Here is a 45,700-nt window from a genome sequence, read left to right as displayed (position 1 = left end):
ATTTTTAATTTAAAAGGTTCACTGTAACGTCTAATTACTTTGTCATTTCTGTACATAATGTTTAAAATTATGTAGCCTTATTTCAGGACGGGTGTGGGTTTAAAATAACGTGATTGTATATGGTTTGTTGCGTGTTTCAAGCAACTAATTTAGTAAATAATTAACGACCAAGAAAGTCCGCGAGGACTTTCGTAAGTAGGCAGGAAACAAGCAATTAATTTTATACGGTGTTACCTGTAGTTTTTTTATATTTTCTAATCAAGTAAAATATTCCAATAACGAATATTCCTTTAAAAAACAATTCCAATAAATTCTCTTTCAAATCATAAGGTTTAGTAATTTGTTTAACTTCTTTTGATGAATCTATTTTTATTGAATTCAGAAATTTGTTTTTACGATTTTCATTAAATTCGGCAATTTTAGAGTAAATGGCGAAATATTGTTTTCCATTTATTTCAATTAGATTTCCTTCAGCATTTGTATTTCCACTAATACTATCTTTAAAAGTAAGTTTTTGTCCAAAAAAGTTATTAATTCTTATACTCGTTGAGTCTTTAAATTTAAAGCCTTTTCGACTAAATGACTCAATTATTTTTTTTGAATATTTCCCATATTTATTATACCGTTCAGAAATACTTTCAGGGTTATATTCGATAGGCTCATTATTCTCATTTATATATTTTGTGGTTATTAGAATGTAAAAATCTTTATCAGAATTATTGAATGTATAGGTCTCAACTTTTACTCGATTACTTACTTTTCCTTTAAATCTTCCAGGTAGTTCCGCTTTTTCAATACTTTCAGATTTCTCATAGTTATTAGGGAAGTCAATCGAATAAATATTGTCAATTTTTACTTGAGCATTAATACTTAATGAAAGTAAGAAGATTATTCGAATAATGCTTTTTTTCATAATTACAGGTAACTTAAAACTGATATGACATCGTTTTTAATGATTTATATCAGTAGTTATTTTAAATCCGAAGGTAATGGTTTTATTTTTTAAAATCAAGTTTAGATTACATCTAGATTTACAGAAACTTAAGCTTCTTTGTGTGGTGAATTAAGTGTTTATTCCTGCTCATAATCATGCACAAAAGTAATATGCGGGCTGCTAGCCATTAAGTTAGGATTTGTGCCTTCAATCCCTTCAGGAATGGGTTGATTACGTGTTTTGTAATAGGTTGTCCAACTTGGCATTGGGTGTCCTGTACTATCGTTAAAGGTCATTGGGTGTGTCAAAAAAGGAATAGCTGCTTTTGCTAAATTTTGAGTAGAGAACATTTTATAGACTAATTCTGAGCAATAATATGATGTATCGTCCCATAAAAAGACATCGTCATAAGGTGTGTTTAGTCTTTCGATTCCGTAGTTCAAAGCTTTTGCAATATAGGGTTGGTAGATGCTATCTAATCTGGCGACTGTAGTTTGCGATTTGTTTAATTTGTTTTTATTTCGGTCTAGAAACGTTTTTAAAGAGGTTTGAGAAACCCCGATTTTTGGATAGGCTTCCACAACAAACCATTGGTCGTCTTTTTGCATGGCGATGGCAACATGAGAGTAGTTTTTAGATAGTGATGTTGCTGTTACATCTTTGATTGCATTAGCAACATCACTTGTGCCCGTATTTTGAAACAGTAAATCACCTTGTTTTAATTTAAACGTAGTAGTGTTTTTATTACTATTACAGCTTATTACAACAAGAGATGCTATAAAAAGGAGACATGTTTGTTTTAGCGTTAGAGTCATGTTTTTTGTGGTTAGTTTTAGGTTGAATAGAATAGGTCTGAAAATAGTAATTAGTTTACCTGTTATTAGTGGATTTTCTCATCATTTTTAATCCTATTATCAAACTATAGATAAAACCGAAGCTATAAATAATTAGTAAAAGTTTATCTAAGGTTTCTAATTTAGTTTTAGTCCAAAAATAATAGCTCCAAAACCCAAAAAATATCAGATTAAAGAGTAAAATCAAAGGGAGTTTGAATTCTATTTTTTTTAAAGCTTCGTTTTTAATTACAAAAGTATTAGATACATTATCGTGTAAAGCTTTTTCGTCATCACTTAATCCAGAAAGTATACTAATAAATCGGCTTATATTTCTTTTAATTAACTGTATCACTGTTGGTTTTTCTCCAACATGGTTTACAACTTGAGTTTGTGTTTGGTACTTACCAAGTGTTCTGCCCGAAATATATTCAAAAGAAAAATAGTAAATAAATCTGACAAGTATATAAATTAAAAAAGCTAATGGGAGGTTTTTATAAGTGTAAAAAGCTATTAAAACACCCATAATAGAAGATATAATAAAATCCATTATTAGGTTTTCACCACGATCATCCTCATTTGCTAAATTGAGATTTATATATTTTTTGTTCGTGATTTTCATTTATATAAGACAGACAGTTTAGTTTCTTAAGTGGTTAATTTAGTGGTTTTATTTTAACCGTTCAAATTTTAATTTTTCTAACCAAAAAAAGCCACCAAATTGGTGACTTTTTTAGACTTGTAATCAAGTATTATAGTAAATGATTTTTTATTTTGAATAAGCGCCAGACGAGTAGGTAAGCTCATAACTATGCGTGTAAATTTCAAATACAATTCCAAAAGGATCTTCCACGTAGCACATTTTAAAAGGCTTGTCTTTTGGATAGTATTCTCTAATTGGCATTCTTTGTTTTCCGCCGTAAGCCAAAATTTTCTCAATAAGGTCTTCAATATTTGGGTCTTGGATGCAAAAATGAAATAATCCAGTATTAAACGGATTAAATTCGGGTGCTTCTTTTATACCATTTGGAAAAGAAAATAACTCTATTCCAATACCGTCAGACGTTGCTAAATGTGCAATTTCAAACTCGGTCCAATCGTTACCAAAAACATCAATACACATTTGACCAATCGCAGTTTCTGTTTCTTTTTTGACAGTTGATGGTTCCATTATAATGTACCAACCCATAACTTCAGAATAGAATTTTACAGCTTCTTTTATGTCGGGAACCGTAAGTCCTATATGAGAAAATGATTTTGGATAATTTTGATTTGTTGTCATAACATTTATTTTAGATTACAAAATTAATCTATATTTGCTTTATAGGCAATAACTTACCAAAATGTAGTATAGTTACCTAAACGAGTAAAATAATTAAAATCAACACTTTAAATCTATAATATTGAATAAAGAAATTAACTGTCCTCTGAATTATACAATGAATTTGATAGGCACAAAATGGAAACCTTTAATTTTATTTCATTTATTGGAAGGTGGTTTGCGTTCTGGAATCTTGCAAAAGCAAATTCAAGGAATTTCAAATAAAATGTTTACCCAAACGGTTAGAGATTTAGAAAAAGATGGACTTATTTCTAGAAAAGTATATCCTGTTGTTCCTCCAAAAGTGGAATATAAATTAACTACAAGAGGGAAGTCTTTGGAGGCTATTTTAAGAAGTTTAGATCAATGGGGTTTGGATGACAGTCAGAAGTAGTGGAGGTGTTGTAATTTATTTGACCACATCTTAGAATACCAACAGAGTTAAACGCTATTACTTTTGTTAATTTATTATTCCAAAGAAAAAAGTTTTGCTTACCTATTAAATTATTAAATAATGCTTTGTGGTATTTTAAATGGCCTGATTCTGATCTGGAATAAACAATATAAACGTCATCTTTTTTGAATTGTTTGACAATCACGTTTTTAATTTTTTGATAATCAATTTCAATAGCTGTCCCAAAATGGATCCATTCTTCTTGATTGCTTTTAGTCCAATCTATTTTATTAGTTAGAGCATGGGTAATACTGTATAGTAATCTTGAGTCCAAAATATGTTTAAAGGGTTGTTAATAAAATTTTAAATAATCAAACCGCGTTGTTTACTTCAATCCAATAACCATCTGGATCTTGAAAGTAAATTTGTTGGATACCATCATCCCTTACATAATCTTTTTTAGGCGTATCACGCCAATCAGAGTAATATACTTCTAAACTTTTAAGGTGCTTTACAAAAGCGTCAAAATTAGGCGTTGCCAAAGCAAAATGAACGGCTTTATTGGTTTTAACCTCTAATTCTGGTCTAGGTATTAAATGGATTTGTTTATGATCTGTAAGTGCCAACCATCTGGTTTTAGAACTGGACGCAGTGTTTTTAACTTCCTCTATCCTAAAAACGGATTGATAAAAAGCAACCGATAGGTCGACGTCCTTTACAGAAAGTGCAATATGATCCAATACAAATGTCATGTTAGTCTCTTTTATATTTAGCATTTAAAACTAATCAAAAGGCTTTGAATTATTGTAATAAAAAGGCTTTTAAACCATCGTAATCACTAATTTTAGTAGCGACTTTGGTTTTGTCCATAACCGCTTCAATTTGTGGTGGTAAGGCTTGCTTTTCTTTAATTACGTCTTCAACAACATCTAAAAACTTAGTTGGATGCGCAGTTTCTAAAAACACACAATGTGCCTTAGGATGCACTTTTAAGTAAGATTTACATCCTAAATAGCCAACAGCGCCATGTGGATCTGCAACGTAGTTATAGGTGTCGTAAATCTCTTTTAAAGCCACTTTTGTTTCTTCATCAGTAAAGCTAAAAGAAGATAAGTTTTCTTTTAACGCGCTAAAGTTATTTTTGTAAATTTCTTGGATACGTATAAAATTACTTGGATTACCAACATCCATCGCGTTACTAATGGTTTGAACTGATCGTTTTGGAGTGTATAGTTCCGTTTTTAAGTAATTAGTAACCACGTTATTTTGATTATTAGACGCAATAAAATGTTTAATTGGTAAGCCTAACTGCTGTGCCATCATTCCGGCGCATACATTTCCAAAATTTCCGCTAGGTACAGAAAATACAATCTCTTTTTGTGTTTTGTGTAGTTGTTTATAAGCAAACATAAAGTAGAGTAGTTGTGGTAACCAACGTGCTACATTAATAGAGTTTGCAGATGTTAATTGCATTTTACTGGTTAACGTATCATCCAAAAAGGCACGCTTAACCATATCTTGACAATCGTCAAAGACACCGTCCACCTCTAAAGCTTTAATGTTTTGTCCTAACGTTGTTAGTTGTTTTTCTTGAATATCGCTTACTTTTCCTGAAGGATATAAAATGACAACATTTACACCTTTTACACCCAAAAACCCATTGGCAACAGCACCTCCTGTGTCTCCAGAAGTGGCTACTAACACCGTTACTTGATTAGTGTTATCTTTATTAAAATAGCCTAAACAACGCGCCATAAAACGGGCGCCAACATCTTTAAAAGCCATAGTCGGACCGTGAAAGAGCTCTAATGTTGAGATGTTATCATTAAGCTTGACTACAGGAAACTCAAACGATAGTGTTTCGGCAATAATTGTTTTTAAAACGTCCTTTGGAATATCAGGACTCACAAATTGTTGTAAGGCTTCAAACGCAATATCTGTATAGCTTAAAGTATCAATATTTTCAAAAAATGAAGCCGGTAAAGGCGTTATGCTTTCTGGGAAATACAATCCTTTGTCTGGCGCTAACCCTTTTACAACAGCATCTTTAAATGTTGTATTTGGTGCTTTATGGTTTAATGAGTAGTAGTTCATTTTTTTGTTTTTGTTTGTCTATACGCGGACGCAGGACGTGGCACTCTATTTTAATTTTTTTGTTTACTGTTAATGCCGATTAACTTAATATTTTCATCCCTTGAGTGTTAATTTTAGAGACATAAGTATTAAAATTAATAGCTGTTTTAGCATAAATAGTAGTCATCGCTTTAGCTACATCTTCCGCAGTTTTTTTGCTTTTTGATAAAGCGAATATAGACGGTCCAGAACCAGAAATTCCGGCACCTAAAGCGCCTGCTTTTATAACTTCGGTTTTAACCGAATCAAAATGTGGTATTAATTGACTTCTATAAGGCTCTACAACTACATCAACTAAGGCTTGGCTTAGCAATTGATAATCGTTAGTATGTAACGCATGTACCAAACTACCAACGTTTGACCATTGTGTTATGGCGTTTTGCAACGGAATCTGTTTTGGTAAAATAGCACGCGCTTCAGAGGTTTTAACTTCAATTTGTGGATGTATAATAGTCACAAATAAATCTTCTGGAGTTGGTAATTGTAATACTTGTAAAGGTGTTGTGCTTTTTACTAATGTAAAACCGCCAAATAGGGCAGGAGCAATATTATCTGCATGCTCGCAACCACTTGCAACCGCTTCGCCTTTCATAGCAAAATTGGTTAATTGTGTTTGATTATAAGGTCTGCCTAATAGCTCGTTTATAGCAAACACACTTCCGGCAGCACTTGCAGAGCTGCTTCCAATACCGCTTCCTGGCTTAATGTTCTTATAGATTTCTATTTCGAAACCGCAATCAGGATTAGCGTGATTATATAAGGCTAAAGCCGAAACACTAGCTACATTTTTATGCGCTTCAAAAGGAAGATCAGCACCAACTATTTTAGTGATTTTGATTCCTTTTTCAGTGGTTTTTCTAATCACCATTTCGTCACCAATAGTATCTAAGCAAAAACCTAAGACGTCAAAACCGCAAGAAACGTTAGCGACTGTGGCTGGTGAGAATATTTTGATTTCGTTCATTTAAAACTCCTTTTTATAATTTCCGCGGAAGCGGTACTCTTTTAAGTAATTACTGCCTTTACTATGGCTTATTTATTACCTATTCTGATAATATCTGCAAATAATCCGGATGCTGTAACATCTGCTCCAGCACCAGCACCTTTGACTATTAAAGGCTGTTCTGGATAGCGTTGTGTGTAAAACATAACAATGTTATCTTTTCCTTCAAGATTATAAAAAGGATGTCCTTCTGGCACTTCTTGTAATCCTACTTTAGCTTTTCCATTTTTATATTCGGCAACATATTTTAGTTGACAATTATTTGCTTGTGCAGAAGCGTATAGTTTTTGAAAATGTGCTTCGTCATTAATTAAAGTATCATAAAAATCGTCAACAGAAGTGCTATTTAAATTAGCTTCGGTTAAAAATGAATCGTTTACAATGTCTTCGATTTCCATCGGAATTCCGTTTTCACGGGCTAAAATTAATATCTTTCTAGCGACATCAATTCCGCTTAAATCAATACGCGGATCAGGCTCAGTATACCCTTCAAATTGGGCTTGTTTTACTGTGTCATGAAAATTCTTTTTATCACTAAAATTGTTAAACACAAAGTTTAAGCTACCAGATAGAACTGCCTGTATACTAATTACTTTGTCTCCTGATGCAACTAAATTATTAAGTGTATTAATTATTGGTAATCCGGCACCAACATTTGTTTCGTATAAAAATGGTGCGTTGTATTTTAATGATAAATCTTGTAAGTTTTTATAGTTAACATACTTATCAGAACAGGCTATTTTATTACAAGCAACTACTGCGACACTTTGTTTAAGATAACTGTCATATATTGCTGCGACATCCTTATTAGCGGTTACATCTACAAATATGCTATTTCTAAGATTTAGGCTATTTACTTTGTCTAAAAAGGCAGTAATACTTGATGGTTCTGCATGATGGAATTGTGCTGTCCAATTGTTTAAATCAATACCTTTTGGGTCAAAAATCATTTTTTTAGAATTTGACATTCCAACAATTCTGACATCTAATTTTAAGTTTTTCTTTAAAAAACTATGTTGTTGCTGTATTTGGTCTATTAGCTTTTCTCCAACGTTTCCAATTCCGGTAATAAATACGTTTAATTGTTTAGTGTTAATCTCAAAGAAACGCTCGTGTAAACTGTTTAATGCCTTGCTAACATCATGCTCATTAATTACAGCTGAGATGTTTTTTTCTGACGCACCTTGCGCAATAGCTCTGACATTAATATTGTTTTTTCCTAAGGTACTAAAAAGCTTTCCGCTAATACCTTGGTGGCTTTTCATGTTATCACCAATTAATGCAATAATAGAAAGTCCTTTTTCAACGATAATAGGATTTATTTTATGTAACGATATTTCGTATTCAAATGCTGTGTTTATGGCTTGTTCTGCCTGTTGGGCATTACTAACATCTATTCCAAAACAAATAGAATGCTCTGAAGACGCTTGTGTTATAAAAATGATGTTTATTTTTTCGTTGGCTAAGGTTTCAAACAGACGTTTAGAAAACCCTGGGATACCAACCATACCACTACCTTCTAATGTTAAAAGCGCGACATTATCTATATGACTAATCCCTTTAACGGTCAGGTTACTTTTATTGTCTTGATTAGAGATCACCGTTCCATTAGCTTCCGGATGTAATGTGTTTTTAATGTGTATTGGGATAGCTAAATTTAAAACTGGTTGTACTGTTGGAGGATATAAAACCTTCGCACCAAAATGCGACAGTTCCATAGCTTCTTGATACGACAAATTAGTAATCGGGTAGGCCTGTTTTACTAATTTTGGATTAGTAGTATACATCCCGCTAACGTCTGTCCAAATTTCTAATTGGTCTACTTTTAAAGCAGCTGCTATAATAGCTGCTGTAAAATCTGATCCACCACGACCTAGAGTTGTTACTTCTCCAGCTTGCGATTTTGATACAAACCCAGGAAGTATTGTAATTTGCTGATTGGCGTTATTAAAGTAGTCTGTAATATTCTTGTTAGTTATGTCGTAATTAACTTCTGCTTTTGTAAAATTAGAGTTAGTAACAATAAGCTCTTGACTGTTTTTTAAGACAGCATTTAAGCCCATTTCTTCCATTGTTTTTGCAATTATAAAAGACGAAAGTAGCTCTCCAAAACTAACTAGCTTATCAGATGTTTTTGGAGACAACTCGTTAATCAAATAGATACCATTTAGTAGTTGTTTTAAGTCTTCAAACTTTACATCTACTTCAGACGTGATTGCTTTAGGTTTTGTACTTAAGCCTTCAATAACTTTATAGTGCGTGGTTTTTATTTTTTCAAAAATAGTAAGGTAGCTTTTGTCTTTTTGCTTAGCTAATGTTCCAGCTTGTAGCAATTTATCAGTAATACCACCAACAGCGGATACTACACAAACGACAGTACTAGATTGCGATTCTTTTTGAAGAATGGCGATAACTTTTTTTATGTTTTGTGCTGAACCAACAGAGGTTCCACCAAATTTTAATACTTTCATTTTTAAATTATTTTGTGATAAAAATTGTAGTTGAAAAACTACCCAAACGGAAGGAATATATAGTCATTAACCCAAAAGGGTAATGGTCATAATTAACGTAAAAATAGTATGTCTTTTTTTCATTTTATGCATCTATACCTATCAAATGTATTACTTTTACTTTTATCAAAAAAACTAAACATCAATTTTTGCGAGATTGATAATTAATAGCCAATATATTATTAAAATGAAAATATTTTCGAAAGAACAAATTTATGAAGGCGATGCTTTAACAGCTAAAAAACAAGGTATTACATCTACCGATTTGATGGAGCGTGCAGGTATACAAATTTTTAATTGGTTGCATATGCGTATGCAAGGCGCACAAGTCCCAATACACGTGTTTTGTGGGATTGGAAACAATGGAGGAGATGGTTTAGTAGTTGCTAGACATTTAATAACACACGGATATAATGTAAAGACTTACATTGTTAATTATAGTACAACACGATCTAAAGATTTTTTACTTAATTATGATCGTATTAAAAGCACAACTAAAGATTGGCCTGTAGTATTAGCTGATGATTGTGAGATGCCTGTAATAGAAGAGAAAGATATTATTGTAGATGCTATTTTGGGTATAGGTATTAATCGTCCTGTGGATCCTTGGGTAAAGTCATTATTTAATCACTTTAGAGCTACTAAAGCTTTTGTTTTAGCCATAGATGTGCCTTCAGGTTTGTCTACAGATGCAGCACCAACTGATGAAGAAAGTGTTGTAAACGCAGGATACACCTTAAGTTTTCAAACACCAAAATTGGTTTTCTTTTTGCCAGAATTGGCTAAATATACGGTACAATGGGAAGTTTTAGATATTGGTATTGATCCAGAATATTTATTTACAACACCAACTGTAGCTGAGTTAATTGGAAAAAATGAAGTCTTACCAATTTATAAGCCTAGAACTAAGTTTAGCCATAAAGGAGATTTTGGACATGCTTTAATTATAGGTGGGAGTTACGGTAAAATAGGATCTGTTACATTAGCTAGTCAAGGCGTATTAGCTATTGGAGCTGGTAAGGTTACAGCGTACACACCAAAATGTGGTTATATTCCATTACAAGTTGGTTTTCCTGAAGCAATGGTTATTACAGATAGCGATGAGGAAAAAATTACGGCTATAAATTATGATATAACACCAAACGTTATTGCGTTTGGAGTTGGTGTTGGTACAGATGCTAAAACAGTTACTGCTTTTGAAACGTTTTTAAAAACAAACAAAACAGCTTTAGTTGTTGACGCGGACGGTTTAAATATACTATCTAAAAAGAAAGCATTATTAAAATTATTGCCAGAAAACACAATATTAACGCCACATCCAAAAGAGCTTGAAAGACTTGTTGGATCATGGAAAGATGATTTTGATAAGCTTAAAAAAACGAAAGCATTTGCTAAAAAATACAAGTGTATTGTTGTTATTAAAGGTGCCAATACAATTACTGTTTTTGATGATAAGTTGTATGTAAACGCAACAGGAAACCCTGGGTTAGCAACAGCTGGTACTGGGGATGTTTTAACAGGTATGATTGCTGGTTTAGTAGCACAAGGTTATGATGCTTTGTCTGCTGCAATTTTTGGTGTGTATTTACATGGAAAATCTGCCGATTTATTAATCGAGGATTTGGGTTACCAAAGCTTTATAGCTAGTCATGTTATTGAAGGTATATCGTTGGCATATTTAGATATGTTTAAGCAACCAGAGCCACCACAAGTTGAAACTGAAGAAGAAGGTGAAGAACCACAAGGATAAATTAAATATAAGTACAAAAAAAAAGCGAACTGAAAAGTTCGCTTTTTTTTATATCAGTTTTAAACTAGCTTAGATTCCGAAAGAACTTAAGTACTCGTTTATTTTTGGATATGATGGTCTTGGAGCATCAGCATTAACAATATTACCATTTGGATCTATTAAGATAAATCTAGGTATAGAGTTAATTTTATAACCTGTAACAAAATCAGAGCTGAAAGATTTATCAGCAAATAATTGAATACCACTCATTTCTTTTTCAGCAATCATTTTTCTCCAAGCTTCTTTAGATAATTTAAAAGATTCTTCTTTGCTTGCAGCTCTATAACCTCTTCCATCATCTGTAGAGATACTTACAAAAGCAATATTTTTACCTTCGTAATCTTTTTCTAAAGTTTGTAATGCAGGAATTTCGCCAATACAAGGTCCACACCAAGTTGCCCAAACATCTACATAAACATATTTACCTTTTAAGTCAGATAAAGACACTGTTCCACCTTTATAGTTTTCGTAATTTTCAAAAGTAGGAGACACTGTTCCTGCAGGTAATTCTTGTTTTAATTTAATACCACCTAACACATATCCTTTTAAACCATCTAGCATTGGGCTAACTTGTTCTTTAGATTGTGCAATAAGTGTAGAGTCAATGCTTACGTTTTTATCATAAAAAGCAATCATTTCATTTTTTAAACTCTCCATTTTAGAATTTAATCCAGTTTCATCTAAACTTTTTAAAGCTTCGATATCAATTAAACCTTCTTCAAATTTTAGTTTTTCACCTAAAAAATTAGTTTTTTCAGCACCTTTTCCAGAAAAAGCAATCGTTTCATCAAACGCTTTAGTGTCTAAAGTCATTTTGATATCCATATCATTAGCTAAAAAGATATTAGTTTGCTCTTTACCATCATATAATCCGTAAACTCCAGATTTAACTTTTAGTGTATCACTAAACGTTCCGTCTTCATTAACTTTTATCGTTCTTTTAAAGTCTCTACCTTGGTAAACAAATAAAGAGTCACTGTTTTTATTTTCTATTTTACCAGATATTGTAGCATAATCTTTAGGGGCTTCCTTTTTGCAAGCAACAATAGATAATGCTGCTATACAAACTAATAGTTTTTTCATTGTTTTAATTTTATTTAAACCAAAAATATATAGAATTCTTATAGATATAAAGTTTTTTTTTAATTATTAACAATTACTTGCATATTATTATAGTATTGATGACTTTTGACTAGTTAAATTAAGCAAATGAAAACAACGCACATTATATCTTCAACGCCATTAGATTTGGCGACTATACAATCGATAATTTTAGAACAAAAACAATTAGAATTATCAGAGCAATCTATTGTTAAGATTAATGAGTGTAGAGCTTATTTGGACGAAAAACTAAAATCTGAAACTAGACCAATTTATGGAATTAATACAGGATTTGGGTCTTTATATAATGTAAAGATTAGTACCGAAAATTTAACGAAACTACAGGAGAATTTAATGATGTCTCATGCTTGTGGTACCGGAGATTTGGTACCTAATGAGATTGTAAAATTAATGTTGCTATTAAAAATACAATCATTAAGCTACGGACATTCTGGAATACAGTTACAAACTGTACAACGTCTAATAGATTTTTATAATAACGATGTTTTACCATTGGTTTACACACAAGGATCTTTAGGTGCCTCTGGAGATTTGTCACCTTTAGCACATATGTCATTACCATTAATTGGTAAAGGAAAAGTGTTTTATAAAGGCGAAACTTTAGAAGCAAAACAAGTGTTAGAGCAATTTAATTGGGAACCAATAACAATGCAGTCTAAAGAGGGATTAGCATTGCTTAACGGAACACAGTTTATGAGTGCTTATGGTACGTCTTTACTGTTAAAAGCGTATAAATTATCTTATTTAGCAGATTTAATAGGAAGTGTGTCTATTGATGCTTTTGATGGTAGAATAGAGCCTTTTAATGAATTAATACATTTGGTAAGACCACATAATGGTCAATTAAAAACAGCCAAACGTGTGCGTGACTTTTTAGAAGGAAGTGAAATTATTACTCAAGAAAAACAGCACGTGCAAGATCCTTATAGTTTTAGATGTATCCCACAGGTACATGGTGCAACTAAGGATACGCTTGCTTTTGTTGAAAAAACGTTTACTACCGAAATTAATTCTGTAACGGACAATCCTAATATTTTTGCAAAAGATGATGAGATTATCTCTGGAGGTAATTTTCATGGTCAACCATTAGCGTTAGCTTTAGATTATTTAAAAATAGCGATGGCGGAAATTGGAAATATATCGGAAAGACGTGTGTTTCAATTAGTCTCAGGACTAAGAGGTTTACCTGCATTTTTAGTGGATAATCCAGGTTTAAATTCTGGTTTTATGATTCCGCAGTACACTGCAGCAAGTATTGTAAGTGCTAATAAGCAGTTGGCATCTCCTGCCAGTATTGATAGTATTGTATCTAGTAATGGTCAAGAAGATCATGTTAGTATGGGTGCTAATGCAGCAACACAAGCCTATACTTTAATAAATAATGTAGAACGTGTTTTAGCTATCGAGTTGTTTAATGCGTCTCAAGCATTAGCTTTTAGAGCGCCATTAAAGTCAAGTGATTTTATAGAGGCCTTTTTATCTAGCTATCGTGATGTTGTTCCTTTTATAAAAGAAGACGAAATTTTGCATGATGATATTCAGGCATCTATTGCATTTATTCAGACTATTGGTATTGATTCAGATGAATTATTCTAAGAGATTTGCGCGCGTATAGCGTTATGTTCAAGTGTTTTTATAGCCCAAAACATGGCATTGTCCATAGTTTCAAATAGTTTGAATTTGTTTTTATAGAACAGTTTTTCTATTTCAGAAATTTCTGTTTTCCTAGTTTTATTACAAACCACGCCAAATCCTATGATATTTTTGATTTTAGAAATATTGGTATATAATGTAGGATCAATAGAGTAGGAGTTTATGCGATTTGTAATATAAACCATTGGATAATCTCCTAAATGTTTAAAAACGGTTAATACAATGGTCTCACTTAATTCAGGAGTCAGATGTACGCCTTCGTTAACTGTACCAATTACTATTTTGTTTTTTTTGAAAATTTCTAAGGAACAGAAATTTAATTTTATTGTTGTACTCATAATAGCATTTACTTAGGCTACTTAAGGTACTAACTGTAGACTAAAAAAATAAATACAACAGAATGATTTAAGCTATTTATCGCTTAAAAGTCATTTTATTCGTCAAAATACTTATTTTAATCTAGTTTTCATTATTGTTTTAATGTTATTGAATAGATTTGAATAACTTAAACTAATTGGTTTAATCAATAAAAGATTCTGATTGGTTTTCTTTTAATCTTTTTAAGGCCCAAGCTTTGGCTTTATCTAAATCAGAAAATATTTCAAAAGGCTTATTAAGAAATAAGCGCTCTATTTCCGCATTTCTAGCTGATAGCGTTTGAGAGACTACAGCAAAACCACGCAAAGTTTTAATTTGAGAGACGTCTCTATATATAATAGGATCTACAGCATAAGAATTGACTCTATTAGTAAGATAAACAAATGGTCTATTTTGAAAAGTGACTTTTGCAAAATGAATGATGGCATCAGACAGCTCTTTATTTAGAGTAACCCCTTCATTAATCTCCGAAATAAGGATACTATTAGAAACTAATAGTGTTCCGAAGGATAATTTTGTTTTTGCGTACATTTTAAGTCAATTAAAAAAGCTTCACTAAAGTTAGTGAAGCTTTTAATATTTTGCAAATATACTTTTAATCTTAAGATTCTGCAGGCTTTTCTGCTTTTTCTATTGCTATAGTGATTTCGTCAGTTTTTGAATCTAAATCCATCACTATTTTATCGCCTTCTTGCAGTTTAGCGCTAATAATTTCTTCAGCTAAAGCATCTTCAACATACTTTTGAATAGCACGCTTTAAAGGTCGTGCACCGTATTGTTTATCAAATCCTTTATCTGCGATATAATCTTTAGCAGCATCAGTTAAAGTTAATTTATAACCTAAACCGTCAATACGTCTTAGCAGTCTATCTAATTCGATATCAATAATTTTATTAATATCTTCTTTTTCTAAAGCATTAAAGACAACTACATCATCAATTCTGTTTAAAAATTCTGGAGCAAACGATTTTTTAAGTGCATTTTCAATAACACTTTTTGCATTGGCGTCTTCCTGAGATTTTTGAGAAGCTGTTCCAAAACCAATACCTGTTCCAAAATCTTTTAATTTTCTTGCTCCAATATTTGATGTCATTATAATGATAGTATTTCTAAAATCGATTTTACGACCTAAACTATCCGTTAAATAACCATCATCTAATACCTGAAGTAACATATTAAAGACATCTGGATGTGCTTTTTCAATTTCATCTAAAAGAATTACAGCGTAAGGTTTACGACGTACTTTTTCTGTTAATTGACCACCTTCTTCATATCCTACGTATCCTGGAGGTGCACCTACTAGTCTTGAGATAGCAAATTTTTCCATGTACTCACTCATGTCAATTCTTATCATAGCATCTTCGCTATCAAACAATTGATTAGATAAAACCTTGGCTAACTGTGTTTTACCGACTCCTGTTTGACCTAAAAAGATAAACGACCCGATTGGCTTGTTTGGATCTTTAAGTCCAGCACGGTTACGTTGTATTGCTTTTACAACTTTTGCAACTGCTTCATCTTGACCAATTACTTTTCCTTTAATAAGGTCTGGTAATAATGATAGTTTGTTGCTTTCGGTTTGAGCAATACGATTAACAGGTATTCCTGTCATCATGCTTACAACATCTGCAACATTATCTTCGCTAACAATTTCTTTATGTAACTTGGTGTCTTCTTCCCATTTTTCTTGGGCAACAGCTAATTCTTTCTCTAAACGTTTCTCATCATCACGTAAACGTGCTGCTTCTTCGTATTTCTGTTTTTTAACAACAGAATTTTTTGTTTCTCTAACGTCCTCTAATTTTTTCTCTAATTCTATGATCTGTTTTGGTACACTTATGTTGGTAATGTGTACTCTAGAGCCAGCTTCATCTAAAGCATCAATTGCTTTGTCTGGAAGAAAACGTTCCGTCATATAACGGTTGGTTAACTTTACACAAGCCGCAATAGCTTCGTCAGTATAGGATACATTATGGTGTTCTTCATACTTACCTTTAATGTTGTTAAGTATTTCAATAGTTTCGTCAACAGTAGTTGGTTCTACAATTACTTTCTGGAAACGTCTTTCTAAAGCACCATCTTTCTCAATATATTGTCTATACTCATCAAGAGTGGTAGCTCCAATACATTGGATTTCTCCTCTTGCTAATGCAGGTTTAAACATGTTAGAAGCATCTAAACTTCCTGTAGCTCCACCAGCACCAACTATGGTATGAATTTCGTCTATAAATAGAATAACGTCATCATTCTTTTCAAGCTCATTCATTACCGCTTTCATACGCTCTTCAAATTGGCCTCTATATTTAGTACCAGCAACTAAACTAGCTAAATCTAAAGTAACTACGCGCTTATTAAATAATATACGAGATACTTTTTTACTTACAATTCTGTTGGCTAATCCTTCAGCAATTGCTGATTTACCAACACCTGGCTCACCAATTAGTAATGGGTTGTTCTTTTTACGACGAGATAAAATTTGAGATACGCGCTCAATTTCTTTTTCTCGTCCTACCACTGGGTCAAGTTTACCTTCTTCAGCCATAGCTGTCAAATCACGTCCAAAATTATCTAACACAGGTGTCTTAGATTTTTTGTTCCCTTTAGCTCCCCCAGGAGTATTAAATATGTCTTTAGAACTAGAGTCTTCAGAAGATGGGTCATCTTGAAATGACTCAGCTTTTGGTGCTCCAGTTATGTCTTCGAAGTTATCGTCGTTTGTTATCATAGACTTAAATTGTTCTTTAACGTTATCATAATCTACTTTAAGCTTATTTAAAAGCTTAGTTGTAGGGTCGTTTTCGTTTCTAAGTATACACAATAATAAATGTGCTGTGTTTATTGATGTACTTTGAAACAGTTTAGCCTCTAGAAAAGTGGTTTTTAATGCACGTTCTGCTTGACGCGTTAAGTGCAAATTTTTCTTTTCGTTAGAAGTAATAATGGTATTAGGATTAGCAGGACTTAATATTTCGACCTTTCGCCTTAAATGATTTAAATCAATATCTAATGCATTTAAAATATTAATTGCTTTTCCGTTCCCGTCTCTTAATAAACCAAGCATTAAATGTTCAGTACCTATAAAGTCATGTCCTAAGCGTAATGCTTCTTCCTTACTATAGGCAATGACGTCTTTTACTCTTGGTGAAAAATTATCATCCATATATTTGTTCCTTTCAGCTTTAAAAATAGTAAACATATTTACTAATGGCAAAAACTATACCCTAAATAATATGTTAATTGTTTAAAGCTTGAAAGTACAGATAATTTCAAAATAAAGCACAATTGAGTTATTAACTAAAAAAGGGAATCAAATTGTTAATAAAAAACATCAAAAAATAGACTTAAAAGGCGTACGGTTACTAATGAAAGTTTTATATTAGCGTGTTTTGAAATAATGAATAAAACTAATTAAATTTATATATGGCAGAAGGAGAGAAGGTCATTCCAATTAATATTGAAGATGAAATGAAATCGGCTTACATTGATTATTCAATGTCAGTCATTGTGTCACGTGCATTACCAGACGTTAGGGACGGGTTAAAACCTGTACACAGACGTGTATTATATGGTATGCATGAACTTGGTGTTAGAGCAACCGGAGCGCATAAAAAGTCGGCAAGAATAGTTGGGGAAGTTTTAGGAAAGTATCACCCACACGGGGATACATCAGTTTACGATGCAATGGTACGTATGGCTCAAGAGTGGAGTTTACGTTATATGTTAGTAGACGGTCAAGGTAACTTTGGGTCTGTAGATGGAGATAGTCCAGCTGCAATGCGTTATACAGAAGCACGTATGCGTAAAATATCTGAAGACATGTTGGCAGATATTGATAAAGAAACTGTAGACCATAAATTAAACTTTGATGATACTTTAGAAGAACCAACGGTTTTACCAACACGTATACCGGGTCTTTTAGTAAATGGAGCATCTGGTATTGCTGTAGGTATGGCAACAAACATGCCTCCTCACAATTTAACGGAAGTAGTAGATGGTACTATTGCTTACATTGAAAACAATGATATTGAAATAGATGAGTTAATTACACATATTAAAGCTCCAGATTTTCCTACAGGAGGAACAATCTATGGTTATGACGGTGTAAAAGAAGCTTTTCATACAGGTAGAGGGCGTATTGTTATGCGTGCCAAAGCTATTATTGAAGAAGTGCAAGGTCGTGAGTGTGTTATTGTAACGGAGATTCCGTATCAGGTCAATAAGGCAGACATGATTAAAAAGACTGCTGACTTAGTTAATGATAAAAAGCTTGAAGGTATTTCTACTATTAGAGATGAATCTGATAGAAATGGTATGCGTATCGTCTATATCTTAAAGCGTGATGCTATACCTAATATTGTACTTAATAAATTATTTAAGTATACAGCATTACAATCTTCTTTTAGTGTTAATAATATTGCATTAGTTAATGGAAGACCTCAATTATTGAATCTAAAAGAATTGATTCATTATTTTGTTGAGCACAGACATGAAGTTGTAGTAAGACGTACCACTTATGAGTTACGTAAAGCTGAAGAAAGAGCACATATATTAGAAGGACTTATAATTGCATCGGATAATATAGACGAAGTAATTAGTATTATTAGAGCTTCCAATAATGCAGATGAAGCACGTGCTAATTTAATTGAACGTTTTAAACTTTCTGAAATACAAGCAAAAGCTATTGTAGAGATGCGTTTGCGTCAATTAACTGGTCTAGAACAAGACAAGTTACGTAGTGAGTATGATGATATCATGGTAACTATTGATGATTTAAAAGACATTCTTGCTAAGAAGGAAAGAAGAATGGCTATTATTAAGGACGAGTTGCAAGTTGTTAAGGATAAATATGGAGATGAGCGTCGTTCTGTAATAGAATATGCTGGTGGAGATTTAAGTATCGAAGATATGATTCCGGATGCACAAGTAGTTATTACTATTTCTCATGCAGGTTATATTAAACGTACATCTTTAACTGAGTATAAGACACAAAATAGAGGAGGTGTTGGTCAAAAAGCATCAACTACTAGAAATGAAGATTTCTTAGAACACTTATTTGTTGGTACTAACCACCAGTATATGTTATTCTTTACTCAAAAAGGAAAATGTTTCTGGATGCGTGTTTACGAAATCCCAGAAGGAAGTAAAACGTCTAAAGGTAGAGCTATCCAAAACCTTATAAATATTGAGCAAGACGACAAAGTAATGGCGTTTATATGTACTCAAGATTTAAAAGATGAAGATTATATTAATAGTCATTATGTGATTATGGCAACTAAAAAAGGTCAAGTTAAAAAGACTTCTTTAGAGCAATATTCAAGACCAAGAACTAATGGTATTAATGCTATTACTATTAAGGAGGATGACGAATTATTAGAAGCTAAATTAACAACTGGTAATAGTCAAGTTATGATAGCACTTAAATCTGGTAAAGCTATTAGATTTGAAGAAGCTAAAACTAGACCAATGGGAAGAAATGCTTCTGGAGTTAGAGGTATTACTTTAGCACATCCAAAAGATGAAGCTATAGGGATGGTGATCGTAGAAAACCCTCAAGAGGAAACGGTACTTGTGGTTTCTGAAAATGGATATGGTAAGCGTACTTATATTGACGACCCAGAAGATGGAGAAGCAGTGTATAGAATTACAAACAGAGGAGGAAAAGGAGTTAAAACCATTTCAATATCTGAAAAAACAGGTGGTTTAGTATCTATTAAAACAGTAACAGATACTGATGATTTAATGATAATTAACAAATCGGGTATTGCAATTAGAATGGCGGTAGAAAGTCTACGTACTATGGGAAGAGCAACTCAAGGAGTTAAATTGATTAACCTAAAAGGTAAAGACTCAATAGCAGCTGTTGCAAAAGTAATGAAAGACGAAAACGAGGAGCTTGATGAAACTCTAGAAGGCGTTGAAAACAGTACTGAAGCAGAGGATGGCACAACTATTGATATTACAGAAGAAGAATAAATAACAACAAATTTAAAAATAACTAATAATGAAAAAACAATTAATACTTGGGATAGCATTACTTGTATCTGTAAGCTCAATTGCGCAGAAAAAAGAAATCAAAGCTCTAGAAAAAGCAGTAAAAAATAGTAACTATGCTGAAGCAAAAAGTTTAGTAACACAGTTACAATCTATGGAAGGTGCTATGGATAGTAAATTAAAAGATAAGTATTATTTTGCATCTGCTAAAGCCTTTTTTAGTAATGGTTCTGGATCTTCAAAAGATATAACAAGTGCAGTAAGTAGTTTAGAGAAAATATCTAGTACTACAGTTGAAGTTTCTCAATTTAAGCAAGTTATTGAAAATGATTTAATATCTAAAGCTAACGATTTTTATACTGCAAAAGATTTTAGTAAAGCAGCTAGTGTTTTTGAGAGTCTTTATAATGTAAAGAAATCAGATCAAACTTATTTGTATTATGCGGCATCTAGTGCATTACAAGCGCAAGATATGGATACAGCGTTAGGATATTATTTACAACTTAATGAGTTAGGTTATACAGGAGTTTCTACTGAATATTTTGCAATTAACAGTGCTAGTGGACAGGAAGAGGTTTTACCAAAGGAAACTAGAGATAAGTTTGTTAAAATGGGTACTCATACAAACGCAGGAGAAAGAACTACTGAATCTAAGTCTTCAGAAATAATCAAGAATATTGCTTTAATATATGCAGAAAAAGGTGAAAATGATAAAGCTTTAGATGCTATGAAACAAGCTAGAGAAGCAAATCCTGAAGATTCTAGTTTATTGGTAAATGAAGCTAATTTACATTATAAATTAGGTAATAAAGACAAATATCAAGCACTAATAAGTGAAGCTCTTGCTAATGATCCTAATAACCCTGATTTATTATACAATTTAGCAGTATTAGCTAATGACGGTGGTGATAAAGTTAAAGCAAAGGAGTATTATACTAAATCTCTTAGTTTAAAGCCAAACAACACTAACACTTTAACTAATTTGGCTGCTTTAGTTTTAAGTGAAGAGCAAGAAATAGTAAAAGTAATGAACGGTTTAGGGACGTCAGCTGCTGATAACAGAAAGTATGACGAATTAAAGCAAAAACGTACAGATCTATATAAAGAAGCTGCACCTTACTTAGAAAAAGTTTTAGAACTTAAAGAAGACAGTGTTGAAGTAGGTTTGACTTTGGCAAATATCTATAGTGCACTTGGTGAAGATGCTAAAGCTAAAGTATTAAAAGAAAAGTACGATAGATAATAATAGATTCTATTTTACTAAAAAAGCCTTCAATTATGAAGGCTTTTTTTTATGTCCTATTTTAGGTATTGTTGAGTAGATTTATAGTCTATCTTATAATACCGAAAAGTAGTATTTGCTTAGTAAATAATTATAGAAGTCACAGAAGTTAGTTTAAGTGTGCTAAATATTATAATCATACTTTATGAAGATGCAAAACTTAAAGATTTAAAACGAGTAGTACAATCTAAAACACTATGCTGTAGTACTAAAAAAGCCTTCATTTCTGAAGGCTTTATTATCTACTATATAATCTTTTTAATGACTCGCAATTTGTGCGTATGCATACGCCTGTCTGCATTATATATACCTGTATGATCTAATCTGTCAATTCTTACTTGTCCATGAGCATGGATAACATAATTATCTTGCATAATAATTCCAACATGTATAATGCTTCCATCATTATTATCAAAAAATGCTAAATCACCTGGCTCACTTTCCTCTATAAAACTTAAAGCTTCTCCTTGTGTTGCTTGTTGAGAGGCATCACGTAATAATTTATAACCATTAAGTTTATAAACCATTTGGGTAAAACCACTACAATCAATTCCAAACGGTGTTTTACCACCCCATAGATATGGCGTGTTTAGGTACTGAAATGCAGTCGTAATTATTTCTTCTTTTAAATTTTTATTATCACAAAAATCACCTTCAAAAGCATGTTGCATTAAGTCTAAACCATTTAATTGAGAACCTAAAACAATAGTATTTAACTGGTTATTTTTATCCTGAATAAATTCAACTAAATCAGTTGACAATTTAAGAGGTTGACTGTTTATTAGATGGTATTGCTCTTCTGTAATTTCAATATATTGCTTATTATCAATCCAGCCTTCGTATTTATCAAAAGCTAATCTTATTTTACTCCATTGCTTGCGCTGCTCTAAAACTTTAAATGTTTCTCCATAAATAACCTGCGAGACTAACTCGCTTGTATCAGAGGTTTCAAGTCTTAAAGGAACAATACTTAAATTACAGATTCCGAATTGCATTAGGTCTTTTTAGTGACGTTCAATAATTACAGCAGAGGCACCACCACCACCATTACAAATGGCTGCAGCTCCTATTTTAGCATTATTTTGTTCTAACACATTTAATAAGGTAACTAGTATTCTAACACCAGAACATCCTAATGGATGACCTAAAGAAACAGCACCACCATTAACATTTACATTAGAATCGTTTAATCCTAAAATTTTCATGTTAGCTAATCCTACAACAGCAAAAGCTTCGTTAAATTCAAAAAAGTCAATATCGTCAATTGACATGCCTGCTTTTTCTATTGCTTTTGGTAACGCTTTAGAAGGGGCAGTTGTAAACCATTTAGGTTCGTGCGCAGCATCAGCGTAACTTTTTATGGTTGCAAGAGGTTTTAAACCTAATTCTTTAGCTTTATCAGCACTCATTAATACCATTGCGCCTGCACCATCATTAATAGTTGAAGCATTAGCAGCAGTTACTGTACCGTCTTTTGAAAAAGCAGGACGTAAAGCAGGTATTTTTTCCATTTTCACATTAGTAAATTCTTCATCTTTACTAACTATTACAGGTTCTCCTCTTCTTTGTGGTACTTCAACAGGAACAATTTCATTATCAAATTTACCCGCTTGCCACGCAGCTGAAGATCTGTTATAACTTTGGATAGCGTAAGCGTCTTGGTCTTCTCTAGAGAAGTTATACTCAGTAGCACAAGCATCAGCACAAACGCCCATTGCATTTTGGTCGTAAGCATCAACTAATCCATCTTTTTGCATACCATCAATTAGTGTACCTGGACCAAATTTAGTTCCAGTTCTAGCATGAAAGTAATGCGGGATCATACTCATGTTTTCCATTCCACCAGCAACAATTATATCAGCATCACCTAAAGCAATACTTTGTGCAGCTTGCATAACTGTTTTCATACCTGAAGCACATACTTTATTTATAGTTGTACATGGTACAGTATTAGGTATTCCAGCATATATAGCTGCTTGTCTAGCAGGTGCTTGACCATTACCAGCTTGTACAACATTCCCCATTAATACTTCTTGTACTAATTCTGGGTTTAAATTTATTTTATCTAAAGCTCCTTTTATAGCAATAGCTCCTAACTTTGTAGCAGGAACAGTACTTAAAGCACCTAAAAAACTACCAATTGGTGTTCTAGCTGCAGAAACAATAACAACTTCTTTGCTCATAATATCTATTATTTAGTAAAGCACGAAATTACTAATTTTTTTAGAAAATTTTACTGTAATCTTAATATTATAGGTTAATTGTAGTATTATAAATTGTTACATTTGAAAAACACGAGTTTTAAGCATGAAAGATCATATTAACGCGATTTATAAAAATCATTCGCAATTTTATAAAATATTACTATTTGTAGTTACTACTATTTTAATAGTCTTTATTTTTCCTAAAAGTGGACGGTTTAAATATAATTTTGAGAAAGGTAAGCCTTGGCAAACAGAAAATCTGTACGCTCCTTTTAATTTTGCCATTCAAAAATCTAATGTTGAAGTTTTAAACGAAAATGCGATTATTACTTCTCAAACTAGTCGTTTTTTTAACAAGAAAGCAGATTTAGCAGCAGAAGTTAGTGATAGTTTTGAAGAGAACTTTGGCAAAGTATTTAATGATACACTACGGGATTATAAAAAGATAAAATCTAAAGGGTTTTCTATTTTAAAGGACTTTTATAAATATGGTATTTTAAGTCAAGATTTAGATTTAAATGATCAAGATAAAGTTGTTATTTTAGTAGATAATGTTGAGAAAAAAATAACCACATATTCTAATTTACAAAAATTAGGTGCTATAAAAACTACGATTGATAAAGAGTTAAAAGGAAGTTCTTTAGAAACGTATTCTAATAGATTAACCGCTTTGTTTTTTGATGTTATAAAATCAGATTTAACTTACAATCGCGCTTTAACAGATAATGTGTTAAAAGAATCTTTAAGTAAGGTTTCTAAGAATAGAGGTGTAGTGGATAAAGGGACTTTAATAATCTCTAAAGGAGAAGTTGTTAATGACGAAAAGTATCAAGTACTAACATCTTTATCTAAAGAATACGAATCTCAAGTGTGGAGTAAATCAAGTTATAATTGGATAATTTTTGCTTATACTTTATTAGTAGCTTTGGCGCTATTAATGTTGTTACTTTTTATACGAAAGTATAGGTTAGATGTTTATAAAAATAACACAAAAGTAACCTTCATCTTTTTTAATGTTTTTATAATGGTATTATTAACGACTTTGATTGTTAACTACAATTCAGAGTATGTTTATTTGGTTCCAATAGCGATATTACCTTTAGTTTTAAAAGCCTTTTTTGATGCACGTCTTGGGTTATTTACTCACGTTATTACCGTATTATTGTTAGGATCTATAGTGCCTAATAGTTATGAGTATATGTTTCTTCAGATCATAGCGGGTATTGTTACCATCCTAACGGTATCAGAGCTATATAAAAGAGCAAATCTATTTATTTCCGTGGGTCAGATTACTTTGGTGTATATCATCGCTTATTTCGCCTTTTTTGTAATTCATGAAGCTAGTATAGATAATTTGAAATGGGAAACCTTTGGATTATTTGTATTATGTGGATTAGCCACGCTATTTGTACAACCCTTAATCTACGTTTACGAGAAGTTATTTGGATTAGTGTCCGATGTGTCTTTATTAGAATTGTCTGATACTAATTCTAAACTATTAAAAGAGTTGTCTAATAAAGCACCAGGAACGTTTCATCACTCTTTAAATGTTGCTAATTTAGCTGAAGCTTCTGCTAACGAAATTAATGCGAATGCGATGCTAGTTAGAGTAGGGGCATTGTATCATGATATTGGTAAGATGAAGTCTCCGACGTATTTTACCGAAAATCAATCTTCAGGAATTAATAGTCATGATGAATTATCGCCAAAAGAAAGCGCTAAAATAATTATAAATCATGTTTTGGATGGTATTGAAATAGCAAAGAAAAATAATTTACCAGATCGTGTTATTGATTTTATTAGAACGCACCATGGTACAAGTCAGGTCTATTATTTTTATATGAAGGAGAAAGCCAATCATGAAGACGTAGATATTAATGACTTTACATATCCAGGTCCAAAACCTTTTAGTAAAGAAACTGCAATATTAATGATGTGTGATAGTGTAGAGGCAGCTTCTAAAAGTTTGAAGGAGCCAACCTCTAGTAAAATTGATAATTTTGTCGAAAATATCATAAATAAACAGAAAGATGACGGTCAATTTTTAAATGCGGACATAACTTTTAAAGAAATTGAATCAATTAAAAAAGTGCTAAAGCGCAAGCTTGCAAATATTTACCATTTGAGAATTGAATATCCTGAATAAAATTCAAAAAAAACTTGAAAAAAGGTTGTGATATTTAATAAAGTATTCTAAATTTGCACCCGCAATTACTTGCAAGTTCATTACAATAACGGAGAGGTGCCTGAGTGGCCGAAAGGAACGGTTTGCTAAATCGTCGTAGGTGTTAAAACTTACCCAGGGTTCGAATCCCTGTCTCTCCGCAATTTTTTTATCAAAATTGTATTTTGATTTAAGATAACCGTTTTTCGGGGTGTAGCGTAGCCCGGTTATCGCGCCACGTTTGGGACGTGGAGGCCGCAGGTTCGAATCCTGCCACCCCGACACTGTTTTCGTAGAAACAATAAAACTACGGGCTCTTAGCTCAGCTGGATAGAGCACCTCCCTTCTAAGGAGGCGGTCTCAGGTTCGAATCCTGAAGGGCTCACTCAAAGCTTCACTAGAAATAGTGAGGCTTTTTTGTTTTCTATGGTTTTCTTAACTAATAGTCTTTAATTAGTTATAGTTCTGATCTATTTTAGTTTTATTACTATTTTGTTCTAGTTATGGTCCAAATTTTTAATGCAATTAGTTTCTTGAGTAATTAAATATTTACGCTTTACTTATTTTTTATTGCCTTTATATTTTGACTAACGGTTTAGTTTTTAACACTATATCGATTTATTTTGTTTTTCATCGATTCAGCTATTTTTTTAAGTGTAAAAATTTTTTATCCTCTTTTAAATGGTACTTTTGCAGCCCCAAATTCAGCATATTTATTTGCTGGTTTAAACTTGAAAAAATAATGAAATATCTATTAAAATTATCAGTTGCAATTTGTTTATTATTAACTGTATCTAGTTGTACTGTAGAGTCTTTGGATGATGCAGTAAGTAAAAGTGCAGTAAGTCAAAATGTAGCCGAAGCAAATCAATCTTGCAATAATCAAGATCCAAAAACAAAACTAATAAACAACGGAACTGTCGCTTTTACTTTTCAAATCATAGATTCTGATAGTAATATGATTGAATTTGTAGATGTAGCTGCAGGTGCAAGTACTTCTTGGATTAGTTTTACAGAAGGAGATACTATTTTTAATTTGGACAGCAATGTTATTGGTGTTTCTGATGATAAAATAGCTATAAATATTAATAACTGCTCAGAAATTGAAATTGTTGTTAATGCTCAAAATAAAATTGACACACCTATAGTAAATAGTCTAAACTAAAGTTTAGAACAAAGAATAGTGATTTTTGAATTGTCTAAATTGGTGGTAAAAAACAAATAGTTTTTACCACCATCTTTTATTTTAAGCTTTTCTCTTATTTTGGCTACTGACTCAGGAAAGTTACGAGTCGTTATATTAGCTTGTTTTAATCCTATTTTTTTATTGAATTCCTTTTTGTTGTAATTAATACTAGTTTCAATTTTAAATATTCTTCCTGGAAATTTAATTAATGTATCACTAGTGTATAAATGCGCGTGTTTGTGCAACTTAAAAAGTTTCAACTGACTTGCGACACTATTAAACGCTCCGGACTTTAAAATGGCTGCATTAGGTTCGTATAAATAGGTTAGAGGCTGGCTGTAGTCAGGATCTTCTTTATTTTCATCACCTAATAAAAAAGAAAACTCTTGTTCTTCGTTATTTTTAAGATTTACTGTATTAATTGTTATTGCGCCCTCAAAACCTTCTTCTAACACCCACAATAGTTCTTTTACTTCATTATTGACAGCAACACAATGTATTGATTTTACATTTTGAAGTTCGTTTATACCAGAAGTTAAATCCAAAAGAGGAGAGGTTTTAATTAAAATATTTTTGGCCTTTGTAAATAGAAAATTTAAATGCTCAGGTATATTTGGTAAACAGTCTTTTAATAAAAACACTTTTCCTTTTATATCATTTCTTCTAGAGGGGTCAACATATATCCAATCTAATTTGGTGGTTATGTTTTGTAAAACCTCTATTCCGTTTTGGGGATAAAAGCTGCTATTTTTAATTTTTAAGATAGAAGCATTATAAGCGACTATTTCAGATAGCGTTTTGTTTATATCACAATGCACGACAGATTGTATCATTTTAGCAAAATACAAACTGTCTACCCCAAATCCTCCAGTTAAGTCTATTAAAGCTTTTCCTGAAACTAGATTAGCTTTATACTTTGCTGTAATCTCTGAGGAGGTTTGCTCTATATTTAATTTTGTTGGATAGTAAATGTTTGGCGTGTTAAACCAAGTAGGCAGCTTTTTTTGACATCTTTTTTTTGCTTCTATTTGTGTAAAGATATCTTGTTTTAAATGCTCAGAAAAGGGAATACCTTTTAGCGCCAATTTAGATATGTCAGAGTTTATGTTAGCGTTTATAAAATCTTGTATGTCGCTATCAAGAATGGCCTTATTAAACTTAATCATCTAAACCTTTAGTTAATTTGTCAACCACTCTGTATTCTGATAAAAACTCTTTAGAAATCACTTTAAGTACTGTGTACATTGGAATAGCGACTATCATACCGACAATACCAAATAATAATCCAGCGATAATAATAACTAAAAATATTTCTAACGGATGAGATTTTACACTTTTTGAAAATATAAAAGGTTGGCTAACAAAATTATCTACTAATTGTGCTATTAAAAACCCAACCATTACGTAAATGGTCTTTGGAAGTATAACATCGCTAAAACTTTCTCCTAAATTGCTAGACATACTTAAAAGTATTAGTAAAAAGGCGCTAATAATAGGACCAACGTATGGAATTATATTTAATAGAGCACAAAGTGTTGCTATAATTACTGCATTTTGTATTCCAAAGATTAAAAGAACAATTGAGTAAATTGTGAACAGTATTAACAACTGTAGTAGTAATCCTCCAAAATATCGTGTTAGTAAATCGCGTATTGTAACAAATGACTCTCTTAACCTTTTTTCATGTTTTTTAGGCAATATAGTAATCAATCCTGTACTCATTAGTTTACTATCTTTTAGGAAGAAAAAGGATATAAATAGTATTGAAAACAGACCAATACTAAAGCTTCCAAAACCGGCAATTAGATAGTTTAAAAATTCTGGTATTATACCAAAATTAATACTTGACATAAATTTAGAGTCTTTTATGGACTCTTCAACTGTAGAAGAACTTAATCCAAAATGACTAATAACTTCTTTATATAAGTTTTCAATATTGGTTTGTAATAAATCAATATCTAATAAAGCTAAGTTTTGACCTTGTTCTATAATTAAGGGTATAAAAAGACTAATTATACCAAAGATTAATGCAAGAAAAATAACCATGGTAGAAACCACAGCTAAAGTATCCGAGAATTTTAGTTTGCTTTTTAAGAACACCACTAACGGACGCCCTAATAAAGCAACGATACCAGCAATTACTAAATAAACTATTACAGATTGTATTTTATATAAAAACCATAAAAGTATAACAACACCAACTAATGTTGCTGCAGCCCTTAAAATTCCGTTTGATATTGTTCTTGATGTCATACTGTAAATATAAAATATTGAATTTTATTTTTGTGCTAACTGTTTAGTAATTTCATATAAACAAATACTTGTTGCTTGGACTACATTCATGCTACTATTTTGCCCAAACATATCTATATGTACAACGGTATCAGTTAGTTTTAAAATGGCTTCAGAAACCCCAAAATTCTCATCACCAATAATTAATGCGATAGGTTGTTTTGAGTTAAATTGGCACTGACTTATGGTTTTACTGTCCGAAGTTATTTCTAAAGCTACAATTTTATAACCTTCTTTTTTTAAATTGCTTACGGTTTCAAGTGCTGAGTCTTCAACTTGATAATTAACTACTTTTTCTGTCGCACGAGAAGTTTTAGTCATTTTTCGTCCTAACGGAATATCTGCACCACAAAAAATTAGTTTTTCTATTCCAAAAGCATCACAAGCTCTAAATAGACTACCAATATTTGGCGCGTTTGTAACGTTTTCGCAAATAACAGTTACAGGAAATTGATGTTGTTTAAATTTTGAAGTATAATGCGTTAGTTGCATGGATTGGCAATTGTTTTAATAAGTTAATTTCCGAAAGATTTAATTTTCGAAAGCATATTTTACAATATTAGCTCCCATTTTTAAAGCTTTTAGACGGATGGCGTCATCGTCGTTGTGTACTTCTTGATCTTCCCATCCATCACCTAAATCGCTTTCAAAAGTAAAAAGAACAACTAACCTAGTTTTATAATACAAACCAAACGCCTGCGGGCGTTTACCATCGTGTTCATGAATTTTAGGCAAGCCCTCTTTAAAAGTGAAAGCTGTACTAAAAATAGGATGTGTGCTTGGTAATTCTTCTAAGTCTTGATTCGGAAATATTTTTTTTAGTTCTTTGACGATATATGGCTGCATACCGTAATTATCATCGATATGCAAAAAACCACCAGATTGCAAATAGTTACGTAAGTTGTCTACATCGTCTTCTTCAAACAGCACATTTCCATGGCCTGTCATATGTAACAATGGAAATCTAAATATATCAATACTATTTGCTTCAACGGTTTCTGGTTTTTCGTTGATTTGTGTGTCAATGTTTTCGTTGCAAAACTTGATAAGATTAGGAATAGCTGTAGGATTACTGTACCAATCTCCGCCACCTTTATATTTGAGTATCGCTAAGTCTTGAGAGAAACTATTGAAAGTAGATAGAAAAAGAAATAATGTTAGAATGTTTTTCATTTATAAATATTCAGTTTCAATTTTATTTACTAAAGATAATACTTCTGTTTCTATTTTATGATTGTCAAAAATCTAAACAATGTAAGTTGTATTTGTATTGTTGCTATTCATTTATAAAAGCAACACTATGACAAGCTACTATAGCAGCAGTTTCCGTGCGTAATCTTGTTTGTCCTAAAGTTACTGGAGTAAAATTATTTTTAATAGCTAATTCTATTTCTTTTATAGAGAAGTCACCTTCTGGTCCAATTAAAATGGTGATTTCGTTTTTAGGTAATACCTGAGATTTTAATGACTTTTTGTCTGTTTCTTCACAATGCGCAATAAATGTATCTCCAGAAAATTCTTGATTACAAAAGTCTTTAAAATGTAATGGGTCATTTAAAATAGGGTAGTAGCAACTTAGAGATTGCTTCATTGCAGATTGGATAATCTTATTAAACCGCTCTAATTTCACGACTTTCCTTTCGCTATGATCGCAGATAATTGGCGTTATGCTTGTAATTCCAATTTCGGTAGCTTTTTCAAGAAACCACTCGTAACGATCATTCATTTTTGTTGGTGCTACTGCTAAATGCAATTTGTAATGTTGTGGTTGTTGCAAGGTGGTTTCTAAAATAGTAACAACACAGTTTTTTTGATCAGCAATAGTAATTTCAGCTTCAAACAGATACCCTTTACCATTGGTAATATTTAGGGTGTCTCCCGTTTGTTTTCTTAAGACTTTAACAATGTGCCTGCTTTCGTCTTTAGGAAAAGAAAATTGGGTTGTATCGGGCTGTATGTCTGGATTGTAAAATAGTTGCATTTAATCTTTTGCTATTACTTTAAGTACTTTAATTTCTTTGATTTTCTTAATGCGTTCCGTTTTTAAGATCACATAAAAACCATTAGGTTCAGGTATTCTTACAGTATAAATTTCTCCTAATTTGTGATCCAAATTAAACGCTTCATTTTCTACTTCAATTGGCATGCTTCCTTCTTTTAACCATCCAGAATCTCCACCACGTTTAGCGTTTCTGTCCATCGAGTAACGTTTAGCTAAATCGTCAAATCTAACACCATCTTCGTAAGATTTTAAAATATTGTTTTTGTATTCTACAATTTTGGAAGCTTCTATTTTATTTCCATCAAAGTAGATATAACTAAGCCTGTAGTGTCTGTCATCTGTCCTATCAACCACTTTATAATGTGTGACGTTAAATTCTGTCTTTACAACTTCTGTACTTCCAACGCTTGTGCTTAAAAGCTTTGTTGCTAGCTTAGTCTTATGCTTTTCTTCATTAAAGATTAATATTTTATTTTTTCTAGATTTTTTTGTTTCTAAAAATTTTTCAGCTTGTGCAACCGTTGTAATGGTGTCCAATTCTTTTTTTAAAGCTCTTTGAGCAAAAGTAGAGACCGACAATAGACAGATAGTAAGGTAAAGTAAAAATTTCATTGGGTAGTGTATGTGTTTTAATTTCAGCAAAAAAACAAAAATAAATAGTTTTAGTTGTGATTGTTAACAGTAGTTTTAGGTTTTAGATATTGTGTTTATATTTTTAATCTAGAATTTGCCATTACATTTTGTTCGGCAAAATCACCATCTAAAAATTTAAGATAACCTACAATTGCTATCATTGCTGCATTATCTGTTGTAAATTCAAATTTAGGAACATAGGTTGTCCATCCGTGTTTTGCTTCACCATCTTTTAAAGCTTGTCTTATGCCAGAATTTGCCGACACACCACCACCAATAGCTATATGAGAGATACTGGTTTGTTTAACTGCTAACTTAAGTTTATCCGTTAAAATACCAATAATTGTATATTGTATGGAGGCGCAAATATCATTTAAGTTTTCTTCTATAAAATTAGGATTTAACTTGACTTGCTTCTGGATAAAATATAAAACAGCCGTTTTAAAACCTGAAAAGCTAAAGTTTAAACCATCTACTCTTGGTTTTGTAAATTTAAAAGCCTTTGGATTACCTAATTTTGCTAATTTATCAATTTTAGGACCCGCAGGATAACCTAAGCCTAATGTTTTTCCGCTTTTATCAAACGCTTCTCCAACAGCATCATCAATTGTTTCTCCAATAACCTCCATATCAAAATAGTGGTTCACCTTTACAATTTGAGTATGTCCGCCAGAAATGGTCATTGCTAAAAAAGGAAAAGACGGTTTGTTAAATCCATCTTCGTCAATAAAATGAGCTAAAATATGTGCTTGCATATGGTTAACATCAATTAATGGGATGTTTAATCCAAATGCCAACGATTTGGCAAAAGATGTACCCACTAATAAACTCCCCATTAATCCTGGTCCTTTAGTAAAAGCTACAGCACTAAGTTGAGATTTAGTTATTCCTGCTTTTTTTAAAGCTTGATCTACAACAGGTACGATGTTTTGTTGGTGCGCTCTAGAGGCTAATTCAGGTACAACACCACCGTATTCTTCATGTATTTTTTGGCTTGCAACAACGTTACTTAATATCTTTCCATTATATATAATAGAGGCAGCAGTATCGTCACAAGAGCTTTCAATTCCGAGGATATAAATATTTTGTGTAGTCATTAGGTATTTTTAGGCATAATAATTGTTAATTTTGGTGTAATGATTAACAACTAAATTACTTTTGTTTACTTAAAAGCAAAAGTAAGATATTATATATAATTTTTAAGCTTAAAAACAGTATCAAAAAATTTCTTAAAATAGTCGGTAAATTAATAGCAATCTTGCTATTGTTGTTCATCATTTTGGTGTTGGTCATGTTTATTCCTGCTGTTCAAACTAAAGCTGGTAAATACGCTACGGATTGGCTTAATGATTCTTATAAAACCAATATAAATATTCAAAAAATCGGATTGCAATTTAATGGAGATGTCCAGATTAAAGGTATTTTAATTAGAGATTTTAAAAAGGATACATTAATTAGTGCGACAGAATTAAATACATCAATTGTTAGTTTTAAAAATCTATATAACAGTAAATTAAATTTTGGTGATATTGATTTAGAGGATTTGGTATTTAATATTGTGACTTATAAAGACGAAAGCCAAACCAATTTAGATGTGTTTGTGGATCGATTTGAAGATGATAACCCAAGACCGGAAAAAAGTAATTTTTTATTGACATCAAGTGATGTTAATATTACCAACGGGACTTTTAATTTAATTGATCAAAATAAAGAAACGCCACAGATTATTCAATTTAATACTATCAATTTAAACGGAACCAATTTTGTTATTGACGGTAGTAATGTAAGGACTAGAATAAATACCATGCAGTTTGTTGACAGTCGTGGAATACAATTAAAAAATTTATCTTCTGATTTTAGTTATACACTGTCAGAAATGCGTTTTGATAATTTAAATTTAAAAACACCAGAATCTTTTATAAAAGGAGAACTAGCCTTTAATTATAATAGATCAGATTTTAAAGAGTTTGAGGATAAAGTAAAAGTCTCTGCTAATTTTACAGAGGGTAGTGTTTTATTAGATGAATTAAATGTGTTTTATAATGAATTTGGTAAAAATCAACGTGCCAATTTTTCAACAAAACTATCAGGAACATTAAATAATCTAACAACAGAAAATTTAAGATTAGATACAAGCCGAAACACTAAGATATACGGGACAATAAACTTTAAAAATCTATTTAATAGTGAAGATAATAATTTTGCCATGCAAGGTAATTTTACCAATTTATCTTCTAATTACAAAGACTTAAAAGATTTGTTACCTAATGTTTTAGGAGAATCAATTCCGTCTTTATTTGATAAGTTAGGTAATTTTACTGCAGTTGGTACTTCTAATATTACACCAAATAAGATTAGAGCAGATTTAGAGATTAGCACAACATTAGGCTATGTTAATTCTAATCTTGAGATGTCTGATATTAGCAATATAGATTATGCATCGTATAAAGGAAATATAATTTTAGACGAGTTTGATTTAGGACAATTATTAGAAGATCCTAAAATTGGGACTACCTCATTAAACGTAGATGTTGATGGTGTAGGTTTTAAAAAAGAAAACTTAAAAACGCAATTAAAAGGGGATGTTTATAACATTAATTACAACAATTATAATTACCAGAATATTGTAGTTAATGGACAGTATAAGCAAAGTAAATTTAATGGAAAGTTGGTGTCTAGGGATAAAAACTTAAAATTAGAATTTGATGGTTTAGCAGATTTATCTCAAGAGGTAAAGTCGTTTGATTTTGTTGCCAGAGTAGATTACGCCAATTTGAAAGCACTTAATTTTTATAACCGAGATGAGCAATCAGAGTTTACTGGTATTGTAGACATGAAAATGAATGCAAATACTATTGATGATGCTGTGGGTAATATTTCATTTAAAAACACAGTGTATAAAAATGAGAACGATACATACACGTTTAAAGATTTTGCTATTAGTTCTGAGTTTTCTGATAATGAAAGGCTAATAAAAGTAAACTCTCCAGAAATTGTAGAAGGGCAATTAAACGGGAATTTTAAATTTAAAGATTTAGAGTTACTCTTTGAAAATTCTATAAAAAGCGTGTACGCTAATTATGTTCCAAATACTATAGAAGGGAATCAATACATTGATTTTAATTTTAAGATATATAACAAAATTGTTGAAGTCTTTTTTCCTGAAGTAGAGGTAGGCGCCAATACCTTTATTAAAGGGCGTGTAGAGAGTAATGAAAAAGCGTTTAAACTAACCTTTAAATCACCAAAAATTAAGTTATTAGATTACTTTGCAGACACCATAGAGTTGCAAGTGGATAACAATAACCCACTATTTAATACTTATGTAGAAGTGGATAGTGTTTATACAAAACACTACAACATTTCTAAGTTTAATTTAATTAATGTGACGCTTAACGACACACTGTTTATGCGTTCAGAATTTAAAGGAGGTAAACGTAATGACGATGCTTATAATTTAAGTTTTTATCACACTATAAATAAAGATAATTTATCTGTTGTTGGTTTTAAAAAGAGTGATGTCACTTTTAAAGGCAACAAATGGTATGTTAATGAAGATAAAAACAAGTTAAATAAAGTGATTTTTGATCGTGATTTTAAAAATTTCAAGATTGAAGAGTTGATGATGAATCATGAAAATGAGCAAATCAAATTAGCAGGAGTTTTAAGAGATTCTACCTATAAAGATTTAAAGCTGAATTTTAAAAATGTTGATTTAAATAAGATTGTTCCAGAGGTTACTAAATTGTCCTTAGCGGGAAATATTAACGGAGATTTAGATATCCTTCAAGAAAACGGAAACTACATTCCTAATGCCTTAGTTACAATTGATGATTTAGAAGTTAATGAAACCTTTTTAGGTTCTTTTGATGCAAAAATAAAAGGAAACTCAACGTTGTCTAATTACAAAGTAGATGCAAAAATAAAGGATGATATTTCTAATTCGTTTACTGCAAAAGGAGACATAAGTGTTAAAGGAGATGATGCTTTTATTGATGTTAATTTAGATTTTAATAAATTCGATTTACAAATATTAAATCCATTTTTAGAAGGCGTCTTGGATAAGATTAGAGGAGATGTTTATGGAGGTGTTAAGGTCGTTGGTAATTTAAACAAACCAAGCTTTAATGGTGCATTTAAAATTGATAATGGAGGCTTAGGAGTGCCTTATTTAAATGTGGACTATGCTTTCCAAGAACAAGCTTCGGTAACATTAAAAGACCAATCGTTTTACTTTAATAAAATTAATATTACAGATATAAAAGAGGATACTAAAGGTCTTTTAGATGGTAGTATTAGTCATACTAATTTTTCTAAATGGAAACTTGATTTAGAAGTGCTAACATCAAGACTGTTAGTTTTAGACACAAAAGAAAGCGAAGACTCTTTATATTATGGTACAGGATTTATAGGTGGTAGTGCCTCTATTACGGGTCCAGCCGAAGGATTAAGTATTAATGTTATTGCCCAAACTAAAAAAGGAACGGTTTTTAAAATACCTTTAAATGACAACGAGTCTTTTGGTGATAACTCAATAATTCATTTTATAACAGCAGAAGAAAAAGCAGCAAGACAAAAAGGAATTGTATTAGAGAATACTTTAGATACAGGGTTGGATTTAAATTTTGATTTAGATGTTACGGAAGATGCTGAGATCGAAATTTTAATTGATAAAACCTCAGGAAGTACAATAAAAGGACGCGGAGTTGGAGGTTTGTTAATTGAGATAAACACCAATGATAAGTTTAATATGTATGGTGATTTTGTAGTATATGAAGGGGTTTATAACTTTTTGTATGGAGGTGTAATAGAAAAGAAATTTACAGTAGAACCATATGTTAGTAACATACAATGGAATGGTCCTCCTTTAGATGCAATTATAAATATTAATGCGAAATATGAGACGCGTGCAAACCCATCTCCTTTATTAGATAATCCTATAAGTAGGAGTATTCCTGTCGAGTTAATTATAGAGTTATCAGATAAGCTAGAACGTCCGGATATAGATTATGTCTTTACGTTTCCAACAACAGAATCAAGTATAAAATCTGAGTTAAACTATAGATTAGACTCAAAAGAAGAAAGAGATAGCCAAGCTTTATATTTAATTTTGACTGGTGGATTTAGTAGTGGTATTAATGATCTTAATTTTTCAGGAACATTAACCGAAAGATTAAATGGCCTGGTTAATAGTTTATTGTCTAGTGGAGATGGTAAATTTAACGTTGGACTAAACTTTGAAGCTGGTCAAAACAATCCAGATTATCAAACGGATAATCGAGTAGGGGTGACATTGCAAACCAAAATTTCTGATCGTGTTTTAATTAACGGTAAAGTTGGGGTACCGGTTGGAGGATTGGGAGACTCAGTAATTGCTGGAGATTTACAAATAGATTTTTTATTAAATGAAGATGGGACGTTAACCGCTAAAGTATTTAATAGAGAAAATAGTATTAGAAACTTTGGGGAAGAGATTGGATATACCCAAGGTGTAGGATTATCTTACAGCGTTTCTTTTGATACGTTTGGAGAATTACTTCGTAAAGTTTTTAGTCCTAAAAAAGAGGAGGAAAATTTAGAACCTCAAAAAGAAGACCAAAATCCCAAACCAGAGACAGATTCGAACTCGCCATTTCCAGACGATATGACTTTCAAAAAAGAAGAATAATCTCTACCAAAAGTCTTCTTTTATTCAATTTAACACGCTGTATTTTATTAAGTTATTAACGATAACGTTATAGTTTTAAGGTTATCGTTAAATTTTAGCAAAAGCAATGTATTATCTAATATATCTTTATTAGTTTTACTTTATTAAGTAAAAAATACATGTCAAAAACCATAAAAAAAATAGCAGTTATGACTTCTGGAGGAGATTCTCCAGGGATGAATGCTGCAATACGTTCTGTAGCCAGAACATGTGCCTATTATAATATAGAATGTGCCGGAATATATCGTGGATACGAAGGTATGATTGAAGGTGACTTTAAGGAGTTAACTGCACGTAATGTAAAAGGTCTTATTAATAAAGGTGGTACTGTTTTAAAGTCTGCTAGATCAAAAGAGTTTCGTACTAAAGAAGGGCGCCAAAAAGCATATGATGCTTTAGTCGCTGCCAATGTGGACGCTTTAGTTGTTGTAGGAGGAGACGGAACTTTTACCGGAGCATTAATTTTTAATCAAGAATTTGGTTTCCCAGTAATGGGTATTCCAGGAACTATTGATAATGATATTTTTGGAACCTCACATACATTAGGTTACGACACCGCTTTAAATACGGTTGTAGAAGTTATTGATAAAATTAGAGATACTGCCAGTTCTCACAACAGATTGTTTTTTGTAGAAGTTATGGGCCGAGATGCGGGACATATTGCTTTAAACGTAGGTGTTGGTGCTGGAGCAGAAGAGATTTTAATCCCTGAAGAAGATTTAGGTTTAGAACGTTTATTAGAGTCGTTAAGACGAAGTAAATTATCTGGAAAATCATCAAGTATTGTTGTCGTAGCAGAAGGCGATAAAATTGGTAAAAACGTTTTCGAACTTAAAGATTACGTTGAAGAAAATATGACAGAGTACGAAGTACGTGTATCTGTATTAGGACACATGCAACGTGGTGGTTCTCCATCTTGTTTTGACCGTGTGTTAGCAAGTAGAATGGGTGTAAAAGCTGTAGAGAGCTTATTAGAAGGTAAATCTAATTATATGGTTGGTCTATTAAGTGATACAATACAATTAACACCTTTAGAGCAAGCTGTAAAAGGAAAATCAAAAATTAACGAAGAATTGATACGTGTGTCAGATATCATGACCACATAATATAAATTGAATACAAATAAATAAAAATCATATGTCAACATTAAAATTAGGAATTAACGGATTTGGTAGAATTGGTCGTATCGTGTTTAGAGCGACAGTAAAACGTAGCGATGTAGAAGTAGTTGCAATTAACGATTTGTTAGATGTAGACCACTTAGCTTACTTATTACAATACGATTCTGTACACGGAAGATTTGATGGTACAATCGAAGTAAAAGACGGAAACCTTGTAGTTGACGGTAAAACAATTCGTGTAACAGCAGAAAGAGACCCAAAAAGTTTAAAATGGGATGAAGCAGGAGCTACTGTAGTTGCAGAATGTACTGGTATTTTTACAACTTTAGAAACAGCAAACTACCATATTGAAGGTGGTGCTAAAAAAGTAGTAATCTCTGCACCAAGTAAAGATGCACCAATGTTTGTAATGGGTGTAAATGATGATAAATTAACTGCTGCAGATACCATAGTTTCTAATGCATCTTGTACTACTAACTGTTTAGCGCCTTTAGCTAAAGTTATAGAAGATAACTTCGGAATTGAAGAAGCTTTAATGACTACTATCCACGCAGCGACGTCTACACAATTTACTGTAGATGCACCGTCACGTAAAAACTACCGTTTAGGACGTAGTGCAATAAATAATATTATACCAACATCTACAGGTGCTGCAAAAGCAGTAGGAAAAGTAATTCCAGAATTAGATGGTAAATTAACAGGTATGGCTTTTAGAGTGCCAACGGTTGATGTATCTGTTGTAGATTTAACGGTAAGAACTAAAAAAGAAACGTCTTTAGCTGAAATTAAAGCTGCTATGAAAAAAGCATCGCAAGGTGCAATGAAAGGTGTTTTAGGATATACTGAAGATGCAGTTGTATCTCAAGATTTTGTTGGAGAAGTACAAACTAGTGTTTTTGATGCAGATTCTGCTATCGAGTTAAATTCTAAGTTTTTCAAGTTAGTATCTTGGTATGATAATGAGTTTGGATATTCAAACAAATTAGTAGACTTAGCTCAAAAAGTTAACGCACTATAATACGTTTAATTTTATATAATTTAAGCACAGTAAATAGATGTAATTTATCTTTTTACTGTGCTTTTTTTTTATCTTACCATAAATATTTAAAAATATGATTTTAGTTGTTGATAGTGGTTCTACAAAATGCGATTGGATTGCAGTAGATAAAGACGGAAACCAATTATTTGAAAAAATACGTACCAAAGGTTTAAATCCTGCGATACTATCTGAAAAGAAAATTAAAAAAATCTTAAAAAAGAGTACGCCATTAAAGGATAATAAAGACAAGGTCACACACGTGTTTTTCTATGGTGCTGGTTGTGGGACAGAAAATCCACGATTAATGCTAAAGGTTGTTTTACAAGAATTTTTTCCAAAAGCAACTATTTTAGTAGACGAAGACACTATGGCTGCTGTATACGCTACCATTAATACACCAACTGAAGCAGCAGTAGTTTGCATCTTAGGGACTGGATCTAATTGTAGTTATTACGATGGTACTATTTTACATCAACGTGTAAAATCTTTAGGGTACACTATTATGGATGACGCTTCAGGTAATTATTATGGTAAGGAGTTATTACGTGACTACTATTTTAATCATATGCCAGAGCAAATCAGAATTGCTTTTGCAGATAAGTATAACCTAGAAGCAGATTATATAAAGTATAATTTATACAAACAACCTAATCCTAATGCTTACTTAGCGCAGTTTGCAGAGTTTATGATATTAAATAAGGATTCAGAATATATAGTTGAACTAATCAAATCAGGAATCAGACGTTTTGCAAAAAATATGATTTTACAGTACCAAGAAGAGCTTAAAACGGTACCAGTACATTTTGCGGGTTCAATTGCGTTTTTCTGTCAAGATGAAATCAAAGCAGTTGCTAAAGAGTTAGGTTTTAAAGTTGGAAATTTTGAAAGGCGTCCAATAGAAGGTTTAGTTGCATTTCATACTAAAACAATAAAATAAATGGAAATAGCTATAATTGCACACGATGGTAAGAAAGCAGAGATGGTTCAGTTTTTAAACGAACATCAGGCTATTTTTCATCAAAAAGAAATTACTTTAATATCAACAGGTACTACAGGTAAAAAAGTAAAAAAAGCAGGCTTTGAAGTATTACGCATGTTATCAGGGCCAATGGGAGGAGATGCGCAAATAGCAGCTAGAGTAGCAGAAGGTAAATGTAGTATGGTAATATTTTTTAGAGACCCTCTAGAAAAACATCCACACGAGCCGGATGTCTTAATGTTAATGCGTCTTTGCGATGTACACGATGTACCATTAGCTACCAATTTAGCTAGCGCAGAGTTGTTTATGAAAGCTTTAAAGTAAATAGAAATATAAGTAGATAAATACTATCTAGTTTAAAAAAACAAGACCTATATATAACATATTAGGTCTTGTTTTTTTTATACCTTTTTTGATCGCATACGTATAATTATGTATGCGTTTTTAGGATAAACAATTGTAAATCAAAAGCTTTATAATTAATTTAAAAAATCAATTATTTTGTATTTGTACTATTTTATTTGTTAAAAAATGTTAATTTTTATTTAGAAGAACATTAATTAAGTGGTAATTTTGTCCCAATTAATTAATTTTATGAGAAACCTAATAATCCTCACAGCTTTTGCTTTATCAGGTTATTTTAATTTAAACGTTACATCGGATACTCCTGATGCAGTTATAAATATAAATTATTCAACAGTTGCTGTTGCCGATACTGAGGTTCTTAATCCGTTATATACTTTACCCACTAAAACTAGATTTAACCCTAATTGTAATATAGAACAAGGGATAGCTATACTGCCTAAAACAGGAGTCTGTTTTATAGAGGATGTTGTTTTTGAAAGTTATAATGCACTGCAAGAAGACTTTTATAAAAATGATGTTATTTTACAAATGGCTAGTTTACAAAGTCAATATAAGGCTGGAACGTTTATTGATATTGATCAAACAACATATACACCGGAACAATTAATTACGGATATTTTAGTTAATAATCCTTGTGCTACAATATCAAATGTAATTTCTAGTACCGGTAGTGATTTTGGAACAGGATTTGGATTTGATAACGGGATTGCTTATTTCAGTGCAGATCCTGGTGCTTTCCCTTTTGAATCTGGAATTGTCTTAAGCACGGGAGATGCTACTGTATTACCCGGACCTCATTTTTCAGGAGATGAGAGTACTGGTTTTTGGTCAGGAGATGCCGAGTTAGAAGCATTAATTCCTGGTATGACTGGACAATCACGAGATGCAACTTCAATCCAATTCGATTTTACACCAACACGAAATACCTTAAATTTTGATTTTCTATTTGCTTCTGAAGAATATGGCGAAGAGCAGTGCGATTTTGGAGATGCTTTTGCTTTTATATTAACAGATTTAGATAATCCTGGTCCACCAGTAAATTTAGCTGTAGTACCTGGAACAACAGATGTTGTTTCCGTATTGACGGTTAGAGATATGGCTAACAATGCATTATGTGCTTCTGAAAATCCAATATATTTTGATGCTTATTACGCTGTTGGTCCTGCAGGTTTTAATAATCCTCTTAGACTTAGAGGGCATACACAATCTATGACTGCTTTTTCTCCAGTAACGCCTGGTACTAATTACAGAATAAAATTAGTTATAGCGGATTATGAAGATCATGCTTTGAACTCAGCAGTTTTTCTTGGTCAGAACTCATTTAATGCAGCGGGAGGTTCTTTAGGTGATGATATTACTATTGCAAATGGTACAGCGCAATGTGAAGGCACTACGGTAACACTAACATCTAGCTTACCAACAGCTGGTCATATTTGGTATTTTAATGGTGCGGAAATTATTGGAGAAACTGGTGCTACATTAGATGTGACCTTAGATGGAACTTATAGTGCTGATATTACAATATCGCCAACGTGTACAAGTACCGATGAAGTTTTGGTTGAGTTTATACCGGCTCCAACCGCAGATGTAAAAACCAATGAGCAATCTTGTACATCTTATACATTAGAAGCGTTATCAACTAATAATAATTATTATACCGCAACAGGGGGACCAAATGGAACGGGGACTATAGTTACAGCAGGAACAGATATCATTGTAACAACAACGTTGTACGTTTACACGGAAACAGGAACAGCGCCTAATATTTGTTCTGACGAAACTAGTTTTACAGTTACAATAGATGCAGCACCAGTAGCCGATTCACCTATGGATGTAGAAGCTTGTGACACGTATACTTTACCAGTTTTGACTGCTAATAATACTTATCACACAGCATCAGGAGGCGCTTCTACAACGGAGTTGCCTGTTGGCGAAATAATTACAAGTACAACAACATTATTCGTTTATAAATCAATTGGCACAGCTCCAAATATTTGTACTGACGAAAGTAGTTTCCTTATTACTATCGAAGACTCACCAACATTAACACTAACCAATACAACTTGTAGTACTGATTTATTAACCTATAATGTTTCATTTACAGTATCTTCTACAAGTGCACTAATTACAACAACAGCAGGAACTGTAGGTTCTGGTAACATTACGGATATTCCTGTTGGAACAGATATTACAATTACTGCAACAAACCCATCAAATTCAAGTTGCACTGCGGATTTAGACGTAACAGCACCAAATTGTTCTTGTCCTATTATAGACGCGCCAATAACACCAAATAACCCAAGTGTTTGTGCAGGAGTCACTACGCCAACATTAACTGTTACTCTGCCTGGATTACCTTCGGTAGGCGATCAAGTAAATTGGTACGATGCGTCATCAGGCGGAACACTTTTGCAATCAAATAGTCTTAGCTATTTACCAACAGGACCTTTTACAGCAGGTACAACCTATACTTATTATGCAGAAGCAGAAGAGAGTATAAGCGGTTGTGTTAGTAGCAGAATTGCTGTAACCTTAACTTGGTCTGATACCGTAGTAGCAGATTCACCTATGGATGTAGAAGCTTGTGACACGTATACTTTACCAGCTTTGACTGCTAATAATACTTATCACACAGCAACCGGAGGAGCTTCAGGTACGGAAGTTTCTGCAGGAACAGATATTACGACAACAACGACACTATATATTTATAAATCAATTGGAACAGCGCCAAATAATTGTACAGACGAGGATAGTTTTGTAGTAACCATTAATACATCTCCGACAGCAGATGTTATTAGTGACGTGCAATCTTGCGGTGCTTATACATTACCAACACTAAGTGCTAATAATGACTATTATTCAGCAACAGGAGGACCAAATGGAACGGGGAATTTAATTGCTTCGGGAACAGATATTACAGCAACAAGTACGTTGTACATTTACACTCAAACAGGAACAGCGCCTAATATTTGTTCTGACGAAAGTAGTTTTACAGTTACAATAGATGCAGCGCCAGTATCGGATTCACCTATGGATGTAGAAGCTTGTGACACGTATACTTTACCAGCTTTGACTGCTAATAATACTTATCACACAGCAACCGGAGGAGCTTCAGGTACGGAGGTTTCTGCAGGAACAGATATTACGACAACAACGACACTATATATTTATAAATCAATTGGAACAGCGCCAAATAATTGTACTGACGAAAGTAGTTTTGTAATAACTATTAATGCATCTCCGACAGCAGATGTTATTTCTGATGAGCAATCTTGTTCTTCGTATACATTACCAACATTAAGTGCTAATAATGACTATTATTCAGCAACAGGAGGACCAAATGGAACGGGGAATTTAATTGCTTCGGGAACAGATATTACAGCAACAAGTACGTTGTACATTTACACTGAAACAGGAACAGCGCCTAATATTTGTTTTGATGAAACCAGTTTTGTAATTACTATCGATTCGGCACCAGTAGCGGATTCACCTATGGATGTAGAAGCTTGTGACACGTATACTTTACCAGCTTTGACTGCTAATAATACTTATCACACAGCAACCGGAGGGTCTCCAACAACGGAGATTTCAGCAGGGACAGATATTACGACGACAACGACACTATTCGTTTATAAATCAATTGGAACAGCGCCAAATAATTGTACAGACGAAAGTAGTTTTGTGGTAACTATTAATACATCTCCGACAGCAGATGTTATTGGTGACGTGCAATCTTGCGGTGCTTATACATTACCAACATTAAATGCTAATAATAACTATTACTCAGCAACAGGGGGACCAAATGGAACGGGGACTATAGTTACAGCAGGAACTGATATTACAGGAACAAGTACGTTGTACGTTTACACGGAAACAGGAACAACTCCAAACACTTGTTTTGACGAAAGTAGTTTTACAGTTACAATAGATGCCGCACCAGTAGCGGATTCACCTATGGATGTAGAAGCTTGTGACACGTATACTTTACCAGCTTTGACTGCTAATAATACATATCACACAGCAACCGGGGGCGCTTCTGCAACAGAGTTGCCTGTTGGCGAAATAATTACAAGTACAACAACATTATTCGTTTATAAATCAATTGGAACAGCGCCAAATAATTGTACTGACGAAAGTAGTTTTGTCATAACTATTAATACATCTCCGACAGCAGATGTTATTAGTGACGTGCAATCTTGCGGTGCTTATACATTACCAACATTAAATGCTAATAATAACTATTATTCAGCAACAGGAGGACCAAATGGAACAGGGACTTTAATTGCTTCGGGAACAGATATCACAGCAACAACTACGTTATACGTTTACACTGAAACAGGAACAGCGCCTAATATTTGTTCTGACGAAACTAGTTTTATAATTACTATTGATGGAACGGTAGTAGCGGATTCACCTATGGATGTAGAAGCTTGTGACACGTATACTTTACCAGCTTTGACTGCTAATAATACATATCACACAGCAACAGGAGGCGCTTCTACAACGGAGTTACCTGTTGGCGAAATAATTACAAGTACAACAACATTATTCGTTTATAAATCAATTGGCACAGCTCCAAATAATTGTACTGACGAAAGTAGTTTTGTCATAACTATTAATACATCTCCGACAGCAGATGTTATTAGTGACGTGCAATCTTGCGG

The 45,700-nt window shown here is 32.3% G+C and carries 34 protein-coding genes and 3 tRNA genes; 16 read left to right on the top strand and 21 right to left on the bottom strand.

Annotated elements, in window-relative coordinates:
- Positions 1-220: 220 nt before the first annotated feature.
- The 4 genes from BMZ09_RS15640 to BMZ09_RS15625 form a co-directional block, all read right to left on the bottom strand.
- Entirely contained in the window at positions 221-913 is a 693-nt protein-coding gene (locus BMZ09_RS15640; RefSeq protein ID WP_090842379.1) for a hypothetical protein, read from the bottom strand.
- A gap of 158 nt (positions 914-1,071) precedes the next feature.
- Complete coding sequence (locus BMZ09_RS15635) at positions 1,072-1,749, bottom strand: YiiX/YebB-like N1pC/P60 family cysteine hydrolase (RefSeq protein WP_090842376.1); 678 nt, start codon at positions 1,747-1,749, stop codon at positions 1,072-1,074.
- Between the two features lie 55 nt (positions 1,750-1,804).
- Positions 1,805-2,389 carry an RDD family protein gene (locus tag BMZ09_RS15630; RefSeq protein ID WP_090842374.1) on the bottom strand — a complete coding sequence of 195 codons (585 nt, stop codon included), beginning with the start codon at positions 2,387-2,389 and terminating at the stop codon, positions 1,805-1,807.
- Positions 2,390-2,536: 147 nt separating this feature from the next.
- Positions 2,537-3,049, bottom strand: coding sequence for a VOC family protein (locus tag BMZ09_RS15625; RefSeq protein WP_090842372.1), 513 nt, complete (start codon positions 3,047-3,049; stop codon positions 2,537-2,539).
- Positions 3,050-3,206: 157 nt separating this feature from the next.
- Between BMZ09_RS15625 and BMZ09_RS15620 the strand changes: the two genes are divergently transcribed.
- On the top strand, positions 3,207-3,482 hold the full coding sequence (locus BMZ09_RS15620) for a winged helix-turn-helix transcriptional regulator (protein WP_090842370.1): 276 nt from the start codon (positions 3,207-3,209) through the stop codon (positions 3,480-3,482).
- 371 nt (positions 3,483-3,853) lie between these two features.
- On the opposite strand, the gene BMZ09_RS15610 is transcribed toward BMZ09_RS15620, so the two are convergent.
- The 4 genes from BMZ09_RS15610 to thrA all read right to left on the bottom strand — a co-directional run bounded on the left by BMZ09_RS15610 (position 3,854) and on the right by thrA (position 9,089).
- Positions 3,854-4,258, bottom strand: a complete 405-nt coding sequence (locus BMZ09_RS15610; RefSeq protein WP_245741159.1) for a VOC family protein — start codon at positions 4,256-4,258, stop codon at positions 3,854-3,856.
- A 25-nt stretch (positions 4,259-4,283) separates the two neighbouring features.
- Positions 4,284-5,576, bottom strand: a complete 1,293-nt coding sequence (gene thrC, locus BMZ09_RS15605) for a threonine synthase (protein WP_090842366.1) — start codon at positions 5,574-5,576, stop codon at positions 4,284-4,286.
- A 79-nt stretch (positions 5,577-5,655) separates the two neighbouring features.
- Complete coding sequence (locus BMZ09_RS15600; protein ID WP_090842363.1) at positions 5,656-6,579, bottom strand: homoserine kinase; 924 nt, start codon at positions 6,577-6,579, stop codon at positions 5,656-5,658.
- A gap of 68 nt (positions 6,580-6,647) precedes the next feature.
- On the bottom strand, positions 6,648-9,089 hold the full coding sequence (gene thrA / locus BMZ09_RS15595) for a bifunctional aspartate kinase/homoserine dehydrogenase I (protein WP_090842361.1): 2,442 nt from the start codon (positions 9,087-9,089) through the stop codon (positions 6,648-6,650).
- A 226-nt stretch (positions 9,090-9,315) separates the two neighbouring features.
- Here thrA and BMZ09_RS15590 point away from each other — a divergent pair, with 226 nt between their 5' ends.
- Positions 9,316-10,878 carry an NAD(P)H-hydrate dehydratase gene (locus BMZ09_RS15590; RefSeq protein ID WP_090842358.1) on the top strand — a complete coding sequence of 521 codons (1,563 nt, stop codon included), beginning with the start codon at positions 9,316-9,318 and terminating at the stop codon, positions 10,876-10,878.
- Positions 10,879-10,947: 69 nt separating this feature from the next.
- On the opposite strand, the gene BMZ09_RS15585 is transcribed toward BMZ09_RS15590, so the two are convergent.
- Entirely contained in the window at positions 10,948-12,000 is a 1,053-nt protein-coding gene (locus BMZ09_RS15585) for a TlpA family protein disulfide reductase (protein WP_090842356.1), read from the bottom strand.
- A gap of 126 nt (positions 12,001-12,126) precedes the next feature.
- Here BMZ09_RS15585 and hutH point away from each other — a divergent pair, with 126 nt between their 5' ends.
- Positions 12,127-13,635 carry a histidine ammonia-lyase gene (gene hutH / locus BMZ09_RS15580; protein WP_090842353.1) on the top strand — a complete coding sequence of 503 codons (1,509 nt, stop codon included), beginning with the start codon at positions 12,127-12,129 and terminating at the stop codon, positions 13,633-13,635.
- On the opposite strand, the gene BMZ09_RS15575 is transcribed toward hutH, so the two are convergent.
- The 3 genes from BMZ09_RS15575 to BMZ09_RS15565 all read right to left on the bottom strand — a co-directional run bounded on the left by BMZ09_RS15575 (position 13,632) and on the right by BMZ09_RS15565 (position 17,230).
- The gene (locus BMZ09_RS15575) at positions 13,632-14,030 is read right to left on the bottom strand and encodes a hypothetical protein (protein WP_090842351.1); all 399 of its coding nucleotides are present in this window, start codon (positions 14,028-14,030) and stop codon (positions 13,632-13,634) included. The two genes, hutH and BMZ09_RS15575, sit on opposite strands and share 4 nt — an antisense overlap.
- A 181-nt stretch (positions 14,031-14,211) precedes the next feature.
- On the bottom strand, positions 14,212-14,601 hold the full coding sequence (locus BMZ09_RS15570) for a hypothetical protein (protein ID WP_090842348.1): 390 nt from the start codon (positions 14,599-14,601) through the stop codon (positions 14,212-14,214).
- Between the two features lie 70 nt (positions 14,602-14,671).
- Positions 14,672-17,230 carry an ATP-dependent Clp protease ATP-binding subunit gene (locus tag BMZ09_RS15565; RefSeq protein ID WP_090842383.1) on the bottom strand — a complete coding sequence of 853 codons (2,559 nt, stop codon included), beginning with the start codon at positions 17,228-17,230 and terminating at the stop codon, positions 14,672-14,674.
- A 260-nt stretch (positions 17,231-17,490) separates the two neighbouring features.
- On the opposite strand from BMZ09_RS15565, the gene gyrA reads away from it, so the two are divergent.
- Positions 17,491-20,043, top strand: coding sequence for a DNA gyrase subunit A (gyrA, locus tag BMZ09_RS15560; RefSeq protein ID WP_090842346.1), 2,553 nt, complete (start codon positions 17,491-17,493; stop codon positions 20,041-20,043).
- 28 nt (positions 20,044-20,071) lie between these two features.
- A complete protein-coding gene (locus BMZ09_RS15555; RefSeq protein WP_090842345.1) occupies positions 20,072-21,304 on the top strand; it encodes a tetratricopeptide repeat protein in 1,233 nt (410 codons plus the stop codon).
- Positions 21,305-21,588: 284 nt separating this feature from the next.
- Here BMZ09_RS15555 and BMZ09_RS15550 read toward each other — a convergent pair whose 3' ends face one another.
- Complete coding sequence (locus BMZ09_RS15550) at positions 21,589-22,338, bottom strand: C40 family peptidase (RefSeq protein ID WP_090842343.1); 750 nt, start codon at positions 22,336-22,338, stop codon at positions 21,589-21,591.
- Positions 22,339-22,347: 9 nt separating this feature from the next.
- Positions 22,348-23,526, bottom strand: a complete 1,179-nt coding sequence (locus tag BMZ09_RS15545) for an acetyl-CoA C-acyltransferase (RefSeq protein ID WP_090842341.1) — start codon at positions 23,524-23,526, stop codon at positions 22,348-22,350.
- 124 nt (positions 23,527-23,650) lie between these two features.
- On the opposite strand from BMZ09_RS15545, the gene BMZ09_RS15540 reads away from it, so the two are divergent.
- From BMZ09_RS15540 to BMZ09_RS15520, 5 genes are all read left to right on the top strand, one after another.
- A complete protein-coding gene (locus tag BMZ09_RS15540; RefSeq protein ID WP_090842339.1) occupies positions 23,651-25,693 on the top strand; it encodes an HD family phosphohydrolase in 2,043 nt (680 codons plus the stop codon).
- 90 nt (positions 25,694-25,783) lie between these two features.
- Positions 25,784-25,872: transfer RNA gene (locus tag BMZ09_RS15535), tRNA-Ser, on the top strand.
- A gap of 46 nt (positions 25,873-25,918) precedes the next feature.
- Positions 25,919-25,993: transfer RNA gene (locus BMZ09_RS15530), tRNA-Pro, on the top strand.
- A 29-nt stretch (positions 25,994-26,022) separates the two neighbouring features.
- Positions 26,023-26,096, top strand: a tRNA-Arg gene (locus tag BMZ09_RS15525).
- A gap of 357 nt (positions 26,097-26,453) precedes the next feature.
- Entirely contained in the window at positions 26,454-26,876 is a 423-nt protein-coding gene (locus tag BMZ09_RS15520; protein WP_090842337.1) for a hypothetical protein, read from the top strand.
- Here the strand turns inward: BMZ09_RS15520 and BMZ09_RS15515 are convergent.
- The 7 genes from BMZ09_RS15515 to tsaD form a co-directional block, all read right to left on the bottom strand.
- Entirely contained in the window at positions 26,873-28,063 is a 1,191-nt protein-coding gene (locus tag BMZ09_RS15515) for a THUMP-like domain-containing protein (protein WP_090842335.1), read from the bottom strand. The two genes, BMZ09_RS15520 and BMZ09_RS15515, sit on opposite strands and share 4 nt — an antisense overlap.
- Complete coding sequence (locus BMZ09_RS15510) at positions 28,056-29,150, bottom strand: AI-2E family transporter (protein ID WP_090842333.1); 1,095 nt, start codon at positions 29,148-29,150, stop codon at positions 28,056-28,058. The genes BMZ09_RS15515 and BMZ09_RS15510 overlap by 8 nt, the downstream gene beginning before the upstream one ends.
- A gap of 24 nt (positions 29,151-29,174) precedes the next feature.
- Positions 29,175-29,681, bottom strand: coding sequence for a TrmH family RNA methyltransferase (locus BMZ09_RS15505; protein WP_090842331.1), 507 nt, complete (start codon positions 29,679-29,681; stop codon positions 29,175-29,177).
- Positions 29,682-29,720: 39 nt separating this feature from the next.
- On the bottom strand, positions 29,721-30,362 hold the full coding sequence (locus tag BMZ09_RS15500; RefSeq protein WP_090842328.1) for a DUF4159 domain-containing protein: 642 nt from the start codon (positions 30,360-30,362) through the stop codon (positions 29,721-29,723).
- A 103-nt stretch (positions 30,363-30,465) separates the two neighbouring features.
- Entirely contained in the window at positions 30,466-31,170 is a 705-nt protein-coding gene (locus BMZ09_RS15495; RefSeq protein WP_090842326.1) for a 16S rRNA (uracil(1498)-N(3))-methyltransferase, read from the bottom strand.
- The gene (locus BMZ09_RS15490) at positions 31,171-31,803 is read right to left on the bottom strand and encodes a peptidylprolyl isomerase (RefSeq protein WP_090842324.1); all 633 of its coding nucleotides are present in this window, start codon (positions 31,801-31,803) and stop codon (positions 31,171-31,173) included. It abuts the gene before it with no gap.
- Between the two features lie 95 nt (positions 31,804-31,898).
- Positions 31,899-32,921, bottom strand: a complete 1,023-nt coding sequence (gene tsaD / locus BMZ09_RS15485) for a tRNA (adenosine(37)-N6)-threonylcarbamoyltransferase complex transferase subunit TsaD (protein WP_090842322.1) — start codon at positions 32,919-32,921, stop codon at positions 31,899-31,901.
- A 194-nt stretch (positions 32,922-33,115) separates the two neighbouring features.
- On the opposite strand from tsaD, the gene BMZ09_RS15480 reads away from it, so the two are divergent.
- The 6 genes from BMZ09_RS15480 to BMZ09_RS15455 all read left to right on the top strand — a co-directional run.
- Positions 33,116-37,492: a translocation/assembly module TamB domain-containing protein gene (locus tag BMZ09_RS15480; RefSeq protein ID WP_245741158.1), complete on the top strand. Its 4,377-nt coding sequence runs from the start codon at positions 33,116-33,118 to the stop codon at positions 37,490-37,492.
- 158 nt (positions 37,493-37,650) lie between these two features.
- Positions 37,651-38,637, top strand: a complete 987-nt coding sequence (pfkA, locus tag BMZ09_RS15475; RefSeq protein WP_090842320.1) for a 6-phosphofructokinase — start codon at positions 37,651-37,653, stop codon at positions 38,635-38,637.
- Positions 38,638-38,668: 31 nt separating this feature from the next.
- Entirely contained in the window at positions 38,669-39,670 is a 1,002-nt protein-coding gene (gene gap, locus BMZ09_RS15470) for a type I glyceraldehyde-3-phosphate dehydrogenase (RefSeq protein ID WP_090842318.1), read from the top strand.
- 94 nt (positions 39,671-39,764) lie between these two features.
- Positions 39,765-40,628, top strand: coding sequence for an N-acetylglucosamine kinase (locus tag BMZ09_RS15465; RefSeq protein WP_090842316.1), 864 nt, complete (start codon positions 39,765-39,767; stop codon positions 40,626-40,628).
- Positions 40,629-40,994, top strand: a complete 366-nt coding sequence (locus tag BMZ09_RS15460; RefSeq protein WP_090842314.1) for a methylglyoxal synthase — start codon at positions 40,629-40,631, stop codon at positions 40,992-40,994.
- Between the two features lie 270 nt (positions 40,995-41,264).
- Positions 41,265-45,700 (top strand): choice-of-anchor L domain-containing protein (locus tag BMZ09_RS15455; RefSeq protein ID WP_090842312.1); only part of this gene is annotated, 4,436 nt, incomplete at its 3' end.

Source organism: Olleya namhaensis (assembly GCF_900114005.1).
GTDB lineage: Bacteria > Bacteroidota > Bacteroidia > Flavobacteriales > Flavobacteriaceae > Olleya > Olleya namhaensis.
Note: the sequence above shows the minus strand (reverse complement) of the source record. Positions and strands in the feature narration are given on the sequence as shown.

Coding starts and splice junctions, on each gene's coding strand:
- BMZ09_RS15640 (WP_090842379.1), bottom strand. CDS start 913: ATGAAAAAAAGCATTATTCGAATAATCTTCTTACTTTCATTAAGTATT.
- BMZ09_RS15635 (WP_090842376.1), bottom strand. CDS start 1,749: ATGACTCTAACGCTAAAACAAACATGTCTCCTTTTTATAGCATCTCTT.
- BMZ09_RS15630 (WP_090842374.1), bottom strand. CDS start 2,389: ATGAAAATCACGAACAAAAAATATATAAATCTCAATTTAGCAAATGAG.
- BMZ09_RS15625 (WP_090842372.1), bottom strand. CDS start 3,049: ATGACAACAAATCAAAATTATCCAAAATCATTTTCTCATATAGGACTT.
- BMZ09_RS15620 (WP_090842370.1), top strand. CDS start 3,207: ATGAATTTGATAGGCACAAAATGGAAACCTTTAATTTTATTTCATTTA.
- BMZ09_RS15610 (WP_245741159.1), bottom strand. CDS start 4,258: ATGCTAAATATAAAAGAGACTAACATGACATTTGTATTGGATCATATT.
- thrC (WP_090842366.1), bottom strand. CDS start 5,576: ATGAACTACTACTCATTAAACCATAAAGCACCAAATACAACATTTAAA.
- BMZ09_RS15600 (WP_090842363.1), bottom strand. CDS start 6,579: ATGAACGAAATCAAAATATTCTCACCAGCCACAGTCGCTAACGTTTCT.
- thrA (WP_090842361.1), bottom strand. CDS start 9,089: ATGAAAGTATTAAAATTTGGTGGAACCTCTGTTGGTTCAGCACAAAAC.
- BMZ09_RS15590 (WP_090842358.1), top strand. CDS start 9,316: ATGAAAATATTTTCGAAAGAACAAATTTATGAAGGCGATGCTTTAACA.
- BMZ09_RS15585 (WP_090842356.1), bottom strand. CDS start 12,000: ATGAAAAAACTATTAGTTTGTATAGCAGCATTATCTATTGTTGCTTGC.
- hutH (WP_090842353.1), top strand. CDS start 12,127: ATGAAAACAACGCACATTATATCTTCAACGCCATTAGATTTGGCGACT.
- BMZ09_RS15575 (WP_090842351.1), bottom strand. CDS start 14,030: ATGAGTACAACAATAAAATTAAATTTCTGTTCCTTAGAAATTTTCAAA.
- BMZ09_RS15570 (WP_090842348.1), bottom strand. CDS start 14,601: ATGTACGCAAAAACAAAATTATCCTTCGGAACACTATTAGTTTCTAAT.
- BMZ09_RS15565 (WP_090842383.1), bottom strand. CDS start 17,230: ATGGATGATAATTTTTCACCAAGAGTAAAAGACGTCATTGCCTATAGT.
- gyrA (WP_090842346.1), top strand. CDS start 17,491: ATGGCAGAAGGAGAGAAGGTCATTCCAATTAATATTGAAGATGAAATG.
- BMZ09_RS15555 (WP_090842345.1), top strand. CDS start 20,072: ATGAAAAAACAATTAATACTTGGGATAGCATTACTTGTATCTGTAAGC.
- BMZ09_RS15550 (WP_090842343.1), bottom strand. CDS start 22,338: ATGCAATTCGGAATCTGTAATTTAAGTATTGTTCCTTTAAGACTTGAA.
- BMZ09_RS15545 (WP_090842341.1), bottom strand. CDS start 23,526: ATGAGCAAAGAAGTTGTTATTGTTTCTGCAGCTAGAACACCAATTGGT.
- BMZ09_RS15540 (WP_090842339.1), top strand. CDS start 23,651: ATGAAAGATCATATTAACGCGATTTATAAAAATCATTCGCAATTTTAT.
- BMZ09_RS15520 (WP_090842337.1), top strand. CDS start 26,454: ATGAAATATCTATTAAAATTATCAGTTGCAATTTGTTTATTATTAACT.
- BMZ09_RS15515 (WP_090842335.1), bottom strand. CDS start 28,063: ATGATTAAGTTTAATAAGGCCATTCTTGATAGCGACATACAAGATTTT.
- BMZ09_RS15510 (WP_090842333.1), bottom strand. CDS start 29,150: ATGACATCAAGAACAATATCAAACGGAATTTTAAGGGCTGCAGCAACA.
- BMZ09_RS15505 (WP_090842331.1), bottom strand. CDS start 29,681: ATGCAACTAACGCATTATACTTCAAAATTTAAACAACATCAATTTCCT.
- BMZ09_RS15500 (WP_090842328.1), bottom strand. CDS start 30,362: ATGAAAAACATTCTAACATTATTTCTTTTTCTATCTACTTTCAATAGT.
- BMZ09_RS15495 (WP_090842326.1), bottom strand. CDS start 31,170: ATGCAACTATTTTACAATCCAGACATACAGCCCGATACAACCCAATTT.
- BMZ09_RS15490 (WP_090842324.1), bottom strand. CDS start 31,803: ATGAAATTTTTACTTTACCTTACTATCTGTCTATTGTCGGTCTCTACT.
- tsaD (WP_090842322.1), bottom strand. CDS start 32,921: ATGACTACACAAAATATTTATATCCTCGGAATTGAAAGCTCTTGTGAC.
- BMZ09_RS15480 (WP_245741158.1), top strand. CDS start 33,116: ATGTTTATTCCTGCTGTTCAAACTAAAGCTGGTAAATACGCTACGGAT.
- pfkA (WP_090842320.1), top strand. CDS start 37,651: ATGTCAAAAACCATAAAAAAAATAGCAGTTATGACTTCTGGAGGAGAT.
- gap (WP_090842318.1), top strand. CDS start 38,669: ATGTCAACATTAAAATTAGGAATTAACGGATTTGGTAGAATTGGTCGT.
- BMZ09_RS15465 (WP_090842316.1), top strand. CDS start 39,765: ATGATTTTAGTTGTTGATAGTGGTTCTACAAAATGCGATTGGATTGCA.
- BMZ09_RS15460 (WP_090842314.1), top strand. CDS start 40,629: ATGGAAATAGCTATAATTGCACACGATGGTAAGAAAGCAGAGATGGTT.